The 54,516-nt window shown below is 59.2% G+C and carries 59 protein-coding genes and 8 pseudogenes (1 of these 67 cut by a window edge); 29 read left to right on the top strand and 38 right to left on the bottom strand.

Annotation, left to right across the window (positions count from 1 at the left end):
* Window positions 1-247: 247 nt before the first annotated feature.
* The 3 genes from IEC33019_RS14165 to IEC33019_RS14175 form a co-directional block, all read right to left on the bottom strand.
* On the bottom strand, window positions 248-541 hold the full coding sequence (locus tag IEC33019_RS14165) for a DUF1330 domain-containing protein (RefSeq protein ID WP_010591688.1): 294 nt from the start codon (window positions 539-541) through the stop codon (window positions 248-250).
* A 58-nt stretch (window positions 542-599) separates the two neighbouring features.
* Window positions 600-1,031 (bottom strand): GlcG/HbpS family heme-binding protein, encoded by a 432-nt coding sequence (locus IEC33019_RS14170; protein ID WP_005006001.1) that lies wholly within the window; start codon window positions 1,029-1,031, stop codon window positions 600-602.
* A gap of 72 nt (window positions 1,032-1,103) precedes the next feature.
* Entirely contained in the window at window positions 1,104-2,117 is a 1,014-nt protein-coding gene (locus IEC33019_RS14175; RefSeq protein ID WP_002118279.1) for a zinc-binding alcohol dehydrogenase family protein, read from the bottom strand.
* Between the two features lie 75 nt (window positions 2,118-2,192).
* Here IEC33019_RS14175 and IEC33019_RS27560 point away from each other — a divergent pair, with 75 nt between their 5' ends.
* Entirely contained in the window at window positions 2,193-2,360 is a 168-nt protein-coding gene (locus IEC33019_RS27560) for a hypothetical protein (protein ID WP_016487060.1), read from the top strand.
* Between the two features lie 204 nt (window positions 2,361-2,564).
* Here the strand turns inward: IEC33019_RS27560 and IEC33019_RS14180 are convergent, their stop codons facing one another.
* The 7 genes from IEC33019_RS14180 to istA form a co-directional block, all read right to left on the bottom strand.
* On the bottom strand, window positions 2,565-3,533 hold the full coding sequence (locus tag IEC33019_RS14180; protein ID WP_003464971.1) for a magnesium and cobalt transport protein CorA: 969 nt from the start codon (window positions 3,531-3,533) through the stop codon (window positions 2,565-2,567).
* Complete coding sequence (locus IEC33019_RS14185) at window positions 3,530-4,234, bottom strand: glutathione S-transferase N-terminal domain-containing protein (RefSeq protein WP_003464969.1); 705 nt, start codon at window positions 4,232-4,234, stop codon at window positions 3,530-3,532. The genes IEC33019_RS14180 and IEC33019_RS14185 overlap by 4 nt, the downstream gene beginning before the upstream one ends.
* 140 nt (window positions 4,235-4,374) lie before the next feature.
* The gene (gene msrA / locus IEC33019_RS14190) at window positions 4,375-4,914 is read right to left on the bottom strand and encodes a peptide-methionine (S)-S-oxide reductase MsrA (protein ID WP_003464967.1); all 540 of its coding nucleotides are present in this window, start codon (window positions 4,912-4,914) and stop codon (window positions 4,375-4,377) included.
* 1 nt (window position 4,915) lies between these two features.
* A complete protein-coding gene (gene msrB / locus IEC33019_RS14195) occupies window positions 4,916-5,359 on the bottom strand; it encodes a peptide-methionine (R)-S-oxide reductase MsrB (RefSeq protein ID WP_003464965.1) in 444 nt (147 codons plus the stop codon).
* A 282-nt stretch (window positions 5,360-5,641) separates the two neighbouring features.
* On the bottom strand, window positions 5,642-6,763 hold the full coding sequence (locus tag IEC33019_RS14200) for an ISAs1-like element ISPa60 family transposase (RefSeq protein WP_076611919.1): 1,122 nt from the start codon (window positions 6,761-6,763) through the stop codon (window positions 5,642-5,644).
* A gap of 354 nt (window positions 6,764-7,117) precedes the next feature.
* On the bottom strand, window positions 7,118-7,921 hold the full coding sequence (gene istB, locus IEC33019_RS14205; RefSeq protein WP_071890699.1) for an IS21-like element ISPst3 family helper ATPase IstB: 804 nt from the start codon (window positions 7,919-7,921) through the stop codon (window positions 7,118-7,120).
* Complete coding sequence (gene istA / locus IEC33019_RS14210) at window positions 7,914-9,413, bottom strand: IS21-like element ISPst3 family transposase (protein ID WP_110992713.1); 1,500 nt, start codon at window positions 9,411-9,413, stop codon at window positions 7,914-7,916. The genes istB and istA overlap by 8 nt, the downstream gene beginning before the upstream one ends.
* A gap of 117 nt (window positions 9,414-9,530) precedes the next feature.
* Between istA and IEC33019_RS14215 the strand changes: the two are divergent.
* A pseudogene (locus tag IEC33019_RS14215) lies at window positions 9,531-10,427 on the top strand (DEAD/DEAH box helicase); the annotation flags it as partial.
* A 363-nt stretch (window positions 10,428-10,790) separates the two neighbouring features.
* Here IEC33019_RS14215 and IEC33019_RS14220 read toward each other — a convergent pair.
* Window positions 10,791-11,720 carry a carbon-nitrogen hydrolase family protein gene (locus tag IEC33019_RS14220; RefSeq protein WP_003464945.1) on the bottom strand — a complete coding sequence of 310 codons (930 nt, stop codon included), beginning with the start codon at window positions 11,718-11,720 and terminating at the stop codon, window positions 10,791-10,793.
* Between the two features lie 26 nt (window positions 11,721-11,746).
* Window positions 11,747-13,069, bottom strand: a complete 1,323-nt coding sequence (locus tag IEC33019_RS14225) for an MFS transporter (protein ID WP_049273832.1) — start codon at window positions 13,067-13,069, stop codon at window positions 11,747-11,749.
* An 80-nt stretch (window positions 13,070-13,149) separates the two neighbouring features.
* Between IEC33019_RS14225 and IEC33019_RS14230 the strand changes: the two genes are divergently transcribed.
* Window positions 13,150-14,076 (top strand): LysR family transcriptional regulator, encoded by a 927-nt coding sequence (locus tag IEC33019_RS14230; protein WP_003464940.1) that lies wholly within the window; start codon window positions 13,150-13,152, stop codon window positions 14,074-14,076.
* Between the two features lie 158 nt (window positions 14,077-14,234).
* Here IEC33019_RS14230 and IEC33019_RS14235 read toward each other — a convergent pair whose 3' ends face one another.
* From IEC33019_RS14235 to IEC33019_RS14270, 8 genes and pseudogenes are all read right to left on the bottom strand, one after another.
* On the bottom strand, window positions 14,235-14,732 hold the full coding sequence (locus IEC33019_RS14235) for an extracellular solute-binding protein (RefSeq protein WP_236248282.1): 498 nt from the start codon (window positions 14,730-14,732) through the stop codon (window positions 14,235-14,237).
* Window positions 14,733-15,012: 280 nt separating this feature from the next.
* On the bottom strand, window positions 15,013-15,237 hold the full coding sequence (locus IEC33019_RS14240; protein WP_003465037.1) for a DUF2798 domain-containing protein: 225 nt from the start codon (window positions 15,235-15,237) through the stop codon (window positions 15,013-15,015).
* Window positions 15,238-15,291: 54 nt separating this feature from the next.
* Window positions 15,292-15,993, bottom strand: a complete 702-nt coding sequence (locus IEC33019_RS14245) for a cysteine hydrolase family protein (protein WP_003465039.1) — start codon at window positions 15,991-15,993, stop codon at window positions 15,292-15,294.
* 90 nt (window positions 15,994-16,083) lie between these two features.
* Entirely contained in the window at window positions 16,084-16,674 is a 591-nt protein-coding gene (locus IEC33019_RS14250) for a TetR/AcrR family transcriptional regulator (RefSeq protein WP_003465041.1), read from the bottom strand.
* Between the two features lie 81 nt (window positions 16,675-16,755).
* Entirely contained in the window at window positions 16,756-17,433 is a 678-nt protein-coding gene (locus IEC33019_RS14255) for a GntR family transcriptional regulator (RefSeq protein WP_016487046.1), read from the bottom strand.
* A 69-nt stretch (window positions 17,434-17,502) separates the two neighbouring features.
* Window positions 17,503-17,700, bottom strand: a pseudogene (locus IEC33019_RS14260) (SDR family oxidoreductase); the annotation flags it as partial.
* A gap of 91 nt (window positions 17,701-17,791) precedes the next feature.
* Window positions 17,792-17,950 (bottom strand): annotated as a pseudogene (locus IEC33019_RS14265) (MerR family transcriptional regulator); the annotation flags it as partial.
* A gap of 369 nt (window positions 17,951-18,319) precedes the next feature.
* On the bottom strand, window positions 18,320-19,522 hold the full coding sequence (locus IEC33019_RS14270) for an ISL3 family transposase (RefSeq protein ID WP_003464938.1): 1,203 nt from the start codon (window positions 19,520-19,522) through the stop codon (window positions 18,320-18,322).
* A 99-nt stretch (window positions 19,523-19,621) separates the two neighbouring features.
* Between IEC33019_RS14270 and IEC33019_RS14280 the strand changes: the two are divergent.
* The 4 genes and pseudogenes from IEC33019_RS14280 to IEC33019_RS27380 all read left to right on the top strand — a co-directional run.
* Window positions 19,622-19,858, top strand: a pseudogene (locus IEC33019_RS14280) (IS3 family transposase); the annotation flags it as partial.
* A 154-nt stretch (window positions 19,859-20,012) separates the two neighbouring features.
* Window positions 20,013-20,489: a DM13 domain-containing protein gene (locus tag IEC33019_RS14285; RefSeq protein WP_011711661.1), complete on the top strand. Its 477-nt coding sequence runs from the start codon at window positions 20,013-20,015 to the stop codon at window positions 20,487-20,489.
* A 400-nt stretch (window positions 20,490-20,889) separates the two neighbouring features.
* Window positions 20,890-21,261 (top strand): hypothetical protein, encoded by a 372-nt coding sequence (locus IEC33019_RS27375; RefSeq protein WP_052959448.1) that lies wholly within the window; start codon window positions 20,890-20,892, stop codon window positions 21,259-21,261.
* Window positions 21,262-21,302: 41 nt separating this feature from the next.
* Window positions 21,303-21,563 (top strand): hypothetical protein, encoded by a 261-nt coding sequence (locus IEC33019_RS27380; RefSeq protein ID WP_047296649.1) that lies wholly within the window; start codon window positions 21,303-21,305, stop codon window positions 21,561-21,563.
* Here IEC33019_RS27380 and IEC33019_RS14290 read toward each other — a convergent pair.
* The 4 genes and pseudogenes from IEC33019_RS14290 to argC form a co-directional block, all read right to left on the bottom strand.
* Window positions 21,552-22,580 carry an IS30 family transposase gene (locus tag IEC33019_RS14290; RefSeq protein WP_003465026.1) on the bottom strand — a complete coding sequence of 343 codons (1,029 nt, stop codon included), beginning with the start codon at window positions 22,578-22,580 and terminating at the stop codon, window positions 21,552-21,554. The genes IEC33019_RS27380 and IEC33019_RS14290 overlap by 12 nt on opposite strands.
* A gap of 24 nt (window positions 22,581-22,604) precedes the next feature.
* Window positions 22,605-23,231 carry a DNA methyltransferase gene (locus tag IEC33019_RS14295; protein ID WP_099593662.1) on the bottom strand — a complete coding sequence of 209 codons (627 nt, stop codon included), beginning with the start codon at window positions 23,229-23,231 and terminating at the stop codon, window positions 22,605-22,607.
* Between the two features lie 414 nt (window positions 23,232-23,645).
* A pseudogene (locus IEC33019_RS27830) lies at window positions 23,646-23,801 on the bottom strand (OmpA family protein); the annotation flags it as partial.
* A gap of 413 nt (window positions 23,802-24,214) precedes the next feature.
* Window positions 24,215-25,144: an N-acetyl-gamma-glutamyl-phosphate reductase gene (argC, locus tag IEC33019_RS14305; protein ID WP_049275860.1), complete on the bottom strand. Its 930-nt coding sequence runs from the start codon at window positions 25,142-25,144 to the stop codon at window positions 24,215-24,217.
* Between the two features lie 114 nt (window positions 25,145-25,258).
* On the opposite strand from argC, the gene IEC33019_RS14310 reads away from it, so the two are divergent.
* Window positions 25,259-26,143, top strand: a complete 885-nt coding sequence (locus IEC33019_RS14310; protein ID WP_003465017.1) for a LysR family transcriptional regulator — start codon at window positions 25,259-25,261, stop codon at window positions 26,141-26,143.
* 183 nt (window positions 26,144-26,326) lie between these two features.
* Here the strand turns inward: IEC33019_RS14310 and IEC33019_RS27620 are convergent, their stop codons facing one another.
* The 4 genes and pseudogenes from IEC33019_RS27620 to IEC33019_RS14330 all read right to left on the bottom strand — a co-directional run bounded on the left by IEC33019_RS27620 (window position 26,327) and on the right by IEC33019_RS14330 (window position 28,110).
* The gene (locus IEC33019_RS27620; RefSeq protein WP_003830781.1) at window positions 26,327-26,590 is read right to left on the bottom strand and encodes a uracil-DNA glycosylase family protein; all 264 of its coding nucleotides are present in this window, start codon (window positions 26,588-26,590) and stop codon (window positions 26,327-26,329) included.
* Window positions 26,591-26,651: 61 nt separating this feature from the next.
* Window positions 26,652-26,972 (bottom strand): annotated as a pseudogene (locus IEC33019_RS28205) (uracil-DNA glycosylase family protein); the annotation flags it as partial.
* Between the two features lie 28 nt (window positions 26,973-27,000).
* Window positions 27,001-27,549, bottom strand: a pseudogene (locus tag IEC33019_RS14325) (cytochrome P460 family protein).
* Between the two features lie 27 nt (window positions 27,550-27,576).
* Window positions 27,577-28,110 carry a carboxymuconolactone decarboxylase family protein gene (locus IEC33019_RS14330; protein WP_020309197.1) on the bottom strand — a complete coding sequence of 178 codons (534 nt, stop codon included), beginning with the start codon at window positions 28,108-28,110 and terminating at the stop codon, window positions 27,577-27,579.
* Between the two features lie 117 nt (window positions 28,111-28,227).
* Here IEC33019_RS14330 and IEC33019_RS14335 point away from each other — a divergent pair, with 117 nt between their 5' ends.
* On the top strand, window positions 28,228-29,070 hold the full coding sequence (locus IEC33019_RS14335; RefSeq protein WP_049275859.1) for a helix-turn-helix transcriptional regulator: 843 nt from the start codon (window positions 28,228-28,230) through the stop codon (window positions 29,068-29,070).
* Window positions 29,071-29,707: 637 nt separating this feature from the next.
* Here the strand turns inward: IEC33019_RS14335 and IEC33019_RS14350 are convergent.
* The 6 genes from IEC33019_RS14350 to IEC33019_RS14375 form a co-directional block, all read right to left on the bottom strand.
* Window positions 29,708-30,544: an APH(6)-I family aminoglycoside O-phosphotransferase gene (locus IEC33019_RS14350; RefSeq protein WP_000480959.1), complete on the bottom strand. Its 837-nt coding sequence runs from the start codon at window positions 30,542-30,544 to the stop codon at window positions 29,708-29,710.
* The gene (gene aph(3'')-Ib, locus IEC33019_RS14355) at window positions 30,544-31,347 is read right to left on the bottom strand and encodes an aminoglycoside O-phosphotransferase APH(3'')-Ib (protein ID WP_025464697.1); all 804 of its coding nucleotides are present in this window, start codon (window positions 31,345-31,347) and stop codon (window positions 30,544-30,546) included. Before aph(3'')-Ib ends, IEC33019_RS14350 begins: the two co-directional genes overlap by 1 nt.
* Window positions 31,348-31,412: 65 nt before the next feature.
* Window positions 31,413-32,027 (bottom strand): recombinase family protein, encoded by a 615-nt coding sequence (locus IEC33019_RS14360; RefSeq protein ID WP_099593669.1) that lies wholly within the window; start codon window positions 32,025-32,027, stop codon window positions 31,413-31,415.
* Window positions 32,028-32,078: 51 nt separating this feature from the next.
* Window positions 32,079-33,272 (bottom strand): TniQ family protein, encoded by a 1,194-nt coding sequence (locus IEC33019_RS14365; protein ID WP_176601418.1) that lies wholly within the window; start codon window positions 33,270-33,272, stop codon window positions 32,079-32,081.
* 20 nt (window positions 33,273-33,292) lie between these two features.
* Window positions 33,293-34,201, bottom strand: coding sequence for a TniB family NTP-binding protein (locus IEC33019_RS14370; RefSeq protein WP_013741668.1), 909 nt, complete (start codon window positions 34,199-34,201; stop codon window positions 33,293-33,295).
* A 2-nt stretch (window positions 34,202-34,203) separates the two neighbouring features.
* The gene (locus IEC33019_RS14375; RefSeq protein ID WP_011494284.1) at window positions 34,204-35,886 is read right to left on the bottom strand and encodes a Mu transposase C-terminal domain-containing protein; all 1,683 of its coding nucleotides are present in this window, start codon (window positions 35,884-35,886) and stop codon (window positions 34,204-34,206) included.
* A 135-nt stretch (window positions 35,887-36,021) separates the two neighbouring features.
* Here IEC33019_RS14375 and IEC33019_RS14380 point away from each other — a divergent pair, with 135 nt between their 5' ends.
* Genes IEC33019_RS14380 through IEC33019_RS14390 form a run of 3 tightly spaced genes read left to right on the top strand, consistent with a single transcriptional unit; the run spans window position 36,022 to window position 39,185 of the window.
* A complete protein-coding gene (locus IEC33019_RS14380; protein WP_099593671.1) occupies window positions 36,022-36,582 on the top strand; it encodes a recombinase family protein in 561 nt (186 codons plus the stop codon).
* A 4-nt stretch (window positions 36,583-36,586) separates the two neighbouring features.
* Entirely contained in the window at window positions 36,587-38,224 is a 1,638-nt protein-coding gene (locus tag IEC33019_RS14385) for a DDE-type integrase/transposase/recombinase (protein ID WP_216641847.1), read from the top strand.
* Window positions 38,214-39,185: an ExeA family protein gene (locus IEC33019_RS14390; RefSeq protein WP_099593675.1), complete on the top strand. Its 972-nt coding sequence runs from the start codon at window positions 38,214-38,216 to the stop codon at window positions 39,183-39,185. The genes IEC33019_RS14385 and IEC33019_RS14390 overlap by 11 nt, the downstream gene beginning before the upstream one ends.
* Window positions 39,186-39,349: 164 nt before the next feature.
* On the opposite strand, the pseudogene IEC33019_RS27840 reads toward IEC33019_RS14390, so the two are convergent.
* A pseudogene (locus tag IEC33019_RS27840) lies at window positions 39,350-39,562 on the bottom strand (cointegrate resolution protein T); the annotation flags it as partial.
* 9 nt (window positions 39,563-39,571) lie between these two features.
* Window positions 39,572-40,468: a cation transporter gene (locus IEC33019_RS14400; RefSeq protein ID WP_371929299.1), complete on the bottom strand. Its 897-nt coding sequence runs from the start codon at window positions 40,466-40,468 to the stop codon at window positions 39,572-39,574.
* Between the two features lie 97 nt (window positions 40,469-40,565).
* Here IEC33019_RS14400 and cadR point away from each other — a divergent pair, with 97 nt between their 5' ends.
* The 9 genes from cadR (at window position 40,566) to IEC33019_RS28000 (ending at window position 48,363) form a co-directional block, all read left to right on the top strand.
* Window positions 40,566-40,979 carry a Cd(II)/Pb(II)-responsive transcriptional regulator gene (gene cadR, locus IEC33019_RS14405; protein WP_099593679.1) on the top strand — a complete coding sequence of 138 codons (414 nt, stop codon included), beginning with the start codon at window positions 40,566-40,568 and terminating at the stop codon, window positions 40,977-40,979.
* 310 nt (window positions 40,980-41,289) lie between these two features.
* On the top strand, window positions 41,290-41,637 hold the full coding sequence (locus IEC33019_RS14410; protein ID WP_099593681.1) for a DUF3703 domain-containing protein: 348 nt from the start codon (window positions 41,290-41,292) through the stop codon (window positions 41,635-41,637).
* A complete protein-coding gene (gene lspA, locus IEC33019_RS14415) occupies window positions 41,634-42,146 on the top strand; it encodes a signal peptidase II (protein ID WP_099593683.1) in 513 nt (170 codons plus the stop codon). Before IEC33019_RS14410 ends, lspA begins: the two co-directional genes overlap by 4 nt.
* On the top strand, window positions 42,143-42,889 hold the full coding sequence (locus tag IEC33019_RS14420) for a helix-turn-helix transcriptional regulator (RefSeq protein WP_099593685.1): 747 nt from the start codon (window positions 42,143-42,145) through the stop codon (window positions 42,887-42,889). Before lspA ends, IEC33019_RS14420 begins: the two co-directional genes overlap by 4 nt.
* Window positions 42,890-42,957: 68 nt before the next feature.
* Window positions 42,958-43,827, top strand: a complete 870-nt coding sequence (locus tag IEC33019_RS14425; RefSeq protein ID WP_099593687.1) for a sterol desaturase family protein — start codon at window positions 42,958-42,960, stop codon at window positions 43,825-43,827.
* 345 nt (window positions 43,828-44,172) lie between these two features.
* A complete protein-coding gene (locus IEC33019_RS14430; protein ID WP_157765890.1) occupies window positions 44,173-44,619 on the top strand; it encodes a hypothetical protein in 447 nt (148 codons plus the stop codon).
* Window positions 44,620-44,701: 82 nt separating this feature from the next.
* Entirely contained in the window at window positions 44,702-46,615 is a 1,914-nt protein-coding gene (locus IEC33019_RS14435; protein WP_172959809.1) for a CHASE domain-containing protein, read from the top strand.
* A 740-nt stretch (window positions 46,616-47,355) separates the two neighbouring features.
* Window positions 47,356-47,952, top strand: coding sequence for a hypothetical protein (locus tag IEC33019_RS27845; RefSeq protein WP_434091243.1), 597 nt, complete (start codon window positions 47,356-47,358; stop codon window positions 47,950-47,952).
* A 192-nt stretch (window positions 47,953-48,144) separates the two neighbouring features.
* On the top strand, window positions 48,145-48,363 hold the full coding sequence (locus IEC33019_RS28000) for a co-regulatory protein PtrA N-terminal domain-containing protein (protein ID WP_099593694.1): 219 nt from the start codon (window positions 48,145-48,147) through the stop codon (window positions 48,361-48,363).
* Window positions 48,364-48,562: 199 nt separating this feature from the next.
* On the opposite strand, the gene merR is transcribed toward IEC33019_RS28000, so the two are convergent.
* On the bottom strand, window positions 48,563-48,982 hold the full coding sequence (gene merR / locus IEC33019_RS14450; RefSeq protein WP_099593695.1) for an Hg(II)-responsive transcriptional regulator: 420 nt from the start codon (window positions 48,980-48,982) through the stop codon (window positions 48,563-48,565).
* A 71-nt stretch (window positions 48,983-49,053) separates the two neighbouring features.
* On the opposite strand from merR, the gene merT reads away from it, so the two are divergent.
* The 8 genes from merT (at window position 49,054) to IEC33019_RS14490 (ending at window position 53,261) form a co-directional block, all read left to right on the top strand.
* Window positions 49,054-49,404, top strand: a complete 351-nt coding sequence (gene merT / locus IEC33019_RS14455) for a mercuric ion transporter MerT (protein ID WP_099593697.1) — start codon at window positions 49,054-49,056, stop codon at window positions 49,402-49,404.
* A gap of 13 nt (window positions 49,405-49,417) precedes the next feature.
* On the top strand, window positions 49,418-49,696 hold the full coding sequence (gene merP, locus IEC33019_RS14460) for a mercury resistance system periplasmic binding protein MerP (RefSeq protein WP_099593699.1): 279 nt from the start codon (window positions 49,418-49,420) through the stop codon (window positions 49,694-49,696).
* Between the two features lie 12 nt (window positions 49,697-49,708).
* Entirely contained in the window at window positions 49,709-50,143 is a 435-nt protein-coding gene (gene merC / locus IEC33019_RS14465; protein WP_099593701.1) for an organomercurial transporter MerC, read from the top strand.
* 34 nt (window positions 50,144-50,177) lie between these two features.
* Complete coding sequence (gene merA / locus IEC33019_RS14470) at window positions 50,178-51,860, top strand: mercury(II) reductase (protein WP_099593703.1); 1,683 nt, start codon at window positions 50,178-50,180, stop codon at window positions 51,858-51,860.
* Window positions 51,861-51,880: 20 nt separating this feature from the next.
* Complete coding sequence (locus tag IEC33019_RS14475; protein WP_099593705.1) at window positions 51,881-52,297, top strand: hypothetical protein; 417 nt, start codon at window positions 51,881-51,883, stop codon at window positions 52,295-52,297.
* Window positions 52,297-52,659: a mercuric resistance transcriptional repressor MerD gene (merD, locus tag IEC33019_RS14480; protein WP_099593707.1), complete on the top strand. Its 363-nt coding sequence runs from the start codon at window positions 52,297-52,299 to the stop codon at window positions 52,657-52,659. Before IEC33019_RS14475 ends, merD begins: the two co-directional genes overlap by 1 nt.
* The gene (gene merE, locus IEC33019_RS14485) at window positions 52,652-52,888 is read left to right on the top strand and encodes a broad-spectrum mercury transporter MerE (protein WP_099593710.1); all 237 of its coding nucleotides are present in this window, start codon (window positions 52,652-52,654) and stop codon (window positions 52,886-52,888) included. Before merD ends, merE begins: the two co-directional genes overlap by 8 nt.
* Before the next feature lie 160 nt (window positions 52,889-53,048).
* Window positions 53,049-53,261: a DUF3330 domain-containing protein gene (locus IEC33019_RS14490; protein ID WP_099593712.1), complete on the top strand. Its 213-nt coding sequence runs from the start codon at window positions 53,049-53,051 to the stop codon at window positions 53,259-53,261.
* A gap of 134 nt (window positions 53,262-53,395) precedes the next feature.
* On the opposite strand, the gene tnpC is transcribed toward IEC33019_RS14490, so the two are convergent.
* Window positions 53,396-54,516, bottom strand: partial view of an IS66 family transposase gene (gene tnpC, locus IEC33019_RS14495; RefSeq protein WP_250169573.1) — the 3' portion only. It continues 427 nt past the right edge of the window; the window shows 1,121 of its 1,548 coding nt (coding positions 428-1,548); its start codon lies off the right edge, out of view; the stop codon is at window positions 53,396-53,398.

The raw sequence follows: 54,516 nt of genomic DNA on the forward strand, positions 1-54,516 counted from the left end.
TTGATCAGCGTGCGAAAACCCGGATCCGGATAGGAGGAGCGTCAACGATTGAATCAATCCGTTGGGAGAGGGCGGCTCCGCTCCGTCAGCTCGGCAATAGATAACCCATTCTCGCCGAGCAACTCTCTGATCCGATCGACGATATGAGCCCCTAGCGCCGCTGTCTTGGTCCCCCCCACAGATTCCCAAGATGCGAGTTCACACGCCGATACCTCGTGGTCAGCGCCGAAGTGCTTCTGTCGGTATGTCACCGCCGCCCTTCAATGATAAAGGCGCGGTAACGGGAACCGGCAAAGCGTTGAGCAGCGATGGTTTGGTAGGCGGGACTGTCATACCAGTCGCGAGCGGCCTGCATCGTCGGGAAACGCAAGATTACGGCCCCTTCGATGGGCGGCCCCTCCAAATGCTGGATCGCGCCATAAGCGGCGAGAAAGGTAACGTCGTGACCATCGAACGATGGTCCGACGCCTGCAGAATAGGTTGCGAGTGCATGTGGGTCGCTGGTTTCTTCCCGCGTAAAGACGACGAACGCTTCCATCATTAGGCCTCTCAAAGGTTGGATCTGTTGGCCATTACCACCGGTGATGGCCTCACAGTCGTCAGGCTGGCAACTGGAACCCGATTTTCATGAGTGCCTCGACGCACGCATCCTGATCCTGCTGATAGTTGCCTCCGGAGATGCCTATGCCGCCGATCAACTTCCCATCCTCCAGAATCGGATAACCGCCGCCGACAGCGACCATCCGAGGGCGATAGGCTAGCGGCGCCACTTTTGGATCGTTGGTCACATAGTCGTTCCAGACATGGGTCGGGAACCCAAACGAGGCGGAACTCCAGGCCTTGTCGATGGCAACATCGACGGTAAGGAACGGCGCATCGTCGGTGCGCTCGAACGCGCGCAGGTTACCGGTGGCGTCGACGACGGCGACGGCAGCCGGGATGCCGATGGCACGGGCCGCAGCGAGCGCCGCGTCGATGAGGGCGACTGCGGTTTCGCGGTTGATCGAGGCGGTGGCAATAGATTTGGTCATGGGATTCTCATCGCTGGGGCATAACCCGTTCGGCTTTTTGAGGTTGGACAAGATGTTTGGCGATCGCGGTCGTTAGAAGCCTTCGAGGACGATCTTGCCTTTAGCCGCGCCACTTTCGATCAGTGCATGCACCGTCTTCAGATTGGCGGCATTGATCGGCGACAGTCGCCGGGTCAGCGTCGTGCGGATTTTGCCGTCGTCAACCAGCGCTGCCATCGCATCCAGAATCTCGCCCTGCTCATTCATGTCGGGCGTGCCGTAGATCGACCGCGTGAACATCAGCTCGTGGTGGATCGACACCGCCTTGCGCTTGAAAACCATGATATCGAATGCCTTGGGATCGTCGATCAGTCCGAACCGTCCTTGTGGGGCGATCAGTTCGGCGATGTCGGCGACATGTTGCTCGGTATGTGTGGTCGAAAAGACGAAAGCGGGAGCACCGATGCCGAGTTCGGCGATCTGTGGCGCGAGCGGACGAGAATGGTCGATGACGTGGTGAGCTCCAAGCCCTCTTACCCACTCTTGGGTTTCCGGTCGAGAGGCTGTGGCGATGACGGTGAGGTCCGTGCGCTGTCGCGCGATCTGGACGGCGATCGACCCAACCCCGCCCGCGCCACCGATGATGAGGATCGCCTCCGCCGCACCGGGTACGGGCTTCGCCACGTCCAGGCGGTCGAACATCGCCTCCCAGGCCGTCAACGTCGTCAGCGGCAGCGCCGCCGCTTCCGCCCAGGAGAGCGACGCAGGTTTGTGACCGACAATCCGGGCGTCGACGAGATGGAACTCCGCATTGGTACCGGGCCGTGTGATCGATCCGGCATAATAGACCTCGTCGCCTAACTCGAACTGCGTGACGTCGGGGCCGACCTCGCGCACAATCCCGGCGGCATCCCATCCCAGCACCTTCCAATCGCCATCTGCCGGCGGCGTGCTGTTGCGGACCTTGTAGTCGACCGGGTTGACCGAGACGGCCTTCACCTCAACCAGGATATCGTATCCTGCAGCGACAGGCCGAGGCAGATTGATGTCGACCAGCGCGGCATCCGCGGCGATGGGTCCCGGAACCTTGTAACCAATGGCTTTCATAAATGTCTCCAGCTTGCTTGATCGGATGACGCGAATGCTCGTTAGTCAACTTCTTCTACATTGAGGTCCCGACTCTTGAACTGGGTCGCGGTAGCAGATTTCATCGAACACGTCGATCAACAGGCCCTTATGCTCGGTCGCCGGATCGGTGATCGCGTAGAGGGTGGAGGCGTTATCGCCATCATCACCGCTTCCGAGGCGAAACGCCGCGTCGACGCAGATGCCGCACGGACCGATGGTTGATCCTGGCTCGAGATCGACGAGATTGCTGTCCTTGACGCGCTATTCGCGGTCTTAGCCCTTGGCGATGAAGGACTGAACTGCTTGTAGAGCGTCGGTCAGCTGCTATGTCATGGACGCACCTTCATCTTGAGTTGGATTGGACAAGCTTCCGTATAAGGCCCGCTGTAACCGTCAGATGACGGCGAAGAAAACGATGGGCAGTATTCACAGCCACTTAGCCTTCTTGAAGCGCACAAATAGGAAAACGCACGATATCGCTATCACTCCGAGCACGACAAAGTATCCGTAGGCCGTGTCCAGCTCCGGCATGTGCTTAAAGTTCATGCCGTATATTCCAGCGATCGCCGTCGGGACTGCCAGTATTGCCGCCCAAGCCGCCAGCTGGCGGGTGATCACCCCCGTCCTTTGCGCTTCAAGAAGGCTGCTGGCCTCAAAGACCGTGGACAGGACAAGCAGGAGGCCGTCGACCATGGACTGCACGCGGTGGACATGGTCCGCGACGTCGTGGAAATATGGTGTCATTTCGGCGCTGATGCAGGGAAAGTGGCCGCGAACGAGCTTTCGCACCAGCTCGGCCATAGCCCCGAGCGTGCGCTGGAACCGCGTGAGTTCGGACCTTAGTTCGAAGATTCGCGCCACCTCTTCTGGCCCGAGGAAATCGTGCAGCGACCGTCGCTCCATCGCCAGGACGTCGTCCTCGATCATTTCGAAGATGGGCAGATACTGGTCGACCACGCGATGCAAGATCGCGTGCAGCACATAGTCGACACCCTTGCCGAACTGCGTCGGCGATGCCTCGAGTTGCTCCCGAAGTTTGCCCAGCGCTCCGGCATTGCCGTGCCGCACGGTGATAAGGTGATTGTGACCGGTGAAGATCGCCATCTTGCCGTAGCTGATCCGGTCGCCGACCAGCTCGGCGGTCTGCGCGACGACGTACAACTCATCGTTGTAGACCTCGAGCTTGGGCGGGCACAGCGGGTGCATCGCGTTGTCGATCGCCAACGGATGAAGATTATATGTCCTTTGGATCGCGAGTAGTTCCTCGGGGGTGGGTTCGCTAAGCGCGATCCAGCAGAAGCCCGAGCGACTCTCGCCCAACTTGACGTGCTCATCGAGCGCGATTTCGCGAACTCGCTTGCCTTCGTTGTAATAATAGGCGGCGATGATGCTCATGCTGGCCTCGCGGGAATGTGGAGGCCACGCTGGACGGCCGGTCGAGCCAGCCCGCGTCCAAGCCATGCGCGGACGTTCGAAAAGCTGCTGAGGCCAAGGATGTCACCCGCAGCGTAGAATTCCACCAGCGCATTCACCCAGCCGAGCGTCGCGATGTCCGCGATCGAATAGTCGTCGACGATCCAGTCGCGGCCTTCCAGCCGGCGATCCAGAATCCCCAGCAGACGCGTGGATTCGTCGATAAAGCGCTGTTGCGGCCGCTTGTCCTCATAGTCCTTGCCGCCAAATCGCAGGAAGAAGCCGAGCTGACCGAACATCGGCCCGATGGCCGACATCTGAAAGAACACCCACGCTAGGGTCTCGTAACGCTGGCCTGGTTCGGTGGAGATGAACTGACCCGTCTTGTCGGCCAGATAGAGGAGGATCGCACCGGATTCCCATAAGGCGATGGGTCTACCGTCAGGGCCAGCCGGATCGATGATCGCCGGTATGCGTCCGTTCGGGTTCAGCGACACGAACGCCGGATCCTTCGACTCGTTGTTCGAGATGTCGATCAGGTGGGGCTCGTACGCCAGGCCAGTCTCCTCAAGCATGATCGAGACCTTGACGCCATTGGGCGTAGGGGCTGCGTAGAGTTGCAGGCGATCGGGATGAGATGCCGGCCAGCGCTGCGTGATCGGAAAGGACGAGAGGTCTGGCATAAATCTGCGATCCTGGTGTTGCGATGGCGACTGACTGGAACGAGCCGTCACTCTGAAGTAGGGTTCGATGACCGCGTCGCTGAACGACGCGGTCACGAAGATTGCGGACCGGATCGGCGCAGTGGCAACGGCAGTGAAGCCTATTCCGCCGCGGTCCCGGCCGCTGGCTGTACGTCGTCAACCTTTTGGCGCTTCGGAAGCACCCAGCCGGGACGGACGAAGTGGCAGGTGTAGCCGCCCGGGCGCTTCTCCAGATAATCCTGGTGATCGGGCTCGGCCTCCCAGAACTCGCCGACCGGCTGGACCTCGGTCACCACTTTGCCATCCCACAGCCCCGAGGCATCCACATCGGCGATCGTATCCTCGGCGACGCGCTTCTGCTCCTCGTCGACATAATAGATGCCCGACCGGTAGGAGAGCCCACGATCATTGCCCTGGCGGTTCAGCGTCGTCGGATCGTGGATCTGGAAGAAGAATTCCAGGATGTTCCGGTAGCTCGTCACTGTCGGGTCGAAGACAATCTCGATCCCCTCGGCATGCGTGCCGTGATTACGATACGTGGCGTTCGGAATATCGCCGCCCGTGTAACCCACACGGGTCGAGATGATGCCGGGCCGCTTGCGGATCAGATCCTGCATGCCCCAGAAACATCCTCCTGCGAGAACAGCGCGCTGATGCATGTTAAGCCTCCTCTACTTGATCGAGATATTCACCGTATCCCTCGGACTCCATCTCGTCGCGCGGGATGAAGCGAAGGGACGCTGAGTTGATGCAGTACCGCAGACCGCCGCGGTCGGAAGGACCATCGGGGAACACATGGCCGAGATGACTGTCTGCGTGTACTGACCTGACCTCCGTCCGGACCATGCCGTGTGCGCTGTCCCGCACCTCGTTCACGTTTGCCGAAACGATCGGCTTGGTGAAGCTGGGCCAGCCAGTACCCGAATCGAACTTGTCCGTCGAAGCGAACAGTGGCTCTCCCGACACTATGTCGACGTAGATGCCAGGCTCCTTGTTGTCGTTGTACTCGCCCGTGAAGGGCCTTTCGGTGCCCGCCTCCTGGGTAATTCGGTGTTGCTCGGGAGTCAGGTGGTCGATTGCTGTCTGTGACTTTTCAAACTTCATTACAGTCTCCAATACTTATCTAGAGGGCCAGGCACGCTACCGCTAATTTTTTATGTCTCCTGATTTGCTCCTACAATGGTAGTGGGATGGCAAACGAGGTTTTACTAAGTGTTGGAAAATTAGAGATTTAAATTTCGCGTCTATTAGTTCTAGCGCAACTGAGTGGTTAAGCAAGTACGTAATCAGTAAATATTAAAAAAATAACACAAAAGCACGATTATATAATACAGTGTCAGTGTTTTATGATAATCAACAACGCCTGTCAAGGCAATCGCATGAAGCTCACCTGAGACCTAATAGTTCAGCCCGATAATCATCAGAGGTTGCAGCAATCAGCCTTCGTGCCTTGATGCCACCCTTGCGCTTGACCGGATCCAACCGGATCAAATTCAATGTAAGTTGCTTGAGAACGGCCATGTTGTGGGCAGCATGCCCGGTTCGGATCCGCATCTGATCGTCACCAAAAATGACATCCATGCACCAGTGGACGCGGTTCTCCACGCCCCAGTGCGCCCTGATGGCATGTGCGATGCGCTCTGCATCCGGAGCAAGACTGCTGATGTAGTAACGGCGCTCCAGGCTGGTCTGGTTGCCCACAGTCCGCTCGGACTCCAGCATCACGAAAGTGCGCAGTCCTGGCCAGCGTTCTGGCTGTGGCAGGCACTGGAGTTGGTCGAAAACATGGCTGCGACGAACCTCCAGCCGGCCATGGTCCTTCTCGACATGCTCGAAGTGCGCATGGGGTACCCGGGCAGGATCGCCGTCCAAAAAGGTGTCAGCGAAGTCATCGATCGCTTCGGCCAGCTTCGGCTGGTTTCCCTTGATGGCCAGCAGATAGTGCGCCCCGCGATCGAGAATGGCCTGTGCAATGTCCGGCTGGGTACCCATGGCATCGATCGTCACGGTGCAGCCCTCAAGCGCCAGTGTGGCCAGCAGCTCAGGAATGGCGGTCTTCTCGTTGGACTTCTGGGAGGTCGCCCTCTGCCCGAGAATCAGCCCTGAATCAGCCGCAAAAGCGCTGACCAGGTGCAACGGGGCCGTGTTTTTCTTGCCGGAGCGGCGACTGGTCTTGCCGTCTAGGGCAACCACTTGCGGAGAAAGGGCCGGTAGGATCGCCGCAACCCAACAGCGGAAGGCCTGCTCGAACTCCTCTGGATCGATCAGGCTGAATAGCCGTCCAAAGGTGTCGTGTGAGGGAATGCCGTGGGGTAGTTTCAGAATACGGCGGAACCAGTCCAGCCGCTGCTCAGCCCAGAGTTCGATTTCGATGAAGGTGTCAGCGCCGGCAAGCACGCCGCAGATAGCCACGACCAGTGTTTCGACCAGGTCGTGACGAATCTTGCCCTGCTGACGGGGATCATTGATGGCGACCAGAACATCGGAGATTGGTATGTGATGCGACATTGCAGGGCATCCTGAGTAGAGAGGCGCTCAGGATGCCCGCTGGGAAAGGACTCATTCAAATCGGCAGGCGTTCATGCGATTGCCCTGCAACGCCTGTTTAGATGCTGGTAGATGCGAATTTTTTGGCGTACAGTCAAAATTTTCTGATGGTTGCTTAGTGTGTTGGCGCTGATGGAAAATTGACCCACCCTGCCGATTGAAATTTGACCCAGGGCGGATTGCTGATTTTGTTACCAGCAACTGTGGATAAGTCTACCAGCGCAGCTGCTGTTGCCCCCACTCCTTCGCTAGCCCAGTTCAGTTGTTTAAGACCTGCCACACGCAGCCATGTAGCAGGCCGTCGTCGCCATGAAATCAGAACGGCTCATCGTCCTCCGGTTCCTGGCCGCCCTTACGCTTTCGCTCCCGTGATTTGATCTTGGCCTGGGCCGCCAAGCTACTGTGTTGCAGGCGATAGGACTCGTTACCGGTTTCGACGATGTGGCAGTGGTGGGTCAGCCGATCCAGCAGGGCGGTGGTCATCTTGGCGTCGCCGAACACGCTCGACCATTCGGCGAAGCTCAGGTTGGTGGTGATCACCACGCTGGTGTGTTCGTACAGCTTGGATAGCAGGTGAAACAGCAACGCACCGCCGGCCTGGCTGAAGGGCAGATAACCCAGTTCGTCGAGGATGACCAGATCCATGCGCAGCAGAGCTTGGGCGATCCGCCCGGCTTTGCCGTCGTGCTTTTCGCGCTCCAGCAGATTGACCAGATCGACCGTGGAGTAGAAGCGCACGCGCTTGCCGTGCCGGGTGATGCCGGACACGGCCAGCGCAGTGGCCAGGTGGGTTTTACCGGTGCCAGGCCCACCGATCAGCACCACGTTCTGCGCGGTGTCGGTAAAGGCCAGACTGGCCAGTTCGCTGATCAAACGAGCGTCTGCGCTGGAGGCGCTGAAGTCGAAGCCGGCCAGATCGCGGTGCATCGGCAGCTTGGCCATGTTCATCTGGTGGCTCACCGAGCGCATGGCGCGATCTGTGTGCTCTTGTTCCAGCAGGTGTTCGAGCAGCCACTTGGACGAGGCTGTGTTCGACTCACCCTGTGCAGTTAACTCCGCCAAGGCCGTGGCCATGCCGTGCAGGCGCAGCTCCTTGAGTTCCGCCATCAAATCACGCATGACCGACCTCCTCGGCCTGGCCACGCAGGCGGTCGTAGCGCGCCGTGTTAGCGACGGGGGCTTCCTTGAGCGACAAGTGGGTTTCGACGCTGGGTGGTGGTTCGGATGCTGTCAGCCGTGCCACGACATTGAGGATGTGTTCGGCGCTCAGGCTGCCGCTCTCCAGTACCAGCTCAACGGCTACCAGCACGGCATCGAGTCCGGCGACCGGTACGGCAGCCAGGACTTGCGCCATGATCCGGTCACCGCCGGCATGACGCCCCAGACCGTGCTTAAGCTGACGCAGCGGCGCCGGCAGATCAGCAAAGGGCGCGCCGTTGCGCAGCGCACCGGGCTTGCGTTCGATCAGCGGGAGGTAGTGCTGCCAGTCATAGCTGACCTGGTCGCGATCCAGCAAGCGGACATGGCTGGCGATCAGCGCGTCGTCAGCCACCACCTCGATTCGCGTCGGATACAAACGGCTGCTGACCCACTTACCCGCGTACTCACACGGCACCGAGTAGCGGTTGCGCCCGACGCTGACCAGGCAGGTGCTGGAGACCCGCGCAGGCCGCTCGACGTAACCGTCGAATGGCGCTGGCACAGGCATCAGTTCAGCGCGCTCCAACTCCAGCACTTCGGCCACACTCAGCCCGCTGTATTGAGGGTGCGTCAGCTCGTTCCAAAGCGCGCGGCAGCGCTGGCCCAGCCAGGCATTGAGTTCCTCGAAGGAGTGAAACTGGCAGTCCTGGGCGTCTAGCCAGATACGCCTGCGGCTGTCTTGCACGTTCTTTTCAACGATGCCCTTTTCCCAACCAGCGGCGACGTTGCAGAAGTCCGGATCGAACAGGTAATGCGCGCACATCACCGCAAAGCGTGCATTCACCGCCCGGCCTTTGCCCTTATTGACCTTGTCGACGGCCGTCTTCATGTTGTCGTAGATGCCCCGGCGCGGCACGCCGCCCAAGGCGCCGAACGAGCGTGTATGGGCGTCAAATAACATCTCATGGCCCTGGCTCGGATACGCCACAAGCCAGAACGCACGGCTGGCACACAGCTTCAGATGTGCCACCTGCATACGCCGGTAAATGCCGCCGACCAGCAAGCCTTCCTCGCTCCAGTCAAACTGAAACGCCTCGCCAAGAGCAAAGGTCAGCGGCACAAAGGCCTGCGACGCCTTGCCCTGTCCCCCTCGCCAGGCACGGATAAACGCGGTGAGCTGGCTGTAGCCACCGTCATAACCTTCGGCTTTGATTTGCGCCAACAGCGCCTTGGCACTGCGCCGCTGTTGCTTGGGGCGCAGCGAATCGGCTTTTAGCGCCTGCTCTAGCGTGGCGTGAAAAGGGCTGAGTTTGTTAAAGATCGCGCGGCGTTGGTACACCGGCTGCTTGGCCTCAGGTGCTCTGACCCACTTGCGAATCGTGTTGCGCGCCAGCCCGGTGCGCTTGGCTATCTCATGCAGCGACAGCTTGTCGCGGAAATACATCCGCCGAATTTTGCCCATCATTTCCATACTGATCACCCTGTGTTCTCCTGCTCAAAAATTGAGCAGAAGCAGTTGAACACCTGGGTCAGTTTTCAGTCGGCAGAACAGCCTCTACTGGGTCAGTTTTCGGTCAGCGGCAACACCCTGGCCCGCTACTCGTCCCCCGAGGGACACCTGATCTGCGACTACCGCTATGGCCTGAGGGAGGCCATTGCCGACGGGGTGTGCCGCGCGCCCCGCATCGTCCTTCTCGATAACCAGAAGGTGAAGCTAACTGAAGAACTGGAGACCGAGAGCACCGTCAGGCTGTTCCCCAGCATCGCCAAGCTGCTTGGTGAATCCCCCGTCACCTTCGAAGAGCTGTTGCGCCATGACGAGGTGATCGACCAACTGCTCGGCCTGGGATGCGCCAAGCTGGATGAGCTTCGCCAGATCAAGCCGGATGCAGCCGGCCTGGTGGTCGCCACCGATATTGAGCACGCCCAGCAGATTGTCCAGGCTCTGGAAGCCAGCGGGGAAGGTTGCCGCGTAGTGACCAACCGGACTCCGAATGCCCAACAGGTGATCAATGCGTTCAGGCACAGTGATTGCCGCTGGATCGTCGCTGTTGGGATGATCAGCGAGGGTACGGATATCCCCCGCCTGCAGGTGTGCTGCTACCTCAGCCGCATCCGTACTGAGCTGCACTACCGGCAAGTCCTGGGGCGCGTGCTGCGGCGGATGGGCGAGTCCGATGATCAGGCTTGGCTGTTCATGCTGGCGGAGCCAACATTGCGGCGCTTTGCGGAGCGCATTGCGGATGATCTGCCGGATGACCTGGCAGTGCTGAGCCGGGTGAAGATGCCCGCTGCCTCTTCTGGTTCGATGGCTGGTGGGATGGGGGCTACCTGCGATATCGATGGCTGCGGTGGAGGCGAGGCCGGGCAAAGTCTTGGTGCAGGTTTGGCGGGTGCCTACTCGCTGGGGGATTTTGCTGCTGAGCCGAGCTATCAGGTCAGTTTTTCTCAGCACTATCGGCAGTTGTTGTTGGCTTGCCTCTGATGGTCGGTAAGCAGTTAGCCCCAACTAGGGTGAGGCTGCCCGAAGTCTGACCGAGCCAACACAGGCCAGTCACCAGCCTTTCACCAATTCCGCGCCGAGCGGCCCAATGCGCTCTCGGGGCGTTCAGCTATTCGCGAAAGGCATCTCTTGGCCGATAGCTGGTCCGCTTTGTGCCACAAGCGGACGTTAAGTCGGTGAGTTATCTGTCTTGGCAAATCGGTTTGGGCCTAAGCCCTCGCTACACAGGAAATGGCGGCAACAACCTGGCCAGCAATAAAAAGCCGCCTTGCGGCGGCTCTATCCCTAAAGCAGTCATGCCCAAACTGGACGGTCAAAGGGAGGATTTCACTAAACAGGCTCTACTTATCGCTCCAGGGTTACCGGGGCCTGCGGGGCAATGTTCACCTTGAGTTCAAAGATGTCCGGCCGGGCATAATGGCCGACGACATCAAAGTCCAAGTTGGCTTGGCTAAGCAGATCCATATTGAGGTCTGCATAGATTTCTGTCTCGCAGTCGAACACCGGCCCTGCCAGTACTTCTCCGAGCGGACTTACAACCATGCTGCCCCCTCGCATCACGTAATCGTCCTCGTTGAACTCCAGGCCGAATGCATCGCGGTGCTGTTGTGGGTATTCACCAAGACGGATTGCCTGGCAGGCTGACAACACATAAACACGCCCTTCAAGAGCAATGTGCACCATGGAGCTGGCCCAGGACGGACGGTCATCTGCTGTCGGGGCGCAGTAGATCTGAACACCCTGGGCATACATGGCCTGGCGTAGTGCTGGCATGTAGTTCTCCCAGCAAATCACGCTCCCCAGGACGCCAAAATCAGTTTCTACAGGCTCGATTGTCGAGCCATCACCGAAGCCCCAAATTAGTCGTTCCTGGCCGGTGGGCATCAGCTTGCGGTGGTAACCGGCAATACCCCGGCCTGGGGCGATGGTGACCGCGGTGCAGTAAAGGGTGCGACCGAAGCGCTCGATTACACCAATCACAGTGGTAACCCCTGTGTGCTCGACACTTTCAGCAAGCAATGCCAGTTCCGGCCCATCCAGCGTCACAGCCCCATCGACATAGCGTTGGTACAGCTCACGCCCGCTGATGCTGCGATTACCCACTACGCTACCGAAAGCTATCCCCTTGGGATATCCGCCAATGAACGCTTCAGGGAATACGGCCAGCCTTGCACCTTGATCTGCTACGCGCCGCAGAATTGTGGAAGCCTTTTCAACGCTGGCTGCAGGATCATAAGGAACAGAGGCGGCCTGGATGACTGCAATTTTGGTCATGAAAAACTCCTGAGGGCAGTAAGAACCTAGAAACGTGTGATGTCGTTGTCGCGGGTTTCCGGCAAGGTCTTCCACAGCACGATGAGGCATGCCAGCGAGACGGCTGCTAGATAGGCGGCAGGGATGTTCGCGTCGCCAGCCTGGCTAATCAGGGCGGCGGCAATGAAGGGGCCTGGGCCTGCGAGTGTCGCCAGGGCCAGGTTGTGACCGAGCGCTGCTCCCGTGGAGCGGATGGACGCTGGAAAGACTTCAACCAGCAGCACCACATCCATCACCGCAGTTACAGCCACAAGTAGTCCCAGAACGATCAATCCTGCGAGGATTGCCACTGGGTTGCCGGTGTTGAGCAGCAGGAAGATTGGATAGGCCAGTACAGAGAGTGCGGCAGCAGCACTGAGCAGCAGCTTGCGTCGCCCGATGCTGTCGCTGAGCCGGCCGATCAGTGGATTGGCAATGACATAGACAACCAGCGCGATGCTGCACAGCCATAGTGCATTGCTTCGTGGTAGCCCAACGGTAGTGACCAGGTGGTTATTGGCGTAGGTGATGAAGTAGTAGAGCGAGACGCCGAACAGCGCTGAGAAGGCGAAAGTAGTGATGAAGGCGCGACGGTGTACAGACTTGCTCGGTGCTTCGAACTGTTGTGAATCGCGTTGACGTACCAGCTCTTCATACACGGGGGTATCACCCAGCTTCCGGCGGATGAAGATGGCGATACCGGTCATCACGATGGAGGCAACGAATGGGATCCGCCAGCCCCAGGACGCCAGTTGCTGGTCATCGAGTGTTGAGGTGAGGCTCGCGGCGGTGAACGTACCAAACAAGAAGGCCAAGCCAGCCGTTCCAGTGATAACGCTGGCTGCCGTCGCGCGGCGGTTGGACGGAGCACTCTCTACGATGTAGATACCTGCGCTAGACCATTCGCCCCCTACCATCATGCCTTGCACGAAACGCATGACGATCAGCAAGACAGGTGCAGCGATACCGATTGCCTCATAGGTGGGCAAAAGTCCGATGATCGTGGTGCACACACCCATACCGAAGACAGTGATGATAAGCACCGCGCGGCGACCGAGGCGGTCACCGATGGGCCCCAGAATCAATGCTCCAAATGGTCGCGATACGAAGCCTACGGCGAACACTGCCAGCGACGACAGCAGCGATACACCTGGGGCGCTAGAGGGGAAGAACAACATACCGATCACGGCAGCGAAGTAGCCGTAGATGGCGAAGTCGAACCACTCCATGAAGTTGCCGATACCCACCGCGATTGCACGCTTGCGAATGTCTGACTGCTCACCCTTGGTATGGATACTGCTTGGATTTACTTTTTTATTAATTGCGTCCACGGTGCTCCCCAGCTTTTCTTAGGTGTGTATGGGCAGCAGACTATGAATCCTCTCGGCCGCAGAGCAAACGATTAGAAAATATGAGCCGGATTAGTGTACGTAATATCTCGAGAATTGATCTGAACCTGCTGCTGACGTTCCACTGCCTGATGACCGAGCGCAGTGCCACCCGAGCCTCGGCCATGCTGCATGTGACCCAGGGGGCAGTTAGCTCGGCGTTGCGTCGTTTGCGTGAGCATTTCGGAGATGAGCTCTTTATCCGCACCGCTTCCGGAATGCAGCCAACCCGTAGGGCGATGGAGCTGGCGCCGAAGATCGCCGAGGCCCTTACGTCTATCTCAGGCGTGCTTGGGGCAGAGCCGGATTTCTCCGCACACGACTCGAGCTACATTTTCAACATCGGTCTGTCCGATGATATTGAGGCCTATCTCGCTCCGCGGATCGTTAACGCCGCAGCGGATCAGGGGCTGGGAGTGAGCTTTTCGTTCCATCAGAGCAACAGCTCACTGTGGAAACAGTCGCTACAAGATCCGGACATGGATCTAGTGATTTGCAGCGAGCCGAAAGACTTCAGCAGCGGGTATTCATCCAAGGTGCTGTTTTCCTCGTCATACTCCTGCTTGTACCTGCCTGGCGCAGACAACGCAGGCACACCTATCGGCCTGGAGGAGTACTTCGAGGCAAGCCATGTGCGAGTTTCCTATGACGGCCGCCGCGGCTTTATCGACGACATGTTCGAAGCGGCGGGCTATTCGAGGCGTGTTATAGCCTCATTCACCCACTTCAGTGGCGCGCTCACCACGTTGATCAGCAGCGGCGCGATAGCCACAATTCCCACGTTCGCCGCCGAGAGCTATTCGGCCATGACTCGGCTAAGTATTTGTCCGGCGCCGATTCCGGTTCCATCATTTCGATGCTTCATGGTTTGGGACATTGCCAAGAACAGTAAGCCTCAGCACGAATGGCTGCGGCTATTCATCGGGCAGCTGACACAGAAGCTTGCTTAGACTTGGTCGCAGGTAGCCAGGAGTTACGGGAAAAAGGGGGCGGATTTATTGGAATCATCGACCGCTTCTGACCGATTTGTGCCGGTCGTCAAGGACCGCTTCGGATCACTCTCAACCGGATCGCGGGCCAGCTGATTTGCTAAAAACCCGCGCCAAACTCAACGAAGGATTTCGCATGATCCGTTTTTTTTGGTGTCCCAGAAGTCGGCCCAGGTCTTGGGTACGTCCGCGCCTTTGAACGCGTCCGTGCGATACGCCAGCACCGTGGAGTAGCTGATGTAGCCGACGCTGTATTCGTCCTTGAGGCTGTCGGGTATTTGCGCGGCATTGGGAATCAGCGCAAGGTCGAGCTTCTCGAACAGCCCTTCGGCTTCGCCACGGATGCAGTCGCCAGTGGGCAGGTCCACCACGTCCCAGGTGACCTTGCCGCTCTCGACCTGGGTCTTGATGATCGGGTAGGCCTTGGGCGAGCTGTCCTGTTTGAGCGTCAGACCGAGCTTTTTCGCCGCAGGCTCCAGGATCGCCTTGCTCTGGGCTTCCTGATAAGCACCGCCCTGGGATACGAACGTGATGTCCTCGGCCATGGCCTGGGTGGCGCTACCGATGAACAGGGCCAGACTCGCGAGTTGGAAAGCTGTAGTGCGCAATGTGCTCATGGAAAGACTCCGAATGGTTGGCAGATTTTCTTGGGCGAGCTGTAGGTTTTGTTGTCGGTCGCTCTGCGGGACCATGGAGGTCTAATGTACCGGCTTGTCCGTGAACGAAGCGGCTACAAATGCGCGGATGAAAAGTGGTTTATTGCGAAAATGCGAACGGGCACAGTATTTCGTGCGTCGGGTGCGGGCTTGCGCGCCTGTCGCGAGCAGCCCCGAAGCCCCCGGTAGGAGCGAGCATGCTCGCGATGGCGGTGTGTTGGGTGAGTCATAGCCAAGTCATTCAGCCCACCGTCATCCGCCTCACCACGCGCCGAATCATCGGCGCCGCCAGCACCACCACCGGCAACATCGATACCCACGACAGCGCCCACGCGTTCAACCAGCGGCCGGCAAAGGCCAGGTCGAGCGCATGGGGTGTGGTGGCGATGGCGGCCGCGACCGCGCAGGTCAGGCCGGATTGAACGACGCCGAAAACGAAATGCTCATAACGGGCGGGGATTTTCATCGGGGGTTCTCGAGAAAGAGCGGGGGGGCGCGATGCCCGGCCGCTCGGGCACGATCAAGCCGGTTGCAGTTGCGCGATAGTCTCTTCGGTGGTCCACAGCCCGTGGGCGAGGAAGCGGTAATTGATGATGGCCGCCAGGTAGCCGTCGCCATCCGGCAGGCGCGGGCCGGCGGTGGCGTCGCGTACCACGACTATTTCAAAGCCCTGTTCGAGCAGTTCGCGCAGGTGTGATTCCACGCAAAGGTTGGCCGCCATGCCGGCGAGGATGATCTGCGACACGCCTTTCTTGCGCAATTGCAGCGCCAGGTCGTTGGTTTCCGGGCCGTAGACCTTGTGCGGCGAGGCGATGATGGTCTCGCCGTCGAGAATGTACGGCTTGTAGATCTCGAGGAAATCGGCGCCGGAGCCTTCGAAGTTTTCCAGGGTGTTCGGTCCCTTGCGATCGAACATGCAGATGCTGTGCATGACCTTTTCCAGCGGACCGCCAAAATGCCAGTCGTGGTCGTGCGGGTAGTAATAGTGTGGCGACACGGCCACGGGCAGGTCGTGAGCCTTGAAGGCCTTGAACAGTTTTTCCAGGTTTTCGACGGTGTTGTTCTCGACGATGCTCTCACCGAACACCGCCCAACTGGCGCCGGCAGGGCTGAGGAAGTCGTTCTGTGGGTCGATGACCACCAGGGCGGCTTTGCTCAGGTCGAGCTTGAAACCAGTGGCAGGCAGTGCGGGTTCGGCGGGGTCGGCGTACAGATGGCTCATGACGATTTACCTCTTGGGTGCTTGCGTGGATGAGACGTGAATGTTGCTTTATATAAATGACCAGTCGTCTTATTAATGAGGAAAAAAAACTCACTCCAATAGCCGAGGCAAGACCATCGATACGAAACGCTGCAGAGGTGCACCGTCGCGCAGGACCTTGCCGCGCATGACCGCACCTTCCCAGCCTTCGACGATGACACTGGCCAGCGCTTCGGCGTCGTGAGTTTCAGAGAGTTCGCGGCGCTGCTGCGCTTCACGCAGGCAGCTCGCGAGCAAACCTTCCCAGCGCGCCAGCACATCGGCCAGACGCTTGCGGGTTTGTTCGCTGCCATTGGACATTTCCAGGGACAGGTTGCCAATCAGGCAACCCAGGCTGTATTCATGCTCGCCGTGCTCGAGCACCAGGGCCTGGAAGAACTGGCCGATGCGCTCCAGCGGCTTGACCCGGGCGTCGTAGAAGATCGGCCCGTGGCGGGTTTCGATCGAGGTCCAGTATTCCTCGAGGATCTCTGCCGCGAAGTCTTCCTTGCTGGCGAAGTAGTTGTAGAAAGAGCCCTTGGGAATCTCGGCAGCGGCGGTGATGTCCTGGACGCCGCAGCCGTTGAAGCCACGGTTGTGAACCACCTGGCGGCCAATCGACAGCAAACGGGATCTGACTTCGAGGTTGACCGGGCGAGCCATGACAGAGACATCCAGTGATGAGAAAGTTTTAATAAACTAACTGGTCATCTATGTTTCGTCAACAGTCGAATTGACTGCCAATCAGTCCGCCTGCGCCATCTCGATGTACTCGAGCATCTTCTCGTTGCCATCGAGAATGTCACGGCAGATGGCCGCCCGTGCCGCCGCGCCATCGCGGCGCTTGAGTGCGTCGAGCACTTCCCAGTGATGGTCGATGGCCATGCGCTCGTTGAAGTTGCCATAGGCACGGGCGATCAGTGGGCCGGTGCGCATCCACAGGCTATCGAGCAAACCCGCCAGCACCGGCATGCGCGCGATGGTGGTCAGCGCGTAGTGAAATTGCTGATTGCACTTGAGAGCGGCTTGCAAGTCCTGGGCGTTGATCGCGGCGATGTTGTTTTCGATGCAGGCTTGCAGGTCTGCGAGTTCGCTGTCGGTCACCAGCGCGGCGGCCGTCTCCGCAGCCAGGCCTTCAAGCGCCAGGCGGATGCTGCGGATCTCGCCGTATTGCGCGGCGGTGAGGATGGGTACGCGGATGTCACGCGGGGTCTTGAGGATCAGCGCCTGTTCCTTGGCCAGTTGCAGGATCGCGTCGCGCACCGGTGTGACGCTGGTGCCCAGTTGTTCGGCCAGGTCGCGGATGCGCAGGCGGTCATCGGGCTGGAAACGCCCGGTGATCAGTGCCTCGCGCAGCAACTCGTAGATGCCACTGCCCAGGTAAGAGTGATTGAGGGTTTGAATAGGGTAGGGGTTGCTCATTGATCGCTCATCTGCGGCGGATGCCCGGCCCGAATGATGGAAGTTTCCGGCCGGGATTTCCAGATTATTTCAGACGTGCTGACCACCGTTGACATGAATCTCCGAACCGTTGATGTACGACGCGCCTCGGGTGCAGAGGAAATGCACCAGGGATGCGACTTCTTCCGGCTTGCCCAAGCGGTGCATGGGGATCTGCTGATCGACGATCAGTTCGGTCCCGGCAGACAGGATCGACGTCTCGATCTCACCCGGTGCAATCGCATTGACGGGGTTTGGGGAGCAATGGAACCAAAAACCAACGTAAGCTCTGAATCCCACCGTAAAGGGGCTTTCCGATCTCCAGCTCACCCGCCAGGCATTACTCTCTGATCAGTGCCTCGATGATCGGGCAGATCGTTCCGCCGTCTCCCGCATCACATTGCTGCACCAGTTCGCCTAACAGTTGCTGCATGACGACCAAGTCGGCCATCTTCTGCTCGATCAACGCGAGCTTGCGTGCAGCCCGTGCTCGCGTTTCTGTGGGAGGAAAATAAAGTGTCATCCTAACTACAGGACCCTGCAACGTAGCAATTCCTGCAAAAATCCATTTAAAACAATGACTTATTTCAATTCTGCCATCTGCAAGCGTTTTGTGGGGATGGAGGCCGGAATCATTAAAGTATCATCCTAATTTTCGCTCAACCTTGGAAAATGCTGAGAATCGTAAAAATAAAGTTTCATCCTTTCCGCTACTAGTTCAAGGCTTTCCCGCCGCTTTCTTCCGGCCGCCGGCAACAACGCTGCTTGGCTGAGGCGATCCACTTGCGCTACCGCTCACTGATCAGATCGCACTTGAACTCGACGAGCAGCCAACCATCAGGCCGAGCGTGATCGCCAAAAAAAAGGTTCATCGCGCTTTCCCGGGGAAGGCAGCCTTGATTTTCAGGAAAAAGTATTCCGAGTCCCGAAAACCATAGGCCATACGCTTGATCACCTTGATGCGGTTGTTGACGCCCTCAAGGACGCTGGTATGCATATGGAAGTTGGCACTGGCGAGGATGCCTCGGGCGTATTTGCGCAGGTTGCGAGCGAAGCGCTGTAGCGGCGCGAGGCCGCTGTCCCGGGCGTGCCGCAACCAGGTTCGCCAGCGGCGCCAGCCCTCTCGTACGCTGGGGGCGAACCAGACATCCTTCAGCGCATCCTTGAGGACATAGACCGTAGCCAGCGGCTGGTTGGCCGCGAGTAGTTCTTGAAGCTGCACGGCTTGTCCGTCCTTCAGGTTGTTGCGATTGCGCAGCAGCAGCCAGCGGCTTTGCTTGACCGCCTTTCGTGCCGGCTTGTCTTCGCGCAGGAGGTTGGCCTGGTCAACCCGGATACGGTCGATCACATCCCGACCGTAGCGCGCGACGACGTGAAACAGGTCGTACACCACTTCGGCTTGCGGGCAATGCTTCTTCACCTCCAAATCAAAAGCCGTGTTCATGTCCATGGCCACCGCCTCTATCTGCTGGCAGTGCTTGCCGAGCAATTCAAAGAACGGGCGGACCGCCTCGCGGCTGTTGCCGTGGCCGACCCACAATACCCGCGTTCGCTCGGCATCCATGATGACCGTGGCATAGCGATGCCCTTTGTGCAGGGCGAACTCGTCCATCACCAGGCGGCGGACACCGGTTGAATCGAAGTTGCCTACCTCGGCTTGAAGGCGTCGTTTATCGAGCGTTTTGAGGGTGTGCCAATGCAGGCCGGTGAGCTGGCTGACGTGGCTGATCGGCAGCAGCCGCAGCAAGCTTTCGAGCCATATCCGTAACCGCTGGGTCAGCCGAGATGCTGGCTCCAACCAGTCGATCCGCTCGGTCACCCGCCCACAACTCAGGCAATCGACTCGGCGCACTGGTAGTTGAAGCAGGACGCGCTGATCGAACAGATCACGATCACGCACCAGACGAATCCGGCGATCGTGAATCAACGGGCTGAACTGGCCACAACGCCCGCACTTAGGAAGAGAGCCGGCTTGAGGTTCAAGCTCAATGAGGAGGGTGTTATCGGTAGATGGGCGACAGGTAACGGCGTCGTAGCCTGGCCAGAAAGCGGCAAGATCAATAGGATGCACGGCGACAGCAGGGACAGGTGAAGGGTGTGTTTGGCGACTGCCAATTTACCTGCTTCCCTGACTGTCAACTCGCTCTTCCCCCAGACTCCGCGAAGAACCAATTTTATGCGGTGGTACAACAACGAGCACCGACATAGCCGCATCCGGTTCGTCACACCGGCTGAGCGGCATCGAGGGCTGGACCATCAGGTCTTGGCCCGGCGACATGAGTTGTACGAACGAGCCAAGGAAAACAAACCGGAGCGGTGGTCAGGCCGGACGCGTAACTGGGAACCGATCGGCACCGTGTTGTTGAACCAGGATCGAGAGCAACAGAACGAGAAAATGGCGGCATAGTTAGACGGTTGACGCGACAACTACCTTGAAAAATGCCGTCATGGTAGCTAAGCTAGCACCCCACTAACAATATCGCTATCAGCACATACCGCACCCTGTTCGAACTAATGGATTGTGATGGACACACCAAATAACTCACTGTATGAGGCAACCCATGAAAAAGCAATTAAAAATAATTCTGCTCGCGTCCCACCTGGCTCTGTTTGGCGCGGGAGTTGGGCTAGGGATCTATATACTTCCGATTTTGACAGCACAAGAAAACGCCACCATCGCCGAAATTGAAGAAGTGCAAAAGGTGGCAAAGTATAGCGGAGAGTTCAAGAAAGATCAGAAAGGCAGCGACGCCCTTCACTGGGCGAATGGACAACTTTTTGTTACGGATAACGAAATTGTATTTAAAGGTGATGTAGCACCTGGTCCAGACTACAAAATTTACCTGACAAAGAAACAAGCCACCGACAAAGAATCGTTTTTGGACATAAAGAAAGAAGCAATTCTGATTGGCGAATTGAAAAACTTCGGGAATTTCAAGAAAACCATTCCTGCAAGCGTCAACGTCAACGAGTTTACAACGGTCCAAATATGGTGCGAGCATTTCTCTAAGTTCATCGGCTCCGCAAAATATCAGTAAACAAGCTTAAACTTGGATCTTGCCTGTTCACGAATAACATGCGCCTCATGCCAATGGAAATTAAAGTCTTGCCGGGCATGAGGCCTCCCCTCCACGTCTAGATTCTTGAAGTCAAAATTGACCTCAACCGACCCTCAGACACTGACTACGATGCCTGCATACCCTGAAGCGGTTCACCAGATGGGCTTGCGACAGAGATAAGTACGCGCCAACCTCAGATGCCGCTAAGGCTCTATACGCCGCCTTATCGGAATGGGTGGAATTTTGCGCGCGAGCGTCTAATGTTATCCAAGAGCGAGGGCTCTGATTAGTCCCGTCTCCCATGAAGATTCGCAGACTAAGACCCCTATTAAATCTGTAACATTTCGCTAGTTAAACGTTCATAGTGGAGATAAATAAAATGATTTCTTTACTGTGGGGTGAAATTAACCATATCGACAATGTTAGACCCATAGACGATGAGGACCTGCCATGTCTAAATGAAATATTTGAAATATTGAAAAAGCACAACTGCATAGACAGATTTGGCGTGGCACTACTGCACAAACACTTTGATCTACAAGAAGATGAGGTGCTTCTGGAAACAACCGATGTGGATGGGCGCGAACAGTGGATCAGGCCGATTAAAGAAAGTTACTTAAAAGAAAACCGCATTGAAGCGCAAACAACCCTCGTATGTTACTCCGATGCAGGCCTGTCTCGGATGTGTGTTTGCGCGCGAGGGCCTGATGGTCATATAGGAAGACATGCCAGTACTCCAAGCATGGACTAAGTGTCAAAAATAGCTGGCGTGATAAGCGCAATGGAGGGAGCGTGGAGTGGATAAATATTGCCTCGGATGCCGTGAAAATTGGTATGGGAGCGTTGATCGCTGGAATGTTTGGCTATCTCGTCGCGCTGACCAATACTTCGGCAGAGACCAAAAAACTTCATATCACTAAAAAACAACTGCAGCTGGATAAGGTTATAGAAATACTCAATTCATTCCATAAAAATTATGCACACTATAGAGCCAATGTAAGAAATTACACAGGGCGGTTACAGGAGCTGAGTGCAACACGGTTATTGAATTGAAGCTGGAGCATCATGCCGCATAGCCATAGCTTCCTGCATCACCTCGTCCATAACCTCGATCGGACACTTGAAGTCGAAGCGCTTACGGGGGCGCATGTTCAGTTGCAGTGCGATGGCATCCAGTTCCTCCTGGCTATGCACCGACAAGTCCGTGCCCTTGGGCAGGTACTGGCGGATCAGGCCATTGATGTTTTCGTTACTGCCGCGCTGCCAAGGGCTGTGCGGGTCGCAGAAGTAAATCGCCACCCCGGTCTGCTGGGTGATTTCAGCATGCCGCGCCATTTCTCGGCCCTGGTCGTAGGTCATGCTCTTGCGCATCGCCAGCGGCATGCCATTGAGCGCTGCACTGAAGCCTTCCATCGCCGAGGTCGCCGTCGCGTCGTTCATCTTCACCAGCATCAGGTAGCCACTGGTGCGCTCCACCAGCGTACCTACAGACGAGGCGTTGGCCTTGCCCTTGATCAGGTCGCCTTCCCAATGCCCTGGCATCAGTCGGTCTTCGATCTCCGGCGGACGTACATGAATACTGACCCTCTCAGGGATCTGACCGCGCCGATCCACGCCGCCAGAGCGCGGCCTGCGCATCGTCTTGCTTTGGCGCAGGCAGATGATCAGCTCTTTACGCAGCTCGCCGACTGGCAAGGCATAGATCGCGTTATAGATCGTCTCGCGACAGACGTAGGCATCTCTGAGGCTGGGAATATTCATGCTGCGCAGCTTGCCGGCAATCTGCTCGGGAGACAAACGCTCACGCAGCATATGCGCCACCAATTCGAAGCGCTCGCTACCCGGCAACAGCTTTTGCTTCGGTCGACACACCTGACGGCGGGCCTGCATCTGCTGCTGGGCCACGCGGGCCGAGTAGCCGCCACAGGCATCTCGATTGCGGCGCAGCTCCCGGCTGATGGTCGAAGGGGATCGGTTGATCAAGCAGGCAATCCCGCGCAGGCTGAAACCTTGGGCATGACCGATTTGAATGGTGGCGCGCTCTTCAACGCTGAGTTCGGAATAAGACATAGGGACAGCACCGTACCGGAAAGGTCAGGTGTTGCACTCAGTTTTCGCCGCCGCCCCCTTATTATCACTGCGAGGTGAATAGCTTTTCTGCCAATTGATTATGCCAATGCGATTCTCTTCGCCGAAGATTTCGTCCATGAGCATGCCAAGTCTAAATAGTTCCCTATGATCAATACAGATAGCCATAACCCCGCCTGGGGTTAGCATCTCACGCATCATCCAGTTTCTGGGTGTCATGAAGCGCAACCATTTGCTGTGCTTGGACCCATCATCTTTAGGAACTACATCGCCGAGATCTGGATCGTTTGGATCCTTGTCCCACTTGTCGTTATAGCGGAAGTCCTCGCCGGTGTTGTACGGCGGGTCTGTTACTACAAGATCAACTTGACCACGATATTTATAGAGCGTGACCATCGCAGAAAGGTTTTCACCGTCCCAGATCTCATTCTCTGACTGGGCGGTTTCCTCTCCAAAGGATACTTTCTTGATAATACGATGCAGCTTCGGCTTGACCTGGCGGATGATCTGCCAGGGAGCAGCCCGCCCGGTGTAACTCATAACGATGCCATTCTTGCCAGCATCGGCAAGCGCCGCATCATGCTCCTGCAGCATACGGACCAAGGCGGCCCTCGGCAGTTGTTCGTAATCCATGCTTGCCCCTTGAATTCGTGCGGCGGCACCGAAAAGCTGAAAATTCTAGTACCGCTCGTGGATGCTTCACCATCCCTAGGGTGGCGAGTGTACTTGTGAACGTATTGATTTGGCTGTTAAACCGTTGAAAAAGACGGATCAACTGAGTTCCAAACGGGCTGCGTACTGGCTGGCAGATGCGAATCCGGCGCACGCCGCTCCCTTCTGGGCTCAAGCCCGCGAAGCGGGCATAAAGAACCCGGCCGAGGCCGGGATCCTTATGGGCTTATGGGCCGGCGTATTGGTCTGCCCAGTCCAAAGCCGGTGCCACGGGAGCTTGCACCTCCTGAGGCCAGGTTTTGGAGCCCACTGCAAATCGCCCGTAACCCATTAAAAGATAGCTGGGCATCCGACGAAAAGAGCACCAAGGCACCATTACCCTTGAGCTACAGCGCCGCTACGGGGCACCAGTTTGATTTCAACGCGGCGATTTTGGGCGCGACCCTCGGCGGTGTCGTTGGGGGCAATGGGCGAGCTGGAGCCTGCACCAAAGGTTTGCAGGCGCGAAGGATCGACGCCATTGCTGCGCAAAGAGAAAAAGGGGACTGATTTATGTGCGCCAGGCAAAGCTTGGTCGCCTGGGAATGACGGCGCAAGCCGTCACGAAATGGCGTAAGAAACCCAGCGGGTATGACCCCCGCCCGGTAAAGGTTAGCCACCGACCGGAAGCGAGTCTTGCGTGGTGACCGGGTAACCGGCGCTGCGAAGCGTAGACAGCAGAAAAGGGGATTTATTTTCCCTACTCTAAAACGGCCGCTGTTGGCCGATTGCTGCCTGTCGTGGACGACCGTTTAACTTCAAAGCCTGACTGGATTGCAAACTGCTGACACGCGTAGATTCTGTTTTCGACTCGTTTAATGCCGTCGATGCCAGGCCATAAACAGAGAGGAAACAACCGCTCGAAAATTCGAGCCATAGACTCTAGAGCCAGTGGGTAGTCGGAGTCATGTTCCTGCAACCATCAAATCCAGATTCTGCACCGCCGCTCCAGCGGCTCCCTTCCCAAGATTGTCAAACACCGCAGCCAACAAAACCTGCCCCGTCTCATCATTTTCACACACCACCAATCGCAAACTATCAGTCCCGTTAAGCGCCTGAGGATCAAGGCACGTCAACCCTTTGGCCTCCTGCATCGACATCACCTGTACATGGTCCGCATCGACGTAGTGCTGCATAAGACACGCATGCAACCGCACCGCATCCACGCCCGGCGCCAACAAGCGAAGTTGCAACGGTATGGTCAGCACGATCCCCTGCCGAAAAGCCCCATAAGCCGGCACAAACATCGGCCGCTCCATCAGACCGCTTTGCTGCTGAATCTCCGGAATATGTTTGTGTGCCAGCCCCAGACCATAAACCTGAAACGCGGGCGCCTGTGATGCGCCCTCTCCCTCATGCTCTTGCACGCCAACGCGCCCTTTTCCGGAATAGCCCGACACAGCATGAATGTTCGTCGGATAGTCCCTGGGCAGCAACCCGGCCTCCAGCAATGGGCGCAGCAGCCCTATCGCCCCCGTGGGATAGCAACCGGGATTGCTGACCCGCCGTGCCGTGGCGATGCGTTGGGCCTGCTGCGAGTTCATCTCCGCGAAACCATAGGTCCAGTCTAGATGGGTGCGGTGCGCCGAACTCGCATCGATCACCCGAACGGCGGGGTTTTCGATGCTCGCTACAGCGTCGCGTGCGGCTTGGTCGGGCAAGCAGAGAATCGCGATGTCGCAGGCGTTGATGATTTCGGCGCGACGTTGCGGATCCTTGCGATGTTCGGGGCTGAGCGTGATAAGCCGCAGATCGGTCCGGTCGCGTAGACGTTGATGGATTTGCAACCCGGTGGTGCCTTGGTCGCCGTCGATGAATATAAGAGGACTTGCCATGGAATGCTCTCGGACATAGGAAATCAGGAGTTCCAATCTTCAGTGAGGGGCTAAGATAGGAAAAGTTGAATTTCTAAACGATGAAATTCAGCTTTTCTGAACAAGGAGTGACTCATGCGCGAAATCAGCCTGGACCGTCTGCGCACGTTGGTGGCCATTGCCGACCTGGGTTCGTTTGCCGAGGCGGCCCGTGTGCTGCACCTCGCGCCACCCACGGTCAGTTTGCATATTGCCGACCTGGAGTCGCGGGTTGGCGGAAAGCTGTTGTCGCGCACACGTGGGCGCATTCAGCCTTCGGCGATTGGAGAAACGCTGGTGGAGCGCGCGCGGCGCCTGTTGGCGGATGCGGAGCAGGCGCTTGAGGACGTGGAGCGTCAGGTGCAGGGCTTGGCCGGGCGTGTGCGGCTGGGTGCCTCCACAGGGGCCATCGCACAGTTGATGCCGCAAGCTTTGGAGACGTTGGGCCAACGCCACCCCGCTATCGATGTGCAGGTCGCGGTGCTCACGTCGCAGGAAACTTTGAAGAAGCTTGCCGAGGGCTCTTTGGAGATCGGTCTGGTCGCGCTGCCACAGACCCCGGTGAAGGAATTGCGGATCGAGCCATGGCGGCGGGACCCGGTCATGGCCTTCTTGCCGGCTCGCTGGGAATGCCCGGATGTTGTGACCCCCGGTTGGCTGGCCGCCCAGCCATTAATTCTGAATGACAAAACTACTCGGCTTTCGCGCTTGACCTCGGAGTGGTTCGCCAGTGATGGACGGCAGCCCACGCCGCGTATTCAACTGAACTACAACGATGCGATCAAAAGCCTAGTGGCGGCCGGTTATGGTGCGACGTTGTTGCCGCATGAAGCCTCCACGCCATTGCCCGATACCAGGATCGTCATGCGGCCATTACAGCCCTTATTGTGGCGTCAACTTGGTATTGCCCACCGTGGTGGGGACGTCGAGCGGCCTACGCAACATGTGCTGGATGTGTTGTGGGGGTTGAGTGCGGGCTAGGGCGATGTTGTCAGAGAAAGGACCGCTTTCGACCCGGTCATACGGTGATTGAGGTCCCAGGCGTCAGCTACCGCACCTGAAGCCGTCGTTCATCGCTCCAAAGCCGGTGCCTGTCTCCGTTCGCCCAGGCCAGGGTGTCGTAGTACTTGTGCAGCAGCTCGGTAATGGCGGCGGTGTCGTCGGTCATGGGGTTTCCTTGGGGTTGGCGGTGAGGACTGCCTGGACGCGTGCTTGCAGCGCGGGCAGCACGTCTTGTTGGAACCAGGGGTTGCGCACCAGCCAGCGATTGTTGCGCGGGCTAGGGTGAGGCAGGGGGAACGCTTGCGGCCAGTGCTCGCGCCAGGCTTCGACCACCCGGGTGAGCGGCGTCTTGCCAGTACCGAGGTGGTAGTCCATGGCGTAGCTGCCCAGCACGATGACCAGCGACAGGCGCTCGAAACGCTGCATGAAGGCTTCGCGCCAGGCGGGGGGCGCACTCCGGGCGTAGCGGCAGGTCACCGCTTTTGCCGGTGCCCGGATAACAGAAGCCCATGGGCAGAATGGCGATGCGGGTAGGGTCGTAGAAGGTGTCGCGGTCCACGCCCAGCCAGGCGCGCAGACGCGCGCCGCTGGCGTCGTCGAAGGGCACGCCTGAGGCATGGACCCGGGCCCCCGGTGCTTGGCCGGCGATGAGGATGGGCGCACTCGGGTGAAACTGGAAGACCGGCTGCACGCCGTGTGGCAGATGCGGTGCGCAGCGCGTGCAGGCGCGGACGTCGGTCAGAAAGGCGTCGAGTGTCGGCATGGCGCGCTTCCGGAAAGGGTGGCTCGCGCAGGACGGAGGTGCCATCCTGCGCGAAGCGTAACCCGGCAGCAAGTCAGTGCTGGGTCAGTGTCGGATAGCCCTGGATGAATACGCGGTCGGTCTTGGCCGCCGGCACATGGCAGCCCATGCAGTCGGCTTCGTAGCTGACGGCGACATTCTTGGCGGGGGCGTCGGCCTTGAACAGCGCCCAGCCCCAGCCGTCGCCCCACAAGGGGTTGCTGGCGAAACGGCCTTTGGCGTCCTAGACCATCACGAACCACACGGCCGCATCGGAACCCCAGACCACAGGGTTGCCAGTGGTCATGGCGCTGGTTTCGAGCTTGCGGATCTCTTTCACCAGCGTGGCGCCGTCCAAGAACTTGCCGGTCTTGCGGTAGTGCTCGGCCGAGGCCTTTTCGGTGTACACATCGTGCAAGCCGCGAGAGGCGGATTTTTCGTCCAACACCGCATATGAGCCCAGGTGGACGAAGTTTGTGCGGAAGTCTGTGGGGCGGCTGATGCCGCCCTGGCTGTCCACATAGGGCGAAAAGTCGCCGGCCGTGACGGCCAGTGGCAGGACGAGGGCGCTGGCGAGCAGAGCGCCGGTGAGTGCGATTTTCATCGTGTTCTCCTTATATGCCTATGGAGATCAGACGGCGACCACGGGGAAATCCACCGTGGTGTCGGCGATGTGGTTGGTGTAGTTGGTGAGCGTGTTCAGCGCGACGTTGGCGATCACTTCCAGTATCAGGCCGTCGTCGAGCCCCGCGCGGCGGTAGTTGGCCATGGCGTCGGCCGACACCACGCCGCGTTGCTCGACCAGCGCGCGGGCAAAGCCGGCGATTGCATCGTCAAGTGCGTTGGCCGCCTGGCCGGTGCGGGCCGCGGCGATGGCCTCTGCCGACAGTCCGGCACCTTTGCCGATCAGGGTGTGTGCGCTCAGGCAATACTGGCAGCGATTGGCTTGACCGGCAGCGAGCGCAACGATCTCGCGCTGGGAGGCATTCAGGCGGCCGGTGCCCAGCGTTTCGGACAAGCCGAGGTAGCCATTGAGCGCCGCCGGCGCGTGGGCCAGCGTGGCGAACAGGTTCGGCACCATGCCAAGCTTGGCTTTGACGGCCTTGAGTGTGGCAGCGGTAGCGGCGTCAGCGGTGTCGATGGTCAGGGGGGCGATTTGGGTCATGTCTATCTCCGTAGTGGGTGAGGTGCAAGAGCACGTGGGCATGATCGCCCTTTGTTTGGTACGATATGGCACGTAAAGTATCAAATACGTAACCTATCGTCTTATATGGAGAGTGGAATGGCGGATCGACTGGCCGGCTTGCTCCGGCACTACTCGCTTTCGGCGCGCGTTTTTCACAGCGGCGCCTTCTGTGGGCAGCATCATTACGCGGCGCCGCATGGCTATATCCATCTGGTGCGGCGCGGCCCGATTACGGTGCGTTCGCCCGTGCATGAAGATCTGCTGGTTACCGAGCCGAGCCTGCTGTTTTATCCGCGCGTGGCGTCGCATCGTTTTGTCGCCGCCCCCGGCGATACCGCTGAGCGGTTGTGTGCGGAGGTCGACCTGGGCGCTTCGACGGGCAATCCGTTGGCCATGGCCTTGCCGTCGATGCTGCTGATTCCGTTGGCGGACTTGCCCGGCCTCGGGCCGACGCTAGAGTTGCTGTTTGCCGAAGCCGAGCGCGACCAGTGCGGTCGGCAGGCCGCCATCGACCGCTTGTGCGAGTTGCTACTGATCCAGTTGCTGCGTTATCTGATGGATGGGCGGCTTGGCGCCACCGGACTGCTGGCGGGCCTGGCCGACCCGAAACTCGCGCGCGCCATAACCGCCATGCACGATGCGCCGCAGACCGCGTGGTCGCTCGAGGCGCTGGCGGCGAAGGCGGGCATGTCACGCGCGCGCTTCGCCGCCGCGTTCAAGGACGCGGTGGGCGTCACGCCGGGCGACTATCTGGCCGACTGGCGGATGAACGTCAGTTGCACCCTGCTCAAGCAGGGGCGGCCGGTGGCGGTGGTGGCCGACCGCGTCGGCTACGGCAGCCCGAACGCTCTGGCGCGCGCCTTCCGCGTGCGCATGGGCTGCGCCCCGCGCGACTGGCTGGCGCAGCAGCGCGGTGACGCGGCGCTCAGCGGTTCGTGAGTTTGAGTTCGATTCGCCGGTTCTTGGCGTAGGCGGCGCCGGTGTTGCGCTCGTCGAGCGGGTGAAATTCGCATCACGCCGGAACAACTGGCGGAACTCCAGGTGGCGATCCGTCAACGGCTGGTCAGTCTGTTCGTGCGGCGCGGCCGGCTGGACAAGGCTGAGTCAGTGGCGCAGGTAGCTGGATGACGCTGTCCCGCCCTGAGCCGACGCTCACAGGCGGGGATTTCCAGTGTCGTCATTGTCGGCTATTGGCCGGCAGCAGCCCGTCGTTGCCTGATGGATCCAACCCCTCCGCTGCTATAGTGCAGTCGGCTTCTGACGTTCAGTGCAGCCGTCTTCTGAAAACGACAGAGACACGGGCGTATCCAATCAACATGGCTTTGTCCAACTATTCAGTGAGAGTCCAGTGTAGTCGGATATTGAAAGCTGGAGACTGTAGCTGGATGTCAGCAATGCGGGTTTGCGCGAGGGTTGCTGTCGTTTTCAGAAGACGGCTGCACTGAACGTCAGAAGCCGACTGCACTATAGGGGGTCGTTTGCGGGAGGGGGCGAAATCCTACGCTAAGGCTTTGGCCAACGATATTCTCCGGTAAGATTGATGTGTTCCCAGGGGATAGGAGAAGTCGCTTGATATCTAGTATGACGTCTGTCGCACGTGCTTGATTGCGGCCGCGATAGCTAGATCGCGTTGCTCCTCTTCTCCATCCGCGTTCCAAGCCGCGGAAAGACACCCGTAAGCGTACGCCTGGTCGAGCAGCCGACGCGGATCGACGTCCAGCGCACGAGAGAATGCGTCCGCCATCTGTGCAATGCGTCTAGGATCGAGACAAAGGTCGTCTCTGTCAGCCGGATCGTAGAACATATTGGCGGCGCCAAAGCCCACTTCACCGACCAGACCGACTGGATCTATCACCAGCCAGCCGCGACTGGAGAACATGATATTTTCATGATGCAGATCGCCATGTAGCCCACGCAGTTCCGAGGCATTGCTCATCATTTGATCGGCTATAATCGCCGCGTGGACGTAGTCAGTTTGACGACCTGCGTTTTGATCGTCACGCGCCCGCTGAAACAAAGCTGCAAAGCGCTCCCGGATCGGGAGAAGAGCAGAAGGCAGGGGTTCCTCAGATGCGGCATACAGCTTCGCCATCAGTTCCGCTGCAATTTCGGTCGCCTGGTAGTCGCCGTGCTCGGCAACGATGTGAGAGAGCATTCGCTCCCCGGCATATTCGAGCAACATCAGATTGTTCTCACGACCGAGCAACCGGACTGCTCCCCTCCCACTGCGCCATACCAGATAGTCGGCCCCGCGCAGTTCATCAGCAATGTCTTCTATAGGTTTCAATCCTTTGACGATTGCAGGAGTCCCGTCTGGCAAAAAAACTTTCCAAACGAGGCTGGAAAAGGTGTCCGCAATGAGAACAGGTTGGGAAACGTGCCAATGAGCAGGAAAAACAGGCGGCATGAACATCAACCCCAAGTAAGAGGGTCCAATCGCAGATAGAAGGCAAGGCGTTCGCGGTCGGGGGCTTCGATCCCCAATACATTGAATAGGACAGCGAAGGCGCGCTCTGCTTCATCTGGCGCTGCCCAGTTCTCTTCGGCGTTAGCAATCATGAGTGCCAAATCGGCATAGCGATCTGCTGTTCCGAGCCGCCCAAGGTCGATCAGACCCGTACATTGAAGAGTTCTAGGGTCTACCATGAAGTTCGGCATGCAGGGATCACCATGGCAAACAACCATATCGGTGCGCTCTTGGTCGAGCCGCACCGGTAGCTCTCGTTCGACACGAGCCAAAAGATCGAGCTGCGGCGTACTCTTGTCCTCGTCAGGTAAGAAGTCGGGATTGACGGCATTGCGGGACACCACATCAACGGCGCGTCCGATCATTCGCGACAGCCTGCGCTCAAACGGACATTGATCAACCGATAGGCTGTGAACAGCCCCAAGTTGCTGCCCCATTGACGGCCACGCTTTGAGCAAATCTGCTCCAGACAGATCCGCCGCCGGTACTCCCGGAATTGCCGTTATCACTAGGCATGCGCCCTCCTGTTCCTCCTGCCAGTTGATTACCTCGGGGCAAGCCACACCTCGACCTTTGAGCCAAATGAGGCGGTCACGCTCTCCAGCGAGCTCACCGCGACGGGAAGCAGGTGCGATTTTCGCGAAGGCATGCCCGTCACCACGTCGAAAAACAAAATCACCGGATTCTCCGCCTCTGACAGGCAACCAGTCAGAATGCGATTCACCCAAAAAAATATAAGTCCGATTCAATGGAGGTTCCTTCAGTTTGCTGATGAGGCGCGGAGGTGGCTCAACCTGCGAAAAGAAAAGAGTTGCTATGCAAGGCCAAGAACATGCTTTCCATGGTCTCTGAGCTCGCCTTTGGGGCCGACGTACCGGTAGAGAGTGACGCGCTCGATGCCAAGTTCCTTGCAGAGATCGGAAACTGAAGTATCGCGCTGGGCCATGGCGGCTTGCGCGAGACGCACCTGAGCTTTGGTGAGCGCGAATTTTCGTCCGCCCTTGCGACCGCGCGCTCTCGCGGAGGCGAGACCCGCCATGGTGCGCTCTCGGATCAGATCCCGCTCGAACTCAGCCAAGGTGGCGAAGATTCCGAACACCATGCGACCGGACGCAGTCGTGGTGTCGATCTGAGCGCCCTTTTCAGTCAGAACCCGCAGGCCGATCTTGCGGTCTGACAGCTCCTTCACCGTGTTGACCAGATGGGCAAGCGATCGTCCGAGGCGATCGAGCTTCCAGACCACCAGCACATCGCCGTCACGCAATGACTTGAGGCAAGCGGTCAAACCAGGGCGATCATCACGACCGCCGGAAGCAAGATCATCATAGATATTGTCCCGTTCGACACCTGCGGCGCGCAAGGCGTCGTGCTGCAGGTCGAGAGACTGCGAGCCATCGGCTTTGGAGACGCGGGCATATCCGATCAGCATGTATCACAAACGTTCGATTATGTGACAGTTTGCATCGGGAAGCTCTGCACGTCAAAATTTGTCACTTAACCCGTCATTCTGTCTAAGGCATGCAAAGGGTAGGCTAGGCTCATAATGTGACAGAAATTCCGGGGGGATGCCTTCCTTCGCGAAGGTGGCGCGCAACTGTTCCAAGGAAGCGGGGTCGCGCCGACCATAGGAAGCCAACGCGAACAGCGAGCGTGCCGTCTCGGGGTTGTGTCGTGCTTCAATGATGGCCTCATCAATGGCCTGGATTGCACGCTGCCAGTGATCGACGGGTTCGGGCTTCGGCGCTTTCGCCGGCAGGCCACTGGTGAACCCGGTTTGGGGCTCGGACCAGAATAGCTTTGCGTGCTCGCCTGGCGGGCTTATATCCCTCACCTCAATCAAGCTGATTGCCGTTGCCGCCGCCTCCAGCATCTGCAACCGTACTGCCGGGTTCAGGGTTTCATACGGTCGCCACAGACTTTGCCCAGCACGCAGCGGATGCCCGCAGCATTCCCAGATTTGGCGGAGATACCCCGCGTAGGTGCCGCACGTCGAAAGCGGGGTGTTCAGCTCATCGAGCAGCGTGCGTAGCAGCCTAAACCACAATCCGGCGTGGATGCGTCGGCGCGGCAACTCCACGTGGCCGGTCGTCAGTGCCTGCCAGGTACGCTGGTCCATCGCCGCAATCGCGTCGCTGGCAGTGCGCGGTTCGGCGTCGGCGTTCTCCCAGCCGAGAAACCGCCCTGGCACGCCCCAATAGGATTCCAGCCAGCAGCCATGCAGTGGGCAGCTCAGCATCAGGGGCAGCTTCCACGCGAGCAGTACGGCTTGGTTCTCCGGATCGTTCAGGCAGAGCGGACAGGCGCGGTGTATCGGTTGGGTGGGCAGCCAGGCACGCCAGCTCGTGATGGATCGCGTCTTACGGCGGAGTCTCGGCAGCAGTACCGAGAGCTGGAACGCATAGGTTTCCAATGCGGCTGGAATCTGATCATCAAGGCTGTCCAGTAGCCAAGGCACCCAGCCGGCGAAACTCATGCAGCGCAGCCGATCCAGCTCGATACCGCTCCGCTGGGAGAGCATCGCCAGCAGCGCCAGTGGTGGCGCGGTGTCCAGGTCATCAACCTGGCCGTGACCAAGATCGTGCTCCAGCAGCTCGGACACTTCCATGTGATAGCAAAGGGCCACGCGGTTGAGCCACGAAGACAGGGCTTCGGCTTCCCTGGGTGCCGGATGCAGTGGCCAGCGTGGCGCTGGCTTCACATCAGTTCCCGCTCGAATTGCCGCCGCCGCTCGCTGGGACCGGTGTAATCGGCCATGCTGAGCGTGCGGTGGTTGATCGCTTCCTCACCACTCTCCACGGCGGCCACGGCCGCCGCCATCAAAAGGTGCGCCAGCTCGCCAATAGTGCCCTCGCTGCGCGTGAGCAGGTAGCGAGCCATGTCCAGCGTGGCAATCGACGAAGGTCGCCGCAGCGGGAGCGAAGCCGCGAAGCTGGCCAGCAGTGAACAGCAATCGTCGTTGGCCTCCCACACCGGCAGCATCATCGGCTCGAAGCGATTTTCCAACTGGTCATCCGAGCGGATGGCCAGGTAGGCGTCGCGTGTGCCCACACCGACCAGCGGGATGCGCAATTCGTTGCCGAGGAAGCGCAGCAGGTTGAGGAATTCCCGGCGGTTGACGCTGTTGCCGGCCAGGACGTTGTGCAGCTCGTCGATCACCAGCAAACGCACACCGAGCTTGCGCAGCAGTGTCAGCGCCAGTTGCTCTATTTCCGGCAGCCGTGGGCGCGGTCGCAATGGTGCTCCCATCGCCGCGAGCAGCGCGACGTAGAAGCGGATCACCGATGGCTCGGACGGCATCTGCACGACCAATACCGGGATGTGCTCCTGGTCGGCGTCGGAGCTGGCCGGGTGGGCGCGGCGGAACTTCTCGACGATCATCGACTTGCCGTTGTTGGTTGGACCGACCAACAGCAGGTTGGGCATGCGTTGTTTGTTTGGCCACGTATACAGGGCTTCCAGCCGGTTCAACGCCTCGACTGCTCGCGGATAGCCGATCCAGCGGTCGGCGCGAAGGCGATGGATGCGCTCGTCCGCCGGGAGACGGGCCAAGCCCTGGGCCGCCGGCAGCAGGTGGGACAGGTCGATGATGGGATATTCGTCCACGGCTACCACTCCTCAATCTGGTCGAACGGTTTGGCAGGTGGCTGGTTGTCCGCCTGCGGGTCTGCCATGTCCGTGTCCGCTGGTGGCGTGGTTTTGACAGGTTGTTCCGTTGACTTGAGATGCTGGCGTCGATCCGCGTCGCGCCGCGCCTTGCGCGTGGCTTTCTGCGCAGTGGTCACGATTTCGCGCATCTGCCCGATCATGCGGAACAGCGCCGACTCATCCACCTGTTCGCGCCCTTGCTGCCGCAATTTCGCCAGCGCCTGCCGTTGTTCCCAGAGGGTGACAGCCGGGTGCGACAAGGTACGGTATGGAATTTCCAGATAGTGCTGCCCCTCCGGCTCCAGCACCCAAATGCGGCTGATGTCGCGTGGGTCGCGCCGGATCAGGAACGCAGGCAGGCGGTCGCGCCGAGCTATCCACGGCTTGAGCGCATCGGCGTAGTAGTGGATGTGGTCGATGACGAAGCCAGTGCGGGTCAGGGTGCGGCGGAGGACGGGCAGGAAATCGACCAGAAAAGCCGTGGTGCGAGTGATGACGGTTGGAACGCCGGTACGCGCGACAGCTTCGGCCCAGCGTGCGGCCGGCGGTTGGAGCAGGCCGTTGTGCACGGAGCCGTGATAGGTGCCAACCGCCAATGCGAGCCAGCGTTCCAGCTCGCGCAGTGTCAGGGCGGCCATCTTCTCGGAGGCGTATTCCCCGCGCTGGTCAGGGTTGGAGAAGGTCGTCCCCGGCAATTCGTCGTGGATCATTTGCATCGCCGTGCCGATGATCCGTTCCACGATGCCGCCATAGTGCGGCTGCCCGAGAGGCCGATAGTCCAACCGGATGCCATGCTGCTCGCAGCCACGGCGTAGCGCCTCGCTCTTGAATTCGGCCGCGTTGTCCAGGTAGAGCAGCGCGGGCTTGCCGCTCATCGGCCAGTCCATTTCCACGTCCAACCTTTCCAACCAAGGGCGCTTGTCGCAACCGGCGTGTGCGAGGCACAGGCCGACCGAGACGGCAGATGGCGCTTCTAACGTGACCACCATGCCAACCACGCAGCGGGTGAACACGTCGATGGCGAGGGTCAGGTACGGACGGCCAATCGGTTGCCGGTCGCGCTCGTCCACCACGATCAGGTCGATGACTGTGTGGTCGATCTGTACCTGCTCCAGCGGTGCGGAGACTGGCGGAGGAACACCGCCAACACCTTGCAGGATGCGGGACGCATCCTGGCCTTCCCGAAGTCGAGTGGTCTTGAGTGGATCAAGGCTGGCGATCCGCAACGCGACCGTGTTGCGCGCCGGCATCCGCAGCTTTTGCAGCTTGCACACCCGCGCAACTTCACGGTGGAACGCCGCCAAGCTGCGCTTCTGCTTGGTCAGGAAGCGCTTTTGCAGTAGCTCGCGGATGATTCGTTCGACCGACTCCGGCAAGCGGCCTTTACCTTTGCCACCGCTCGACTGTCCAAGAGCCAAATCAGTGACCAGCCCCGAACCTTGCCGGGCACGGCGGATCAGGACGTAGACCTGCCGCCGGGACAGACCCAGCGCCTGGGCTGCTGCGTCGGCCGCTTCATGCCCGACCGTCTCCGACTGCGCCAACGGCCCAATGATCTCCGCGCGGCAGCGAGCACGCTCCCATGCCTGTTCTGACAGGGTGGCTACGCCGCGCTCGGCAATCGGTACGGTATCGGTCGCCATGCTCGCCTCGCTTTGGTGCACACGAGTATTGAGCATAGACGAGTTTCGTGCAGAGGAGTCCTGATATCGGGCTGTCAGGAGCCGTATGCACAGCAGGCTTCATGTCTCGTTGATTGGTGCAGTCGTCTTCTGAAAATGACAGTCTCGACCTACGACCAACTCCTCGATCTGCAACGCGATGCTCTGGCGAAGGTCGGCTGTGAGCGCGTGTTCGAGGATACATCCAGCGGAGCCAAGGCCGAGCGGGTTGGTTTGACCGCCTTGCTGGCCACGCTACGCCGTGGCGACACCGTGGTGATCTGGCGCCTGGATCGCCTCGGCCGCTCGCTGAAGGATCTGATCCGACTGGTCGAACAACTGGACGCCGCCGGCGTCGGCTTGCGCAGCTTGCAAGAAAACATTGATACCGCCTCGATTGGAGGCCGTCTGGTATTTCACCTATTCGGCGCCTTGGCCGAGTTCGAGCGCAACCTGATTCGCGAGCGCACCCAAGCCGGACTATCCGCTGCGCGGGCCCGTGGCCGCAAGGGTGGGCGCAAGAAACGGCTCGATCCGGCTAAGCAAGAACTCGCCCTGCGTCTCTATCACGAGCGGAAACACACCGTGGCGGAAATCTGCCGCATGATGGGCATTGGCCGCTCGACGCTCTACAACTATCTGACCGAGGCCGAACGCAATGCCCAGCGGGCAGCATAAGGCCATCCCAACCGATTCGCTGATGCAGTTGCGGCAGCGGCTCGACCGTCTGCCGAAGAAAAGCCCGGAACGGGCCGCCCAGGTGACTGCGATAGCTGAGTTGTATGGCGTGTCCCCGAGCACTGTGTACCGGGCGCTGAACTTCATCCATAAACCCCACGCGGCCCACCGGGCCGATCACGGTAAACCGCGCGTGTTGCAGCAGGCCGAGCTGGAACGCTACTGCGAGCTGATTGCAGCGCTGAAACTGCGCACCACCAACAAGCAAGGGCGGCACCTGTCTACCCGCCGCGCCATCGAGTTGCTGGAAGACTACGGGGTGGAGACCGTGCAAGGGTTGGTCAAGGCGCCTAAGGGTGTACTCAGCCGACCAACCGTCAACCGCTACCTATCCCTGTGGCGACTGGATCAACCGCGGTTGTTGCGGCAGCCGCCCGCGACGCGCTTTCAGGCGGCACACAGCAATGACTGTTGGCAGTTCGACCTGTCGCCCTCTGACCTCAAACACATCGATAAACCGGACTGGATCGACCCGGCCAGAGGTGAGCCAACGCTGATGCTGTTCAGCGTGGTGGATGATCGCAGTGGTGTGGCCTATCAGGAATACCACTGCGTATACGGCGAGGACGCAGAGTCGGCGCTGCGCTTCCTGTTTAACGCCATGGCGCCGAAGGCTGACCCCACCTTTCCGTTCCAAGGCCGCCCCAAGATGATCTACCTGGACAATGGCCCGGTGGCCAAGCGCCGCGTCTTCCAGAACGTCATGCAGGGGCTGGGCATCGAGTGGCAGACACACATCCCGGCCGGCAAGGATGGCGCCCGTACCACAGCCCGCTCCAAAGGCAAGGTGGAGCGCCCTTTCCGCACGGTGAAGGAAGCCCACGAGACGCTGTATCACTTCCACAAGCCTGAAACCGAAGCGCAGGCCAACGAGTGGTTGATGCGTTATCTGGTGCGCACCTACAACGCACAGGGCCATCGTTCCGAGCCGCATTCGCGGATCGAGGACTGGCTGGCTAACCTGCCCGCCGAGGGCCTGCGCGAAATGTGCACCTGGGAGCAGTTCTGCCGGTTCGCCCGCGAGCCCGAACGACGCAAGGTTGGCGTCGATGCGCGAGTCACCATCGACGGCACGGCCTACGAGGTGGAGCCCGACATGGCCGGTGAGTCCGTGGTGTTGCTTTGGGGCTTGTTCGATGGTGAGCTCTATGCCGAGTTCGAGGGGGAGCGCTTCGGGCCTTATTACCCAGTCTCCGGGCCAATTCCACTGCATCGCTACCGCGCATTCAAACGCGGCAAGGCCGATGAACGATCCGAGCGCATCCGCTCGCTGGCTGACCAGCTTGGTCTACCCATCGCCGCATTGGCCGGCGACGATGTGCGGCTGACACCTCCCGCAGCTCCCATGGCACTGCCGCGCCAACCCTTCGATGCCGAGGCGCATGAATACCGGTTTCCCAGCGTCATCGCAGCCAAGCTCGCCATTGCCGATGATCTGGCGCAGCCGTTGGCTAAGCTCTCACCCGAAGATCAGGCATTCATCCACCAGGTGCTGAGCGAAACCCTGACGCGCCGCATCGTGTTGGAGCGCGTTCGGGGCTACTTCCGCCACAAGAAAGCAGGAGAAGAACATGCGGGTTGAAGTGATGCAGCACTACGGACTGACGTTGCCGCTGAACCAGGCCGGCTACTTTGAGACCGCCCACCATCAGCAGTTGATCAAGGACATCAAGGGGGCGATCTTCGAGGGGCGCCTGATCGCACTGTGCGGCGTCATAGGCAGTGGCAAGACCGTGATGCTGCGCCGGCTTCAGCAAGCGATGGAAGAGGAAAAGAAGATCACGGTCTCCAAGTCGCTGGCCATCGAGAAGCACAGCATCAAACTGGCCACCTTCATCGCCGCGCTCTTCTACGACCTCTCCTCCGAAAAGCAGGTACGCATCCCGACCCAGGGCGAAAAACGTGAGCGTGACCTGCGCGAGCTGGTGAGGAAGAATAAGCGCCCGGTGGCCCTGTTCGTCGATGAGGCACATGACCTCAACGGCCATACGCTGACCGGCCTTAAGCGCCTGATGGAACTGGTCGAGGACGGCGACGGCCGATTGTCGGTGGTGCTGGCCGGGCATCCCAAGCTGCGTAACGACCTGCGCCGCCCGACGATGGAGGAAATCGGCTACCGCACAGATATTTTCTCGCTCGACGGCATCGCCGGCAGTCAGCGCGAGTACATCCACTGGCTGCTGGAAACCTGCACTGCGGGGAAGGTCGAACCCGAGTCGATCCTGAGTGAAGACGCCATCGACCTGCTCGCCACCAAGCTGCGCACACCATTGCAAATCCAACTGCACCTCAGCATGGCATTGGAAGCCGGCTACCTGACTGGCGAGAAACCCGTCTCGGCGGAGCTGGTGGAATCAGTGCTGTCGCGTCAACTGGATGATCTGGAACCGACCCTGACGCGCCACGGTTACCGCATCAAGGATCTGGTAGATCAGTTCGACGCCAGACCCAATGAGATCAAGGCGCTGTTCAGCAACGCGCTTGACCCCGCGCGCGCTGCCGAGCTGCGTGACAAGATGCTGGCGGCGGGGCTGCCGATCTGATTACTGGCTAATTTCACGTTTTCGGGGGTTGGGCAAAAATAGCCAACTTCGACGCTGTCCTAGTCTCGGCAAGGGTAATCTCTAAGCTTTGTGCGCGTTGGCGTTGCGTCGAAACGGTTTTGTGTAGCTCGGCGCTCTCCGACTGCAAGGCGTCGAAGCGCGTCTTCCTTCAGCAGTAGTCGGGCCTCGGTGAGCAGGTGCTCATTGTCACGATTCAATCGGGTCAGTTCGTCTTGCTTGACGATCAGCGTCTGCTGTAGCTGGCGAGCCTCCATCTGCAGCTGCTGCACCTGCGCTTCGTGCCGGCGCTGCTCCTGCTCACGCTGATCCTTGCTTGTACGTCGGTAGTGCTCAAGTGAATCACGGGCATGTCGGTGTCCGGTTGGTCAGGCTTTCAATGCCAGTATTCGGTGCGCACCGTTCAGTACGATGAGGCCCACGACAGTACCAATCACCAAATCTGGGTAGGAAGAACCTGTCCAGGCAACCAATGCACCTGCTGCGATAACACCAATGTTCGCGAGCACATCATTGGCTGAAAAAATCCAACTCGCTTTCATGTGTGCACCACCTTCGCGGTGGCCATAGATCATCAAGAGACAGCTGACGTTTGCGACTAGTGCGACTGCGCCAATCCCCATCATCAGCATCGACTCAGGTTCGCTGCCGTAGAGGACGCGTCTAGCCACTTCCACGAGCACGCCCAGAGCCAACACGATCTGAAAGACCCCCGCCAGGTGGGCAGCCCGAACTTGAAGCCGTGCACTCCGGCCGACCGCATAGAGAGCCAGCCCATAGACGGCAGCATCAGCAAACATGTCCAACGAGTCGGCAACCAGGCCAGTCGACTGGGCGATCAAACCTGCACCCATCTCAATGACAAACATCGCGGCATTGATACCGAGCAGGATCTTCAGCGTGCTTGCCTCTTTCGAAGCAGTCAGCTCTTCATTGGCACTATTGGCCGAGGCTGCTTCCTGACTGGCCGGCTCAGTACCCAGCAACGCTGCACCCAGGCCAAGTGACTCCAGCTTGGTAGCGATCTGGTCAACCGCCCCGTCATGGAAAGCGCGTACCTGTCTGCTGGTCAAATCAAAGGACAACGAATTGAGCTCAGGCAAGCCATTCAGTGCGAGCCGAATCATTCGTTCTTCTGAAGGGCAATCCATCTTGGGTACAGAAAAACTGCTGACCCATGTTCCTTCATTCGAAGGCGCGGTTGCCGCTTCTGTGGTTGCCGAAACTGGGCCACAGCCACAGGACTTCTCACAAGAACTCATGATTCGCTTCTCCTATCGGGCTTTATTTTGTCAATTAAAAACCATATAGCAGGTATAGGGTCAAGCATGGATATACTGAGTTTTGACTCAGGAGAAGGCCATGCGCATAGGCCAACTTGCAAAGCTGACGGGGGCGGACATTCAGACGATTCGTTTTTATGAACGTCAGGGACTGCTCCCACCTCCTAACCGTCAGGACAATGGCTACCGAGCCTACGAAGCGGATCATGTGGAGAAACTGCTGTTCATTCGCCAATGCCGCTCTTTTGGCATGTCACTGGAAGAAATTGGTGTTTTACAGGGCTTTCAGGAGCAGCCGCAGCAACCATGCACGGCGATCAATACGCTCCTTGATAGACATATCGCCCAGGTAAGGGCTCAGATCGCATCCTTACATGCCCTCGAAAACCAGTTGGTGACGTTGCGGGGCTGCTGCGATGATGAACGACAAAGCTTGGACTGCGGAATACTTTCGGGTTTGGTGGAGGGCGGCATTCCACGTCTTCAATCCTGAGGTCGAAGACCCTGCTTTTGATCGAGGACCATGCGGCAGACCTCTTTCCTATTCACGGCTTAAATTCTTTTTTTGCATCGCCTCAATCCATAGCGCTTGACCCTATAGCGACTACAGGGTGTTCACTTGGCACATCTGACCAAGGAGTATTTCATGTCCAGTTGCTGTGGCGATGACCCTAAGCCCACTAATTCCTCTAGGACTTGCGCCTTGCAGCAAGCCGGACCGTCCCCATGCGGCTGCGCGTCTATGGGTGTCAGCTTGCTGGTTGTCCTGAACGGCCTTCGACCGCTGCGCAAGTGAGATCCAGATGAATACAGCCCTTCGCATTGCCATTGATAAAGCCTTCTCACGAGCAAAGCAGGCCCTCCGAGAAAAGGATGAAGCCGGAACCTTTCCCTGGTTGGAGCGGGCCCACATATTGAGCCAGCGAATGCCAGTCCTTCACGCTCAGAGCCATTGGCTGATGCTGAGGGCTGGCTGGCAGTTGCGCGACTATCGGGAGGTGCTCGGCCAAATGCCTCGGATCATTGCGGCACTGCTGTTCTCCAGGATCTGGGTGCCACTCGGAAACACCGGGCGGGCCAGGGTTAGTGCTTTCGCGCCGATGCCCGTCTCCCAAGAGTTGCAGCGACTTCTTCAAGGAGAGCCGCGATGAGTTCCTCTCCTGAAAGGTCATTTTTCGGCGCTCCTTGGCTTTGGTGGACATTATCGCTGGCGATTGCGTTAGCCGACCAAGTGTCCAAGAGCGTAATTGAGGGTTCGCTCCCGGTCGGCTCCGTGACTCCTCTGACCACGTTCTTCAATCTGGTTCATTTCTGGAATACCGGTGCAGCATTCAGCTTCCTGGCTGACGCGGGCGGTTGGCAGCGATACGTCTTCATCGCCCTGGCCGTCATCATTTCGATAGTGCTCGCGCTGATCCTGCGTAAGCCCAGTCCCAAGAGCGAAGCGCTGGGCTATAGCCTCATACTGGGCGGTGCAGTTGGGAATCTGATTGACCGCGCATTCCGTGGTCATGTGATCGACTACCTGGATTTCTACTGGCAGTCCTGGCATTGGCCGGCGTTTAACCTGGCGGATATCGGTATCGTCGGTGGCGCCGCCATGTTGATCCTGAGCAGTTTGCTGACCCCAAAAGCGGAAGTGAACCGAGCCAGAGAATGAAAAGCTCGTCTTCGACGGACACAGTGCGCTGGGTAGGCCATGCATGGGTCGGACCCGGTATCGGAGTCTTTCATGGGCGTGTTGGTCACCAAGGCTGGCACCACCATCAGGCGCATCAGATCTCAGTGGGCCTCGATTCAACCGTAGCGGTCGAAACCCCGCTGGGTATTCATTCAGGGGCAGCCATCTTCATCCCGGCAGGCTTGAAACACCGGCTGAGCGCCGGTCGAGTTCTGTCGATCTATGTGGATGCGCTGTCCGAGGAAGCTCGTGCTTTGCGGGGTACCGAAGAAGCGAGGGTGATTGAGATCACGCCGGCGGACGTAGCGGCGATTATCGGCGCGCTGCGCGAGACAGGACACAGTGCTGTACAGCTGAAGGCTGGGGTGCGCCAGACGCTGCGGCTTCCCGACCCACCGATCCCAGATCCTCGCTTGACCAAGGTGATTGAAGCGCTGCGTAGAGGCCAAATGAGACGCGAAGAAATGGCCGCACTGGTGCATTTATCACCCACACGGTTTTCCCATTGGTTCGTGGAACAGACAGGTCTGCCGCTTCGCAGCTATGCGAAATGGTTACGTCTCACGCAAGCCTTACAGCACCTAGCCAAAGGGGGGCGGCTGACCGAAGCGGCGCATGAGGCAGGCTTTTCTGACTCGGCTCATTTCTCCCGAACATTCCGGACGCTGCTGGGCATCGATCCATCATCTGCCCTGGCTGAAGTCGATCTCCAGGAATCCTAGCTCTTTCGTTCAAGTCGAAAGCTCGTCTCTCCGCATAGAGTCATGACTCCATCACAGGGAGCTGAACGATGTCGACCTTTCTTCGATTTGCCATACGGTGGGTGAGCTATCCACTCGTGTTTGGTGGCGCTGCCGCCTTCATGATCTGGGCGCTGTATGCCGGCGTACCGTATTGGCCCACCACCCCCATAGCCGCCGCGATAGGACTGTTGAGCATCGCTGGTTTGGAGCGCATCCAACCGTTTCGCGAAGCCTGGCTTGAGGATCATCAAGACACCGCGACAGATCTGCTGCACATGCTGGTGAACCTTTCCGTCATTCAATTCACCGCTGAAATCCTGGCCAAACTTGGCGATGCGGTGCCGGCTTCGGTTCGTCTCTTTCCGATCGAGAGTCCGCTGTGGCTCCAGTTGCTACTGGTCGCCGTCGTGCTCGATCTGGGCCTGTACGGCATGCACCGGATTAGTCATCGAGTGCAATGGCTGTGGCGTTTTCACATGATTCATCACAGCGCCGAGCGGTTGTATTGGGTGAACGGGGAGCGACGCCATCCCCTGCACGCGGCGCTCATGGCCGGTCCGGGGCTGGTGATTCTGCTCGCATTAGGCGCCCCGTCTGCCGTAGTCGCCACCTGGTTTGGCATTCTGACCGTGCACTTGGCCTTCCAGCATTCGAACCTGGACTACCGACTGGGGTGGCTGCGTCACATTATCGGGGTTGCCGAAATTCATCGCTGGCATCACAAGCGCGACTTTGAAGATGCCCAAGTCAACTTTGGTGAGTTTCTGATGGTGTGGGATCAACTGTTTGGCACGTTCCTCGACAGTGCGGGGAAGCTGGGGGAGGCCGAGGTCGGGTTGCATGAAAAGGACTACCCCAAAGGCTACCTTGCGCAGTTCGCCGAACCCTTTGGGCGAGACCGTAGAAGCAAAGGCTAGCGGGTTCTCTTGCAGTGCGGCGGTAGCCAGGCACGGCACGCTGTCTCTGGATTGCTCTGGTTAGTTGCAGAAAGCGTGAGCCCATTGAGATTGAATGCGAGCCGGCGCGGCTGAATGGGGGACGATAGAGAAAACGGAAAAAATCGTACGTTAAGCGTACGGCCTGTCAGGTTGAGGCCCTAGAGGTTGCCGGCGAGGCGTCAGAAAATGCTGGAATCGGCCCTATCCTGACGCGGCCCAAGGTTCCGGCCTGACGCCTAGTTAGGGCGTACTTCAACTGGACGTTCGCGGCGGGCCTACGTTGGGTTTTGGTTCCATTGCTCCCCAAATCCCGAATAGGGAGCAGTGGAACAGGAAACGCACTTAAGCCAAGTCGGCTTAGCGTACGATTCTTCCCGAATTCTGCGGCTTCCCTCTGAAGAGCTGGGATACGTGAGGGCCGGTGGAAGTGATGACCGCATCCGTATGCAGAAGAAAAGCCTTCCCGATAAAGACCCCATGCGGGAAATCGTCATTAAATCCAAGGGCGGATCGATTACATGGGTCTCAAATACCGGGTATGACTCAAAGCTAGGCGGTGATGTTTTTCATCTCCACCAGCACTCCACCGGACAGGGTTTTTTGCAAGCCCGAGACGCACTGAGAAAGTTCGCTGACAACAAGGAGTTCGAGGCCGGAGTCAGCTACGAAGGAATGAGCACGCCCGAGCGTGAAGCCAAGATCCAAGCTCGCAAGGAACAAGAAGAAATCAGGAAAGAGCTTCGGAGAGTTGCTGTTTATGGTAGCGTTTAAGCTTTGGGAAATCAACAAAACGGCATAGCGAATGATCCCCTCTGGCAAACCAAGCCGACTGTCGCCGAGGCTAATCCCTCTTGTGGTTTTTTTGATCGGCCTGTGCTCCACCGTAGTGCTTTACCAACTCATCGTCGAGTCCGTCGATCAACGACAACAGGTCTACTTCGACTTCCGCGCCCGGGAGGCTGCTGAGCGCATCGAGAACCGCATGGCCACCTACCAGCAGGTCCTGCGGGGCACGGCCGGGTTCTTTGATGTGCATGATGATGTCGGACGTGAAGATTTCCGAAGGTATTCCGATCGCCAGGCTCTGGACCAGTACCTGCCTGGCATCCAAGGCGTGGGCTTCGCCAGGGCCATCCGGCCTGCCGATCTGCAAACCCACATCGATCAGGTCCGCGCCGAAGGCTTTCCCTCTTACACGGTGCAACCAGCAGGCCAACGAGACCTGTATTCCTCGATCGTGTATCTGGAGCCGTTTTTGGGACGCAACCTGCGTGCCTTCGGCTTCGACATGTATTCAGAACCCGTGCGGCGCGAGGCCATGCAGCGCTCGGTAGATACGGGTGCCATCGCGCTTTCGGGGCATGTGCGTCTCCAGCAGGAAACGGGGGTTCAGGAGCAGTCGGGGTTCCTGATCTACCAGGCGATCTACGCTACTGACCAGCCAGCGGCAACCGTAGCAGAGCGCCGGGAACAACTGCGCGGCTGGGTCTATGCACCGTTTCGCATGACAGACTTCCTGCAGGGTCTCCTCGGAGAGCAGGAGCGTGACCTGATCATCGACATCTTCGACGGCGAAGAGATGGTTGAAGCGACACGAACTCACTTTGGCAGTTCAGGGCGTACCGATATCCGTCCAGGGTTTGAATCGGTGCATCGGCTGCGCATGATGGGACAAACCTGGACCGTTCGCGTGCATGGCAGCACGAGCCTTCTGCAACGGGTGGACAGAGGGCTACCGATCGTGATCGCGGTAACCGGTGTCTTGCTCAGTGCCATGCTGGCTGGGCTGATGTTTTTGCTGGTGTCGGGTCGGTCCCGGGCAGAAGCGGCGGCCCGCGCGATGACAGAAGACCTGTCTCTGGAGAGGTCTCGATTGAGTGCCATTCTTGAAGGCACCCGGGTCGGCACCTGGGAGTGGAATGTCCAGAGCGGTGAAACCGTCTTCAATGAGGAATGGGCGAGGATCGTTGGATACAAGCTCCAAGAGCTTGAGCCGATCTCCATCGTCACCTGGGCAAAGCTCACGCATCCGGAAGATCTGCAAAAGTCAGAACAGCTGCTCAAGCAGCACTTGGCGGGGGAGTTACCGTTCTACGAGTGTGAGGCCAGGATGCGCCACAAGGATGGGCACTGGATCTGGGTGCTGGACCGCGGGAAGGTGGGGAAATGGGATCGGGATGGCAAGCCTCTCATCATGTACGGTACCCATCAGGACATCAGCCGGTCCAGACAGGAGCTGGATACCTATCACCATCGAGCGCATCATGACGTATTGACCGATCTACCCAACCGGGTCTTACTCGGTGACCGCATACAGCAGGCGCTTGCATTGGCAGAGCGCGAGAACACGCATCTGGCTGTGCTGTTCATGGATCTGGATGGGTTCAAGTCGGTCAACGACACCCATGGCCACGAAGCGGGGGATGTAGTGCTAAAGACCGTGGCCCGCCGTCTCCTGCGTTGCATCCGTGCCTCCGACACGCTCGCCAGGGTGGGAGGCGATGAGTACGTGGCCTTGCTGCAACACGTCAGCGACGAACAGGAGGCGCTCAAAAAGGCCAGCCTGTTCATCTCGGAGGTCCGCCGACCAATCCCCTTGTCTGCGGGTGGCGAAGCACGAATTTCCATTAGTGTCGGTATCGCGCTCTACCCTCAGCATGGAACGACCATCGAGGTGCTCAGCGAGCATGCCGATCAGGCGATGTATCAGGTCAAGAAAGGCTCCAAGAATGGAGCCTTGGTGCTTCAGGATAGCGGCTCGGTGTAGCTCTGCGTTCCCGTAGCGTTTAAACGCACCCTGATCGACAACTCCAGATCTTGTGTTGCCGGCGACAGCGTCCACGCATGAAGTTGGTCCATCACGACCGATCAGGCATTGACCGCCGATTGCTTCGAGCAACTGGCCCCACAGATGACCGCCAAGGGCTGGAAAGGGAAGCCGCAGAATTCGGGAAGAATCGTACGCTAAGCCGACTTGGCTTAAGTGCGTTTCCTGTTCCACTGCTCCCTATTCGGGATTTGGGGAGCAATGGAACCAAAACCCAACGTAGGCCCGCCGCGAACGTCCAGTTGAAGTACGCCCTAACTAGGCGTCAGGCCGGAACCTTGGGCCGCGTCAGGATAGGGCCGATTCCAGCATTTTCTGACGCCTCGCCGGCAACCTCTAGGGCCTCAACCTGACAGGCCGTACGCTTAACGTACGATTTTTTCCGTTTTCTCTATCGTCCCCAATGCAAGCTCGCTCGCAGTTAATGTGAGCCCGAGGGCTTCGTCAGCCGCAGTAAATCTGAGCCGGGAATCGCGTTGATTGCGAGCCCGGCGATTTTCAAATGCGAGCCGTTACACCTAGTGGCCTCGAAGGCACGGCGTCCGACGCAGCCCCCTGATGCCGGCCAGTCGCTCTTAGCGCGCGAAATAAAGAACTTAAAATCATCAGTAAAGTCAGATAGATAGGAGTGAAGTGAGTGAATTTTCCCCTTATCTCGGCATAACCCCAATAAGCGCCCGGTGGCCCTGTTCGTCGATGAGGCACATGACCTCAACGGCCATACGCTGACCGGCCTTAAGCGCCTGATGGAACTGGTCGAGGACGGCGACGGCCGATTGTCGGTGGTGCTGGCCGGGCATCCCAAGCTGCGTAACGACCTGCGCCGCCCGACGATGGAGGAAATCGGCTACCGCACAGATATTTTCTCGCTCGACGGCATCGCCGGCAGTCAGCGCGAGTACATCCACTGGCTGCTGGAAACCTGCACTGCGGGGAAGGTCGAACCCGAGTCGATCCTGAGTGAAGACGCCATCGACCTGCTCGCCACCAAGCTGCGCACACCATTGCAAATCCAACTGCACCTCAGCATGGCATTGGAAGCCGGCTACCTGACTGGCGAGAAACCCGTCTCGGCGGAGCTGGTGGAATCAGTGCTGTCGCGTCAACTGGATGATCTGGAACCGACCCTGACGCGCCACGGTTACCGCATCAAGGATCTGGTAGATCAGTTCGACGCCAGACCCAATGAGATCAAGGCGCTGTTCAGCAACGCGCTCGATCCGGCGCGCGCCGCTGAGCTGCGCGACAAGATGCTGGCGGCGGGGCTGCCGATCTGAGCGCTGGGAAATTGTACGTTTTGGGGTTTTGGGTTTGGGGAGCAACGGAATAGAAAGTGCACTTAAGCCCTGCCATCTCCTCTCAGCGCCATAATCTAGGTCCTTCTCAACTCCATTCCCCCCTTGATTCCGTACTTAAATACGGAAGTAGAGTCGAATCGTGGGCTGAAAACCTGAGAGGAGATTGCTGTTATGAAATACCTAAGACTGCTGCTGATAGTTGGTTCGACTCTGCTGTCATCCACCGTATGGGCCGAGAACGGAGCCGATCGAGCGCTTGAGTGGAGGGCCGCTATGCACGACAAGGCTGAGGCGGCCTTGGTGGCGGAAACCGCCAAGAAGATTGAGCAACTGGGGGCCACGGCGGCTGGCCGTGTCGAAGAGCAGCCCGCCTGTCCACCTGCAAGGTAGGACATGAGCGACTGCTGCACGATCCGCTCGACCAGGCTCAGCGTGAGCCTGCCCTGATGAGGCGCAAGTGCAAATAGCAGTACCAATCTGTGGCCTTTGCAATTGCTCCTTTGGCCATTCAGCGGCGCTCATTGAGCGCCGCTTTTTTCCAAGCTCAAGCCGACAAACAGGGGCGCCTCACAAAACTGGAGATCGTAGGTCAGCACGGCTCTTTGTTTCCATGCAGCGAAACGATCAGCGGACAGGAAACAGTCCCGTGACTCGCACAACAGTCGTGAACCAGCCGCGCCAAGACTGACTCGATCCGCTGCAAATCCGCGAGTTTCCCACGTACATCCTCGAGCTTCTGCTCGGCGAGCACACGCGCTTCGTCGCAGTGAGCGCCGTCATCCAGCCTCAACAGTCCGGCCACTTCATCGAGGCTAAAGCCCAGTCGTTGCGCGGATTTCACGAATTTCACCCGTGCGACATCCGCCTCGCCGTAGCGGCGAATACTGCCGTAGGGCTTGTCCGGCTCGGGCAACAGCCCCTTGCGTTGATAGAACCGGATGGTTTCCACGTTGACCCCGGCCGCCTTGGCAAAGGCGCCGATGGTCAGGCTGTCCACAGAGTTTTCCACAGTGCTTGATTCCGTACTTGACTACGGAAGTAACCTTAAACCATCGCTCACATGCTCAAAAGGAGAAATGCATGTCTGAACCGTCAAACGGGCGCGCCCCTCTTGTCGCCGGGGGGCTCGCTGCGATTCTCGCGTCGACTTGCTGTCTTGGGCCGTTGGTTCTGATCGCACTGGGATTCAGCGGGGCCTGGATCGGCAACCTGACCGTGCTGGAACCTTACCGCCCGATCTTCATCGGCGGGGCGTTGGTCGCGCTGCTTTTCGCCTACCGGCGCATTTTTCGCTCGGCTCAAGTCTGCAAACCGGGCGAGGCTTGCGCTATCCCCCAGGTTAGCAGCACTTACAAGTTGCTCTTCTGGGTGGTGGCGGCATTGGTGCTGATCGCACTCGGCTTCCCCTACATCCTTCCCTTGTTCTACTGATCAGGAGTTCGCCATGAAAAGGCTGTTCGCATCCTTCGCCCTTGCCATCCTCGTCGCTGCGCCCGCCTGGGCGGCCACGCAGACCGTCACCCTGTCAGTGCCCGGCATGACCTGCGCCGCCTGCCCGATTACGGTGAAGAAGGCGTTGACCAAGGTCGATGGCGTGACCAAGGCGGAAGTAAGTTTCGAGAACCGCGAGGCCATCGTCACCTTTGACGATACCAAGACCAATGCCCCGGCGCTGACCAAGGCGACCGAGGACGCAGGCTATCCGTCCAGCGTCAAGCAATAGGAGGGAGTTCCGATGGCAAATCCGCTCAATCTGTTCACTCGGATCGGTGACAAAGCCGGTTCCGTCGGCGTGCTGGTTTCTGCCATAGGCTGCGCCACGTGTTTTCCCGCCCTTGCCAGCCTGGGTGCCGCGTTCGGTCTGGGCTTTTTGAGCCAGTGGGAAGGCCTGTTCATCACCACGCTGCTGCCCCTGTTTGCCGGACTGGCTCTGGTCGTCAATGCCCTCGGCTGGCTCAATCATCGGCAGTGGCGACGGACTGCGCTCGGCCTGATCGGCCCTGTCCTGGTGCTGGCAGCGGTGTTTTTTATGCTGGCTCACGGCTGGCGGAGCGGCTGGCTGCTCTATATCGGCCTGGCCCTCATGCTTGGGGTGTCCATATGGGATCTGGTGTCGCCCGCCAACCGCCATTGTGGGCCGGACGCCTGTCCAACTCCGCAGAAACAGTGATGCCGACAAGAGACCCATCTGAAGGAGTAACGCTATGACCGAATTGCAAATCGTTGGCATGACCTGCGCATCCTGTGTCGAGCATGTGAAAGATGCCTTGGAGAAGATTCCCGGCGTGCACCAGGCGGATGTTTCCTACGCCAGCGGGAAGGCCGAATTGACGGTCGACAAGGGCGTAAGCCGTGAACAAATGCAGGCCGCCGTCGAGGCACTGGGGTATCGAGCGGCGTTCGAAGATTCCACGATACAACCCCGTCCTGGCCTGCTCGACAAGGCGCGGGGCTGGTTGAGCGGCAGCATTGGCGCCGGGAAAGATGGCGACAGGCTCCACGTTGCGGTCATCGGCAGCGGTGGCGCCGCCATGGCGGCCGCACTCAAGGCGGTGGAAGGCGGTGCCCGCGTCACCTTGATCGAGCGTGGCATCATCGGCGGCACCTGCGTCAACGTGGGCTGCGTGCCCTCCAAGATCATGATTCGTGCCGCGCATGTTGCCCATCTGCGCCGCGAGAGTCCGTTCGACGCGGGGCTATCCGCCACGACGCCGACCGTCCTGCGCGAACGGCTGCTCGCGCAGCAGCAAGGTCGTGTGGACGAACTGCGCCACGCCAAGTACGAAGGCATTCTGGAAAACAATCCGGCGATCAGCCTGGTGCGCGGCACCGCCCGTTTCCAGGACGGCCACACGCTCAGCGTGGAACTGGCCGAGGGCGGCGAGCGCATCGTTGCCTTCGACCGCTGCCTGATCGCCACCGGCGCGAGCGCGGCCGTTCCGCCGATTCCCGGTCTCAAGGACACGCCCTACTGGACCTCGGACGAGGCACTGGCGAGCGACACCATTCCGGAACGGCTCGCCGTGATCGGCTCCTCGGTGGTAGCGGTGGAACTGGCACAAGCCTTCGCCCGGCTGGGCAGCCGGGTCAGCATCCTGGCGCGCAGCTCGCTGTTCTTCCGCGAAGACCCGGCCATCGGCGAAGCGGTGACGGCGGCCTTCCGTATGGAGGGCATCGAAGTGCTGGAGCAGACGCAAGCCAGCCAGGTATCCCACGCCGACGGCGAGTTCGTCCTGAGCACCAACCATGGCGAGTTGCGCGCCGACCAGTTGCTCGTCGCCACCGGACGCACACCCAATACCCGAGGCATGAATCTGGAAGGTGCCGGCGTGAAGCTGGATCAGCGCGGTGGCGTGGTGATCGACCAGGGCATGCGCAGCAGCGCAGCGGATATCTATGCGGCCGGCGACTGCACCGACCAGCCGCAGTTCGTCTACGTCGCGGCTGCCGCAGGCACCCGCGCGGCGATCAACATGACCGGCGGCGAGGCGAAGCTTAATCTCGACGCCATGCCGGCCGTGGTATTCACCGATCCACAGGTGGCCACCGTCGGTTACAGCGAAGCGGAAGCGCACCACGCCGGCATTGAAACCGACAGCCGCACCTTGACCCTGGACAACGTGCCACGAGCGTTGGCTAACTTCGACACGCGAGGTTTCATCAAGCTGGTCGCCGAAGCGGGCTCCGGCCGGCTGCTGGGCGTGCAGGCGGTGACTCCGGAAGCGGGCGAGATCATCCAGACCGCCGCCATTGCCATCCGCGCCCGGATGACGGTGCAGGAACTCGCCGATCAATTGTTCCCCTATTTGACGATGGTCGAGGGCCTGAAACTAGCTGCGCAAACCTTCACGAAGGACGTCAAACAATTGTCCTGCTGCGCAGGGTAATGAGAGAGCGAGGTTGAAGCATGAGCAACACGGCAGGCGATCTCGGTGGGTGCGACAGCCTACGCAAGACATGGCAGGTGATCGGCTTATGGGTGCTGCCTGCCGTCGCGGCGACGATAGCGATTGTTCTGGCGGATCGACGCCCCGCGTTGTTCCTGGCAGCGAGCGCCGCGCTGGCCGTGATGGGCGGCGCCTGCCTGGTCAACGCCGCGCGCTGTCGCCGACTTCACTGCTACATCACGGGGCCTTACTTCCTGTTGCTCGCGCTTGGTGCGCTGCTGGTTTATGTGTTTGACCAAAACGGCGAGCATCTCTCCAGACTGTGGCTGCTACTGGCACTGGGTACTACACCGTTGCTCCTCTGGCTACCTGAGCGCCTGGCCGGAAGGAAATATCTGAGTGCCCCAGTTTGCGGAGAAGGCCGGGAGTGTCGGTGATGAATGCCTACACGATATCCAGATTGGCCGAGGACGCGGGCGTCAGCGTGCATGTGGTGCGCGACTATGTGCTGCGTGGCTTGCTGCACCCCGCGCGGCGCACGGACAGCGGTTACGGCATTTTCGACGAGCAATCCCTGATGCGGCTGCGCTTCGTGCGTGCCGCCTTCGAGTCCGGTATCGGGCTCGACGAATTGGCGCGGCTCTGCCGGGCGCTCGATGCGGACGATGGCTCCGACGTGATCGGCTGTGTCGAGCGTTTGCTCCGGCAAATCGCGGCACGACAGGCGGCTTTAGCCGTAGTGGAAACGCAGTTGGCCGGGCTGACCCACTGCGCCGACGAAGGTCATGCCCATGCGTAACGCCGACCAAGCCGAATCGACCAAGGTCTCCCGCTCACGCGCTTATACCTGGGGCGTGCTCGCCGCGCTCACCTGCCCCTGTCATCTACCGGTGCTGGCATTGCTACTTTCGGGGACAGCGGCCGGGGCCTTCGTCAGCGAACATATGGGTGTCGCCGTGCTTGCGCTGGCCGTTCTCTTCTGCCTCTTCCTGCGAGCGGCACTGCGGACCTTTCGGGAGCGGCCGTGATCCGCTCAGACCACTGCGCGGTCTCCGCTGCCGAGTTGCGGCAGACTTGGGAGCGCCGGGAATTCTTCTGCACTACCGGCCGCAGGTCGATCTGCGCACAGGTTCGATCACGGGTGCGGAAGCGTTACTAGGTTTTCTTGGACGATGGAGGAACCCCATCATGAACGCAAACAACACCCCTACCATCAGCTGCTGCGAATGTTGCAAGGACATTCCCCTTGACGCCGCGCTTACGCCGGAAGGTTCCGAGTACGTCGTGCACTTCTGTGGCCTGGAGTGCTATCAACGCTTTATGTCTCGCGCGGATAAGAGGGCGGCATTCGAGCCTGATAGCCCCTACACACAAAAGGTCAGTACCCGTCACGACGACTAATTCGCTTTGCCTCTGGAAAGTGGCTCTGGTTAATTGCAGAAAGCGTGAGCCCACGATGATGGAATGCAAGCCGACGCAGCTGAATGCAAGCTCACTCGCAGTTAATGTGAGCCCGGCTGCTCCGTCAGTTGCAGTTAATCTGAGCCGGGAATCGCATTGATTGCGAGCGCGGCCGATTTCAAACGCGAGCCGTTACAACTAGCTTTCTGCGTCGGCAATCGCGTCAGTACATCCTTGAGATATGCGTACGGATCATGCCCGTTCATGCGTGCCGACTGGATCAAACTCATGATCGCTGCCGCTCGTTTGCCACTGCGCAGAGACCCGGCGAACAACCAATTGGAGCGCCCAAGCGCCCATGGTCTGATCGTGTTCTCCACCGGGTTGTTGTCGATGGGTACGGCACCATCATCCAGGTAGCGCATCAGCGCTACCCAGCGTTTCAAGCTGTAATCCAGAGCCTTGGCCGTGGCCGACCCCTCGGGCACGAGGTCGCGCTGAGCCAGCATCCATTCATGTAACTTCTGTGCAATGGGCGCCGCTATTTCTTGGCGTAATCGCCACCGTTCTTCATCGCACATGTCTTTGGCCTGCCGTTCGACTTCGTACAGCCCGCCGATTGAGTGCAGCGCTTGTTCGGCCAACTGGCTTTTGTTCGCTGCATGCAGGTCGAAGAACTTACGGCGGGCATGCGCCATGCAGCCGATTTCGGTGATATCCAGGTCGAAGCTGGCCTTGTAACCCGCGAAGTCATCACAGACCAGCTTGCCGTTCCAGGTGCCCAGGAAGTTGCGCGCATGTTCGCCGGCGCGGCTGGGGCTGAAGTCGTAGACCACCGCCTTGAGGGCCGAGTAAGGCGTCGTGCAATAAGCCCAGACATAAGCTCGATGCGTTTTCTTCTCTCCGGGAGCCAGCATCTGCACCGGAGTTTCATCGGCATGCACGACTCGCTGAGCCAGCACCGCTTCGCGCAGTGCATCCACCAGCGGTTGTAGCTGTACGCCAGTTTGGCCCACCCATTGAGCCAGCGTTGAACGCGGGATCGCCAGGCCTGCACGGCCAAAGATCTTTTCTTGCCGGTACAGCGGCAGATGGTCAGCGAATTTGGCTACCATCACATGCGCCAGTAGGCCTGCGGTCGGGATGCCCTTGTCGATCACCTGGGCCGGCACCGGTGCTTGGATCAGTGTTTCGCACTGGCGGCAGGCCCACTTTCCACGTACATGCTGCTCAACGGTAAACACGCCAGGTGTGT

The sequence above is a fragment of the Pseudomonas putida genome (genome assembly GCF_002741075.1).
GTDB classification, from domain to species: Bacteria; Pseudomonadota; Gammaproteobacteria; order Pseudomonadales; family Pseudomonadaceae; genus Aquipseudomonas; species Aquipseudomonas putida_T.

Coding starts and splice junctions, on each gene's coding strand:
- IEC33019_RS14165 (WP_010591688.1), bottom strand. CDS start 541: ATGATGGAAGCGTTCGTCGTCTTTACGCGGGAAGAAACCAGCGACCCA.
- IEC33019_RS14170 (WP_005006001.1), bottom strand. CDS start 1,031: ATGACCAAATCTATTGCCACCGCCTCGATCAACCGCGAAACCGCAGTC.
- IEC33019_RS14175 (WP_002118279.1), bottom strand. CDS start 2,117: ATGAAAGCCATTGGTTACAAGGTTCCGGGACCCATCGCCGCGGATGCC.
- IEC33019_RS14180 (WP_003464971.1), bottom strand. CDS start 3,533: ATGAGCATCATCGCCGCCTATTATTACAACGAAGGCAAGCGAGTTCGC.
- IEC33019_RS14185 (WP_003464969.1), bottom strand. CDS start 4,234: ATGCCAGACCTCTCGTCCTTTCCGATCACGCAGCGCTGGCCGGCATCT.
- msrA (WP_003464967.1), bottom strand. CDS start 4,914: ATGCATCAGCGCGCTGTTCTCGCAGGAGGATGTTTCTGGGGCATGCAG.
- msrB (WP_003464965.1), bottom strand. CDS start 5,359: ATGAAGTTTGAAAAGTCACAGACAGCAATCGACCACCTGACTCCCGAG.
- IEC33019_RS14200 (WP_076611919.1), bottom strand. CDS start 6,763: ATGTCGCATCACATACCAATCTCCGATGTTCTGGTCGCCATCAATGAT.
- istB (WP_071890699.1), bottom strand. CDS start 7,921: ATGCGTGATTTGATGGCGGAACTCAAGGAGCTGCGCCTGCACGGCATG.
- istA (WP_110992713.1), bottom strand. CDS start 9,413: ATGGAAATGATGGGCAAAATTCGGCGGATGTATTTCCGCGACAAGCTG.
- IEC33019_RS14220 (WP_003464945.1), bottom strand. CDS start 11,720: ATGACCAAAATTGCAGTCATCCAGGCCGCCTCTGTTCCTTATGATCCT.
- IEC33019_RS14230 (WP_003464940.1), top strand. CDS start 13,150: ATGAGCCGGATTAGTGTACGTAATATCTCGAGAATTGATCTGAACCTG.
- IEC33019_RS14235 (WP_236248282.1), bottom strand. CDS start 14,732: ATGAGCACATTGCGCACTACAGCTTTCCAACTCGCGAGTCTGGCCCTG.
- IEC33019_RS14240 (WP_003465037.1), bottom strand. CDS start 15,237: ATGAAAATCCCCGCCCGTTATGAGCATTTCGTTTTCGGCGTCGTTCAA.
- IEC33019_RS14245 (WP_003465039.1), bottom strand. CDS start 15,993: ATGAGCCATCTGTACGCCGACCCCGCCGAACCCGCACTGCCTGCCACT.
- IEC33019_RS14250 (WP_003465041.1), bottom strand. CDS start 16,674: ATGGCTCGCCCGGTCAACCTCGAAGTCAGATCCCGTTTGCTGTCGATT.
- IEC33019_RS14255 (WP_016487046.1), bottom strand. CDS start 17,433: ATGAGCAACCCCTACCCTATTCAAACCCTCAATCACTCTTACCTGGGC.
- IEC33019_RS14285 (WP_011711661.1), top strand. CDS start 20,013: ATGAAAAAGCAATTAAAAATAATTCTGCTCGCGTCCCACCTGGCTCTG.
- IEC33019_RS27375 (WP_052959448.1), top strand. CDS start 20,890: ATGATTTCTTTACTGTGGGGTGAAATTAACCATATCGACAATGTTAGA.
- IEC33019_RS14290 (WP_003465026.1), bottom strand. CDS start 22,580: ATGTCTTATTCCGAACTCAGCGTTGAAGAGCGCGCCACCATTCAAATC.
- IEC33019_RS14295 (WP_099593662.1), bottom strand. CDS start 23,231: ATGGATTACGAACAACTGCCGAGGGCCGCCTTGGTCCGTATGCTGCAG.
- argC (WP_049275860.1), bottom strand. CDS start 25,144: ATGGCAAGTCCTCTTATATTCATCGACGGCGACCAAGGCACCACCGGG.
- IEC33019_RS14310 (WP_003465017.1), top strand. CDS start 25,259: ATGCGCGAAATCAGCCTGGACCGTCTGCGCACGTTGGTGGCCATTGCC.
- IEC33019_RS27620 (WP_003830781.1), bottom strand. CDS start 26,590: ATGCAGCGTTTCGAGCGCCTGTCGCTGGTCATCGTGCTGGGCAGCTAC.
- IEC33019_RS14330 (WP_020309197.1), bottom strand. CDS start 28,110: ATGACCCAAATCGCCCCCCTGACCATCGACACCGCTGACGCCGCTACC.
- IEC33019_RS14335 (WP_049275859.1), top strand. CDS start 28,228: ATGGCGGATCGACTGGCCGGCTTGCTCCGGCACTACTCGCTTTCGGCG.
- IEC33019_RS14350 (WP_000480959.1), bottom strand. CDS start 30,544: ATGTTCATGCCGCCTGTTTTTCCTGCTCATTGGCACGTTTCCCAACCT.
- IEC33019_RS14360 (WP_099593669.1), bottom strand. CDS start 32,027: ATGCTGATCGGATATGCCCGCGTCTCCAAAGCCGATGGCTCGCAGTCT.
- IEC33019_RS14375 (WP_011494284.1), bottom strand. CDS start 35,886: ATGGCGACCGATACCGTACCGATTGCCGAGCGCGGCGTAGCCACCCTG.
- IEC33019_RS14380 (WP_099593671.1), top strand. CDS start 36,022: ATGACAGTCTCGACCTACGACCAACTCCTCGATCTGCAACGCGATGCT.
- IEC33019_RS14390 (WP_099593675.1), top strand. CDS start 38,214: ATGCGGGTTGAAGTGATGCAGCACTACGGACTGACGTTGCCGCTGAAC.
- cadR (WP_099593679.1), top strand. CDS start 40,566: ATGCGCATAGGCCAACTTGCAAAGCTGACGGGGGCGGACATTCAGACG.
- IEC33019_RS14410 (WP_099593681.1), top strand. CDS start 41,290: ATGAATACAGCCCTTCGCATTGCCATTGATAAAGCCTTCTCACGAGCA.
- lspA (WP_099593683.1), top strand. CDS start 41,634: ATGAGTTCCTCTCCTGAAAGGTCATTTTTCGGCGCTCCTTGGCTTTGG.
- IEC33019_RS14420 (WP_099593685.1), top strand. CDS start 42,143: ATGAAAAGCTCGTCTTCGACGGACACAGTGCGCTGGGTAGGCCATGCA.
- IEC33019_RS14425 (WP_099593687.1), top strand. CDS start 42,958: ATGTCGACCTTTCTTCGATTTGCCATACGGTGGGTGAGCTATCCACTC.
- IEC33019_RS28000 (WP_099593694.1), top strand. CDS start 48,145: ATGAAATACCTAAGACTGCTGCTGATAGTTGGTTCGACTCTGCTGTCA.
- merT (WP_099593697.1), top strand. CDS start 49,054: ATGTCTGAACCGTCAAACGGGCGCGCCCCTCTTGTCGCCGGGGGGCTC.
- merP (WP_099593699.1), top strand. CDS start 49,418: ATGAAAAGGCTGTTCGCATCCTTCGCCCTTGCCATCCTCGTCGCTGCG.
- merC (WP_099593701.1), top strand. CDS start 49,709: ATGGCAAATCCGCTCAATCTGTTCACTCGGATCGGTGACAAAGCCGGT.
- merA (WP_099593703.1), top strand. CDS start 50,178: ATGACCGAATTGCAAATCGTTGGCATGACCTGCGCATCCTGTGTCGAG.
- IEC33019_RS14475 (WP_099593705.1), top strand. CDS start 51,881: ATGAGCAACACGGCAGGCGATCTCGGTGGGTGCGACAGCCTACGCAAG.
- merD (WP_099593707.1), top strand. CDS start 52,297: ATGAATGCCTACACGATATCCAGATTGGCCGAGGACGCGGGCGTCAGC.
- merE (WP_099593710.1), top strand. CDS start 52,652: ATGCGTAACGCCGACCAAGCCGAATCGACCAAGGTCTCCCGCTCACGC.
- IEC33019_RS14490 (WP_099593712.1), top strand. CDS start 53,049: ATGAACGCAAACAACACCCCTACCATCAGCTGCTGCGAATGTTGCAAG.